49 protein-coding genes and 6 tRNA genes are annotated in these 52,712 nt (G+C 54.7%); 44 read left to right on the forward strand and 11 right to left on the reverse strand.

Annotated features, from left to right (window positions below; genetic code table 11):
* Nucleotides 1-2 precede the first annotated feature (2 nt).
* Both OGX84_RS02265 and OGX84_RS02270 read left to right on the forward strand, forming a co-directional pair.
* Nucleotides 3-79: transfer RNA gene (locus OGX84_RS02265), tRNA-Asp, on the forward strand.
* An 8-nt stretch (nucleotides 80-87) separates the two neighbouring features.
* Nucleotides 88-163, forward strand: a tRNA-Trp gene (locus OGX84_RS02270).
* Nucleotides 164-266: 103 nt separating this feature from the next.
* On the opposite strand, the gene hdfR is transcribed toward OGX84_RS02270, so the two are convergent.
* On the reverse strand, nucleotides 267-1,112 hold the full coding sequence (gene hdfR, locus OGX84_RS02275) for an HTH-type transcriptional regulator HdfR (protein WP_012131114.1): 846 nt from the start codon (nucleotides 1,110-1,112) through the stop codon (nucleotides 267-269).
* A 106-nt stretch (nucleotides 1,113-1,218) separates the two neighbouring features.
* On the opposite strand from hdfR, the gene maoP reads away from it, so the two are divergent.
* The gene (gene maoP, locus OGX84_RS02280) at nucleotides 1,219-1,557 is read left to right on the forward strand and encodes a macrodomain Ori organization protein MaoP (RefSeq protein WP_012131115.1); all 339 of its coding nucleotides are present in this window, start codon (nucleotides 1,219-1,221) and stop codon (nucleotides 1,555-1,557) included.
* Between the two features lie 26 nt (nucleotides 1,558-1,583).
* Here the strand turns inward: maoP and OGX84_RS02285 are convergent, their stop codons facing one another.
* Nucleotides 1,584-3,104, reverse strand: a complete 1,521-nt coding sequence (locus OGX84_RS02285; protein ID WP_275055418.1) for a YifB family Mg chelatase-like AAA ATPase — start codon at nucleotides 3,102-3,104, stop codon at nucleotides 1,584-1,586.
* Nucleotides 3,105-3,455: 351 nt separating this feature from the next.
* Here OGX84_RS02285 and ilvL point away from each other — a divergent pair, with 351 nt between their 5' ends.
* From ilvL to ilvA, 7 genes are all read left to right on the forward strand, one after another.
* Nucleotides 3,456-3,554 carry an ilv operon leader peptide gene (ilvL, locus tag OGX84_RS02290; RefSeq protein ID WP_001311244.1) on the forward strand — a complete coding sequence of 33 codons (99 nt, stop codon included), beginning with the start codon at nucleotides 3,456-3,458 and terminating at the stop codon, nucleotides 3,552-3,554.
* 86 nt (nucleotides 3,555-3,640) lie between these two features.
* Entirely contained in the window at nucleotides 3,641-3,691 is a 51-nt protein-coding gene (gene ilvX / locus OGX84_RS22740; protein WP_202401504.1) for a peptide IlvX, read from the forward strand.
* 2 nt (nucleotides 3,692-3,693) lie between these two features.
* A complete protein-coding gene (gene ilvG, locus OGX84_RS02295; protein ID WP_286457338.1) occupies nucleotides 3,694-5,340 on the forward strand; it encodes an acetolactate synthase 2 catalytic subunit in 1,647 nt (548 codons plus the stop codon).
* Nucleotides 5,337-5,600 (forward strand): acetolactate synthase 2 small subunit, encoded by a 264-nt coding sequence (ilvM, locus tag OGX84_RS02300; protein ID WP_012131119.1) that lies wholly within the window; start codon nucleotides 5,337-5,339, stop codon nucleotides 5,598-5,600. Before ilvG ends, ilvM begins: the two co-directional genes overlap by 4 nt.
* Nucleotides 5,601-5,617: 17 nt before the next feature.
* Nucleotides 5,618-6,547, forward strand: a complete 930-nt coding sequence (gene ilvE / locus OGX84_RS02305) for a branched-chain-amino-acid transaminase (RefSeq protein ID WP_012131120.1) — start codon at nucleotides 5,618-5,620, stop codon at nucleotides 6,545-6,547.
* Nucleotides 6,548-6,613: 66 nt separating this feature from the next.
* On the forward strand, nucleotides 6,614-8,464 hold the full coding sequence (ilvD, locus tag OGX84_RS02310) for a dihydroxy-acid dehydratase (protein WP_112002541.1): 1,851 nt from the start codon (nucleotides 6,614-6,616) through the stop codon (nucleotides 8,462-8,464).
* 2 nt (nucleotides 8,465-8,466) lie between these two features.
* Complete coding sequence (gene ilvA / locus OGX84_RS02315) at nucleotides 8,467-10,011, forward strand: threonine ammonia-lyase, biosynthetic (protein ID WP_047463829.1); 1,545 nt, start codon at nucleotides 8,467-8,469, stop codon at nucleotides 10,009-10,011.
* 92 nt (nucleotides 10,012-10,103) lie between these two features.
* Here the strand turns inward: ilvA and ilvY are convergent, their stop codons facing one another.
* Nucleotides 10,104-10,994, reverse strand: coding sequence for an HTH-type transcriptional activator IlvY (gene ilvY, locus OGX84_RS02320; protein ID WP_024130093.1), 891 nt, complete (start codon nucleotides 10,992-10,994; stop codon nucleotides 10,104-10,106).
* Between the two features lie 165 nt (nucleotides 10,995-11,159).
* On the opposite strand from ilvY, the gene ilvC reads away from it, so the two are divergent.
* A complete protein-coding gene (ilvC, locus tag OGX84_RS02325; RefSeq protein ID WP_012131124.1) occupies nucleotides 11,160-12,635 on the forward strand; it encodes a ketol-acid reductoisomerase in 1,476 nt (491 codons plus the stop codon).
* A gap of 119 nt (nucleotides 12,636-12,754) precedes the next feature.
* On the opposite strand, the gene ppiC is transcribed toward ilvC, so the two are convergent.
* Nucleotides 12,755-13,036, reverse strand: coding sequence for a peptidylprolyl isomerase PpiC (gene ppiC, locus OGX84_RS02330; RefSeq protein ID WP_001140251.1), 282 nt, complete (start codon nucleotides 13,034-13,036; stop codon nucleotides 12,755-12,757).
* 194 nt (nucleotides 13,037-13,230) lie between these two features.
* Between ppiC and OGX84_RS02335 the strand changes: the two genes are divergently transcribed.
* The 4 genes from OGX84_RS02335 (at nucleotide 13,231) to rep (ending at nucleotide 17,553) form a co-directional block, all read left to right on the forward strand.
* A complete protein-coding gene (locus tag OGX84_RS02335) occupies nucleotides 13,231-13,932 on the forward strand; it encodes a Crp/Fnr family transcriptional regulator (protein ID WP_024130094.1) in 702 nt (233 codons plus the stop codon).
* A 28-nt stretch (nucleotides 13,933-13,960) separates the two neighbouring features.
* Nucleotides 13,961-14,704 (forward strand): nucleoside phosphorylase, encoded by a 744-nt coding sequence (locus tag OGX84_RS02340; protein WP_112002540.1) that lies wholly within the window; start codon nucleotides 13,961-13,963, stop codon nucleotides 14,702-14,704.
* Nucleotides 14,704-15,432: a nicotinamide riboside transporter PnuC gene (pnuC, locus tag OGX84_RS02345; protein WP_104867968.1), complete on the forward strand. Its 729-nt coding sequence runs from the start codon at nucleotides 14,704-14,706 to the stop codon at nucleotides 15,430-15,432. Before OGX84_RS02340 ends, pnuC begins: the two co-directional genes overlap by 1 nt.
* Nucleotides 15,433-15,531: 99 nt before the next feature.
* On the forward strand, nucleotides 15,532-17,553 hold the full coding sequence (rep, locus tag OGX84_RS02350; RefSeq protein WP_112002539.1) for a DNA helicase Rep: 2,022 nt from the start codon (nucleotides 15,532-15,534) through the stop codon (nucleotides 17,551-17,553).
* Nucleotides 17,554-17,600: 47 nt separating this feature from the next.
* On the opposite strand, the gene gppA is transcribed toward rep, so the two are convergent.
* Both gppA and rhlB read right to left on the reverse strand, forming a co-directional pair.
* On the reverse strand, nucleotides 17,601-19,085 hold the full coding sequence (gppA, locus tag OGX84_RS02355; protein ID WP_012131131.1) for a guanosine-5'-triphosphate,3'-diphosphate diphosphatase: 1,485 nt from the start codon (nucleotides 19,083-19,085) through the stop codon (nucleotides 17,601-17,603).
* A gap of 8 nt (nucleotides 19,086-19,093) precedes the next feature.
* Entirely contained in the window at nucleotides 19,094-20,359 is a 1,266-nt protein-coding gene (gene rhlB, locus OGX84_RS02360) for an ATP-dependent RNA helicase RhlB (protein ID WP_012131132.1), read from the reverse strand.
* A gap of 143 nt (nucleotides 20,360-20,502) precedes the next feature.
* Between rhlB and trxA the strand changes: the two genes are divergently transcribed.
* The 20 genes from trxA to OGX84_RS02460 all read left to right on the forward strand — a co-directional run bounded on the left by trxA (nucleotide 20,503) and on the right by OGX84_RS02460 (nucleotide 37,572).
* Nucleotides 20,503-20,832: a thioredoxin TrxA gene (trxA, locus tag OGX84_RS02365; RefSeq protein ID WP_001280776.1), complete on the forward strand. Its 330-nt coding sequence runs from the start codon at nucleotides 20,503-20,505 to the stop codon at nucleotides 20,830-20,832.
* Nucleotides 20,833-21,001: 169 nt separating this feature from the next.
* Entirely contained in the window at nucleotides 21,002-21,094 is a 93-nt protein-coding gene (locus OGX84_RS02370; RefSeq protein WP_223849128.1) for a rho operon leader peptide, read from the forward strand.
* A 78-nt stretch (nucleotides 21,095-21,172) separates the two neighbouring features.
* Nucleotides 21,173-22,432, forward strand: a complete 1,260-nt coding sequence (gene rho / locus OGX84_RS02375; protein WP_002437993.1) for a transcription termination factor Rho — start codon at nucleotides 21,173-21,175, stop codon at nucleotides 22,430-22,432.
* Nucleotides 22,433-22,634: 202 nt separating this feature from the next.
* Complete coding sequence (gene wecA / locus OGX84_RS02380; RefSeq protein WP_012131134.1) at nucleotides 22,635-23,765, forward strand: UDP-N-acetylglucosamine--undecaprenyl-phosphate N-acetylglucosaminephosphotransferase; 1,131 nt, start codon at nucleotides 22,635-22,637, stop codon at nucleotides 23,763-23,765.
* Nucleotides 23,766-23,777: 12 nt separating this feature from the next.
* On the forward strand, nucleotides 23,778-24,824 hold the full coding sequence (gene wzzE / locus OGX84_RS02385; RefSeq protein WP_049009048.1) for an ECA polysaccharide chain length modulation protein: 1,047 nt from the start codon (nucleotides 23,778-23,780) through the stop codon (nucleotides 24,822-24,824).
* Between the two features lie 55 nt (nucleotides 24,825-24,879).
* Nucleotides 24,880-26,010 carry a non-hydrolyzing UDP-N-acetylglucosamine 2-epimerase gene (gene wecB, locus OGX84_RS02390; RefSeq protein ID WP_112002538.1) on the forward strand — a complete coding sequence of 377 codons (1,131 nt, stop codon included), beginning with the start codon at nucleotides 24,880-24,882 and terminating at the stop codon, nucleotides 26,008-26,010.
* A complete protein-coding gene (wecC, locus tag OGX84_RS02395) occupies nucleotides 26,007-27,269 on the forward strand; it encodes a UDP-N-acetyl-D-mannosamine dehydrogenase (protein WP_112002537.1) in 1,263 nt (420 codons plus the stop codon). Before wecB ends, wecC begins: the two co-directional genes overlap by 4 nt.
* On the forward strand, nucleotides 27,269-28,336 hold the full coding sequence (rffG, locus tag OGX84_RS02400) for a dTDP-glucose 4,6-dehydratase (protein ID WP_047460017.1): 1,068 nt from the start codon (nucleotides 27,269-27,271) through the stop codon (nucleotides 28,334-28,336). Before wecC ends, rffG begins: the two co-directional genes overlap by 1 nt.
* 17 nt (nucleotides 28,337-28,353) lie before the next feature.
* On the forward strand, nucleotides 28,354-29,235 hold the full coding sequence (gene rfbA / locus OGX84_RS02405) for a glucose-1-phosphate thymidylyltransferase RfbA (protein ID WP_286457343.1): 882 nt from the start codon (nucleotides 28,354-28,356) through the stop codon (nucleotides 29,233-29,235).
* Complete coding sequence (gene rffC / locus OGX84_RS02410) at nucleotides 29,213-29,890, forward strand: dTDP-4-amino-4,6-dideoxy-D-galactose acyltransferase (protein ID WP_112002536.1); 678 nt, start codon at nucleotides 29,213-29,215, stop codon at nucleotides 29,888-29,890. Before rfbA ends, rffC begins: the two co-directional genes overlap by 23 nt.
* Before the next feature lie 4 nt (nucleotides 29,891-29,894).
* Nucleotides 29,895-31,025: a dTDP-4-amino-4,6-dideoxygalactose transaminase gene (gene rffA / locus OGX84_RS02415; RefSeq protein ID WP_104867964.1), complete on the forward strand. Its 1,131-nt coding sequence runs from the start codon at nucleotides 29,895-29,897 to the stop codon at nucleotides 31,023-31,025.
* A gap of 1 nt (nucleotide 31,026) precedes the next feature.
* Nucleotides 31,027-32,277 (forward strand): lipid III flippase WzxE, encoded by a 1,251-nt coding sequence (wzxE, locus tag OGX84_RS02420; protein WP_112002535.1) that lies wholly within the window; start codon nucleotides 31,027-31,029, stop codon nucleotides 32,275-32,277.
* Entirely contained in the window at nucleotides 32,274-33,353 is a 1,080-nt protein-coding gene (locus OGX84_RS02425; protein ID WP_112002534.1) for a TDP-N-acetylfucosamine:lipid II N-acetylfucosaminyltransferase, read from the forward strand. The genes wzxE and OGX84_RS02425 overlap by 4 nt, the downstream gene beginning before the upstream one ends.
* Nucleotides 33,350-34,702, forward strand: coding sequence for an ECA oligosaccharide polymerase (wzyE, locus tag OGX84_RS02430; RefSeq protein WP_012131144.1), 1,353 nt, complete (start codon nucleotides 33,350-33,352; stop codon nucleotides 34,700-34,702). The genes OGX84_RS02425 and wzyE overlap by 4 nt, the downstream gene beginning before the upstream one ends.
* A 2-nt stretch (nucleotides 34,703-34,704) precedes the next feature.
* The gene (wecG, locus tag OGX84_RS02435) at nucleotides 34,705-35,445 is read left to right on the forward strand and encodes a lipopolysaccharide N-acetylmannosaminouronosyltransferase (RefSeq protein ID WP_012131145.1); all 741 of its coding nucleotides are present in this window, start codon (nucleotides 34,705-34,707) and stop codon (nucleotides 35,443-35,445) included.
* Between the two features lie 206 nt (nucleotides 35,446-35,651).
* Nucleotides 35,652-37,037 (forward strand): bifunctional threonine/serine APC transporter ThrP, encoded by a 1,386-nt coding sequence (thrP, locus tag OGX84_RS02440; protein WP_012131146.1) that lies wholly within the window; start codon nucleotides 35,652-35,654, stop codon nucleotides 37,035-37,037.
* A 102-nt stretch (nucleotides 37,038-37,139) separates the two neighbouring features.
* A tRNA-Arg gene (locus OGX84_RS02445) sits at nucleotides 37,140-37,216 on the forward strand.
* Nucleotides 37,217-37,270: 54 nt separating this feature from the next.
* Nucleotides 37,271-37,346: transfer RNA gene (locus OGX84_RS02450), tRNA-His, on the forward strand.
* Nucleotides 37,347-37,365: 19 nt separating this feature from the next.
* Nucleotides 37,366-37,452 (forward strand) — tRNA-Leu (locus OGX84_RS02455).
* Between the two features lie 43 nt (nucleotides 37,453-37,495).
* Nucleotides 37,496-37,572: transfer RNA gene (locus OGX84_RS02460), tRNA-Pro, on the forward strand.
* Nucleotides 37,573-38,197: 625 nt separating this feature from the next.
* Here the strand turns inward: OGX84_RS02460 and hemY are convergent.
* Genes hemY through hemC form a run of 4 tightly spaced genes read right to left on the reverse strand, consistent with a single transcriptional unit; the run spans nucleotide 38,198 to nucleotide 42,278 of the window.
* Nucleotides 38,198-39,394 carry a protoheme IX biogenesis protein HemY gene (gene hemY, locus OGX84_RS02465; protein ID WP_047460000.1) on the reverse strand — a complete coding sequence of 399 codons (1,197 nt, stop codon included), beginning with the start codon at nucleotides 39,392-39,394 and terminating at the stop codon, nucleotides 38,198-38,200.
* Between the two features lie 2 nt (nucleotides 39,395-39,396).
* Nucleotides 39,397-40,578, reverse strand: coding sequence for a uroporphyrinogen-III C-methyltransferase (gene hemX / locus OGX84_RS02470; RefSeq protein ID WP_012131148.1), 1,182 nt, complete (start codon nucleotides 40,576-40,578; stop codon nucleotides 39,397-39,399).
* 21 nt (nucleotides 40,579-40,599) lie between these two features.
* Nucleotides 40,600-41,340, reverse strand: coding sequence for a uroporphyrinogen-III synthase (gene hemD, locus OGX84_RS02475; protein ID WP_112002533.1), 741 nt, complete (start codon nucleotides 41,338-41,340; stop codon nucleotides 40,600-40,602).
* Nucleotides 41,337-42,278 carry a hydroxymethylbilane synthase gene (gene hemC / locus OGX84_RS02480; RefSeq protein ID WP_071258150.1) on the reverse strand — a complete coding sequence of 314 codons (942 nt, stop codon included), beginning with the start codon at nucleotides 42,276-42,278 and terminating at the stop codon, nucleotides 41,337-41,339. Before hemC ends, hemD begins: the two co-directional genes overlap by 4 nt.
* 387 nt (nucleotides 42,279-42,665) lie before the next feature.
* On the opposite strand from hemC, the gene cyaA reads away from it, so the two are divergent.
* Nucleotides 42,666-45,212, forward strand: coding sequence for a class I adenylate cyclase (cyaA, locus tag OGX84_RS02485; protein ID WP_071258135.1), 2,547 nt, complete (start codon nucleotides 42,666-42,668; stop codon nucleotides 45,210-45,212).
* A gap of 79 nt (nucleotides 45,213-45,291) precedes the next feature.
* Here the strand turns inward: cyaA and cyaY are convergent, their stop codons facing one another.
* Complete coding sequence (gene cyaY / locus OGX84_RS02490) at nucleotides 45,292-45,612, reverse strand: iron donor protein CyaY (RefSeq protein WP_047459992.1); 321 nt, start codon at nucleotides 45,610-45,612, stop codon at nucleotides 45,292-45,294.
* Between the two features lie 138 nt (nucleotides 45,613-45,750).
* Between cyaY and lptM the strand changes: the two genes are divergently transcribed.
* The 8 genes from lptM (at nucleotide 45,751) to corA (ending at nucleotide 52,693) form a co-directional block, all read left to right on the forward strand.
* Nucleotides 45,751-45,954 (forward strand): LPS translocon maturation chaperone LptM, encoded by a 204-nt coding sequence (lptM, locus tag OGX84_RS02495; RefSeq protein WP_012131153.1) that lies wholly within the window; start codon nucleotides 45,751-45,753, stop codon nucleotides 45,952-45,954.
* Between the two features lie 36 nt (nucleotides 45,955-45,990).
* A complete protein-coding gene (gene dapF, locus OGX84_RS02500) occupies nucleotides 45,991-46,815 on the forward strand; it encodes a diaminopimelate epimerase (RefSeq protein ID WP_024130100.1) in 825 nt (274 codons plus the stop codon).
* Nucleotides 46,812-47,519 (forward strand): DUF484 domain-containing protein, encoded by a 708-nt coding sequence (locus OGX84_RS02505; protein WP_012131155.1) that lies wholly within the window; start codon nucleotides 46,812-46,814, stop codon nucleotides 47,517-47,519. The genes dapF and OGX84_RS02505 overlap by 4 nt, the downstream gene beginning before the upstream one ends.
* Nucleotides 47,516-48,418 carry a tyrosine recombinase XerC gene (xerC, locus tag OGX84_RS02510; protein WP_012131156.1) on the forward strand — a complete coding sequence of 301 codons (903 nt, stop codon included), beginning with the start codon at nucleotides 47,516-47,518 and terminating at the stop codon, nucleotides 48,416-48,418. Before OGX84_RS02505 ends, xerC begins: the two co-directional genes overlap by 4 nt.
* Nucleotides 48,418-49,134, forward strand: coding sequence for a 5-amino-6-(5-phospho-D-ribitylamino)uracil phosphatase YigB (gene yigB / locus OGX84_RS02515; RefSeq protein WP_012131157.1), 717 nt, complete (start codon nucleotides 48,418-48,420; stop codon nucleotides 49,132-49,134). Before xerC ends, yigB begins: the two co-directional genes overlap by 1 nt.
* 86 nt (nucleotides 49,135-49,220) lie before the next feature.
* The gene (gene uvrD / locus OGX84_RS02520) at nucleotides 49,221-51,383 is read left to right on the forward strand and encodes a DNA helicase II (protein ID WP_012131158.1); all 2,163 of its coding nucleotides are present in this window, start codon (nucleotides 49,221-49,223) and stop codon (nucleotides 51,381-51,383) included.
* Between the two features lie 148 nt (nucleotides 51,384-51,531).
* Nucleotides 51,532-51,588, forward strand: coding sequence for a YsgD/CorL family protein (ysgD, locus tag OGX84_RS02525; protein WP_213164972.1), 57 nt, complete (start codon nucleotides 51,532-51,534; stop codon nucleotides 51,586-51,588).
* A 154-nt stretch (nucleotides 51,589-51,742) separates the two neighbouring features.
* Entirely contained in the window at nucleotides 51,743-52,693 is a 951-nt protein-coding gene (corA, locus tag OGX84_RS02530; RefSeq protein WP_012131160.1) for a magnesium/cobalt transporter CorA, read from the forward strand.
* Nucleotides 52,694-52,712: the final 19 nt, after the last annotated feature.

A 52,712-nucleotide genomic window follows, 5' to 3' on the forward strand; every position in this document is an offset into this window, starting at 1 on the left:
GTGGAGCGGTAGTTCAGTTGGTTAGAATACCTGCCTGTCACGCAGGGGGTCGCGGGTTCGAGTCCCGTCCGTTCCGCCACCCTAATTAGGGGCGTAGTTCAATTGGTAGAGCACCGGTCTCCAAAACCGGGTGTTGGGAGTTCGAGTCTCTCCGCCCCTGCCAGAAAATTATCCTTAGCATTTGCTAAGGATTTTTTTTGCCTGAAAAACGGCCCCCGGCATATCCATTCAACTCCTTTCCCGGCATCCTTGCCATTGCTGTCCCTTTAATCTTCCAGGACGTTTGTTTTTAACAGATCGCGGATCAACGTATGTTTATCGCTATTTTGTAGCCATATTGCATATAACGGGCGTGAAAGCGTAGCGCTGTCGGCAACGGTATGAAGCCCGCCTTTTTCTTTGGCCCAGCCAACTGGAAGCCAACTGCATCCATTAAGAGCAGACAGTTGCTGTCTCGCCAGTTCAGCTGAACTGGTGGTAAGAACGGGAACCTCATCGCTCGCAATCAAACCCACTTCATGCTGTTGAAAATCAGGCCCCCACTCAAGACGCAGATAATTTAATTCATCTTTCATCTGTGATGGGCTGCTGCAATACAATGCGAGTGTGAAATGTCCCAGCAATTGGCTGCTAAACTCATCCATTTTTGGTGCTTCGGTGGTAATGAGCAGATCAAGCTGACGTTCATGGAGTTGCTTTACTAACGACTGGCGTTGAGCGATCCTGGCTTCAAATTGCAGACTGGCTTGCGGCTCCAGAGACTGATATAAGCGTGCCAGCCAGCCATTGAGCATGCACTCCCACAGAGAAGCGCTGGCACCGATAGAAAACTCATTATGCCGCGATGTATGCGCCACTTCCTTACGTGCCGCCTGCCACGTATTCATCAGCGTTTCTGCATAGGGTAGTAGCTTTTCACCTGCTGCGGTTAAGCGGATATTGTTTCTGTGCCGGGTGAACAGGTTCACACCAAGCTGATTTTCCAGTTGTCTTATCCGAAAACTGACCGCCGATTGGGTCAGGTAGAGCGCTTCTGCCGCTCGTCCAAAGTGGCGTGTCCGGCTAACTTCCAGGAAAGTTTTTAACAATTCCGTATCCACAACGCTCTCCACAAAATTATTTGTCGTAATGATTTAAATCTTTTGTTTTACACTCTGTCAAGCGTAACTAATACTCCGCGCCATAAATAGCTCGGCCAAAGAATTAGGAGCGTGCAGGATGGCGGAAAGCTTTACGACGACTAATCGATATTTCGACAACAAATATTATCCACGCGGATTCTCTCGTCATGGTGATTTCACCATCAAAGAGGCACAACTGCTTGAACGTCATGGTTATGCCTTCAATGAGCTGGATCTGGGGAAACGTGAGCCAGTAACCGAAGAAGAGAGACTGTTTGTCGCGGTATGCCGTGGCGAACGTGAGCCGGTGACAGAAGCAGAACGCGTCTGGTCTAAATATATGACGCGTATTAAGCGTCCAAAACGTTTCCACACTCTGTCTGGCGGTAAACCGCAGATGGAAGGTGCGGAAGACTACACCGAATCTGACGATTAATAAAAAAAGGGCGAAATGCCCTTTTTTTACGTCAGTAGTTTTTGTAAATGAATCAGTAGCCTGTCTATTGCCCGATAGCCCACAGCCTCCTGCAAATGCAGGCGCGTAATATTCTCCGTCTGTTCCAGATCGGCAATGGTACGGGCAACCTTCAGTAAGCGCTGCCAGGCTCGTATAGACAATCCCAGATGTATCAGCGTCTCCTCCAGCCAGTGCGCATCATCACTGTGTAGAGAGCAGTACTTTCGTATACCCTGGCTGTCCAGATGGGCGTTTAGCTTCTCCTGTCGTTCGTACTGGCGTTTCCGTGCGGATATCACCCGTACTTTCACTGTAGCGCTGTCCTCGCCTTTAACCGCTGCCTGACTGAGTATACCGGGTGGTGGCAGGGGAATTTCGAGCGAGAGATCGAATCGATCGAGAAAGGGGCCGGATAAACGGCTGAGGTAGCGCAACGTCTGTTCCGGGCTACAGCGATTATGGTTCCCCTGATAGTGACCGGTCGGGCTGGGATTCATTGCTGCAATCAGTTGGAAGCGCGCAGGATAGGTGATCTTTGCCCGGGTGCGCGAAAGGTGTATCTGACCAGACTCAATAGGTTCACGTAGCGCATCCAGCGTGCGTCGTTCAAACTCAGGCAGTTCATCCAGAAACAAAATACCGTTGTGCGCCAGCGATATTTCTCCTGGCGCGGGTATTGAACCTCCCCCCACCATTGCCGTTAATGACGCGCTGTGATGAGGCGAGCGGAAAGGACGTCGTTTCCACTGCCTTTGTACCGTATCGGCGTTCACCAGGCTGAGAATCGCCGCGCTTTCCAGCGCTTCTTTGTCGCTTAATGATGGCAGTAGCCCATTAATGCGGCTGGCCAGCATGGTTTTTCCCGTACCTGGCGGGCCTATCAGCAGCAGGTTGTGCCCTCCTGCGGCCGTGATTTCCAGGCCTCGTTTCCCCTGTTCCTGACCGATAACATCACTGAGATCGTCATGCAGTAAACAGGCGTCAGAATCGGTAGAGACTGGTTTCTCAAGATCACGTTTCCCTTCCAGAAATGCGCATACCGTTTGCAGATGATCTGCAATCAGGCATCCCTCTCCGCTGATTAGCCCAACTTCTGTTGCATTCTCTTTTGCAACAATGATATGTCTGCCTGCCCGAATTGCCTCGGTTGCACTGGATATCGCGCCTGGAACGCCACGTAACGCACCTGTAAGGGCCAGTTCGCCCACCAGTTCATATTCATTAAGCTTATTTGTTGTAAGTTGCTCTGACGCCGCCAGAAGCGCAATTGCGATAGGTAAATCATATCTTCCGCCCTCTTTGGGTAAATCTGCCGGGGCCAGATTAATGGTGATTTTCTTCGCCGGAAATTCATACCCGCTATTGATGATTGCGCTGCGAACCCGATCTCGGGCCTCCTTTACCGTCGTTTCAGGTAGCCCAACCATTGTTAAACCCGGCAGGCCATTACTGATATGCACCTCGATGGTTATTGGGGGCGCATTAACGCCAAGTGCGGCGCGTGTGTGAACAATCGACAGTGACATAATTCCTCCCGTTGAGAGAATTATGCTGCATTAAAAACCAGGAATATCCTGCACGATCGTTAACTTTCGGCGCGTATTCCGGTAATTTTATCGCCTTTTCAAAATATGCTTTGCTGTTCGGAAGCGTGCTCGCAAAAAATCACAGATGCGAAAAAAAGATGGGGGTTGCTGCTGTTTATGAGGCAAAAAGTGAAAATTTTTCATTTCCTGTTTTTTGTATAAAAAACAATGATTTTTTGCTAAACCGTTAGCTGCGTCAGAAAAATGAAAATAAAAATATCTTGTGCTATTGGCGAAAGCTATGGTAACTCTTTAGGTATTCCTTCGAACAAGATGCAAGAATAGACAAAAATGACAGCCCTTCTACGAGTGATTAGCCTGGTCGTGATTAGCGTGGTGGTGATTATTATCCCACCGTGCGGGGCTGCACTTGGACGAGGAAAGGCTTAGAAATCAAGCCTTAACGAACTAAGACCCCCGCACCGAAAGGTCCGGGGGTTTTTTTTGACCTTAAAAACATAAACGAGGAGCAGACAATGACTAATAGCATAAAATTCTGTTTCTCCAGATTTACGGCGGGGATGTAGCTATGAATGGGGCTCAGTGGGTGGTACATGCTTTGCGAGCACAGGGCGTTGAAACCGTTTTTGGTTATCCCGGTGGCGCAATTATGCCGGTTTACGATGCGTTGTATGACGGCGGCGTGGAACATCTGTTGTGTCGTCACGAGCAGGGTGCGGCGATGGCGGCAATCGGCTATGCGCGTTCAACGGGCAAAACGGGCGTCTGTATCGCCACGTCCGGCCCTGGCGCTACCAATTTGATCACCGGTCTGGCTGACGCACTGTTAGATTCCGTGCCGGTTGTGGCCATCACGGGTCAGGTTTCCGCTCCGTTCATCGGAACGGACGCTTTTCAGGAGGTTGATGTGCTGGGGCTGTCGTTGGCATGTACTAAGCACAGCTTCCTCGTGCAGTCGCTGGAAGAGCTGCCGCGCATCATGGCTGAGGCTTTCCGGGTTGCTAATTCGGGTCGTCCTGGCCCTGTTCTGGTTGATATCCCCAAAGATATCCAGTTAGCCAATGGTTCACTGGAGCCGTATTTCACCACCGTTGAAAACGAAACGGCTTTCCCGCACGCGGATGTTGAGCAGGCGCGTCGGATGATGGCGCAGGCGCAAAAACCGATGCTGTACGTGGGCGGCGGCGTAGGCATGGCGCAGGCCGTACCCGCGCTGCGCGAATTTATCGCTGCGACGCAAATGCCGGTGACCTGCACGTTAAAAGGCCTGGGCGCGGTGGATGCCGACTATCCGTATTATCTCGGTATGTTGGGGATGCATGGCACCAAAGCGGCAAACTTTGCGGTGCAGGAGTGCGATCTGCTGATTGCCGTAGGGGCACGTTTTGATGACCGGGTGACGGGCAAGCTGAATACCTTTGCGCCGAACGCCAGCGTGATCCACATGGATATTGATCCGGCGGAAATGAACAAACTGCGTCAGGCGCATGTCGCGTTGCAGGGCGATCTGAACGCATTATTGCCCGCGTTACAGCAACCGTTAAATATTGACGCCTGGCGTCAGCACAATGCTGAACTGCGTACTGAGCACGCCTGGCGTTACGATCATCCCGGTGAAGCCATCTATGCGCCGCTGCTGTTAAAACAGCTGTCGGAACGTAAACCCGCAGACAGCGTGGTGACAACGGATGTGGGCCAGCATCAGATGTGGTCTGCGCAACATATGACGTACTCGCGCCCCGAGAATTTCATCACCTCCAGCGGCTTAGGTACGATGGGTTTTGGCCTGCCTGTGGCGGTTGGCGCGCAGGTTGCGAGGCCGAATGATACCGTTATCTGTATCTCCGGTGACGGCTCTTTCATGATGAATGTACAAGAGTTGGGCACCGTAAAACGCAAGCAGTTGCCGTTGAAGATTGTCTTACTCGATAACCAGCGGTTAGGCATGGTTCGACAATGGCAACAACTGTTTTTCCAGGAACGATATAGCGAAACTACCCTTACCGATAACCCCGATTTCCTCATGTTAGCCAGCGCCTTCGGCATTCCTGGCCAACACATCACCCGTAAAGACCAGGTTGAAGCGGCGCTCGACACCATGCTGAACAGTGATGGGCCATACCTGCTTCATGTCTCAATCGACGAACTTGAGAATGTCTGGCCCCTGGTGCCGCCTGGCGCCAGTAACTCAGAAATGCTGGAGAAATTATCATGATGCAACATCAGGTCAATGTGGCAGCTCGCTTCAACCCGGAAACGTTAGAACGTGTTTTACGCGTGGTTCGCCACCGTGGTTTTCAGGTGTGCTCCATGAATATGGAAGCCGCCACCGATGCGCAAAATATAAATATCGAATTGACCGTTGCCAGCCCCCGGTCGGTCGACTTACTGTTTAGTCAGTTAAGTAAACTGGTAGATGTTGCACATGTTGCTATCTGCCAGAGCACAACCACATCACAACAAATCCGCGCCTGAGCGCAAAAGGAAGAAAAATGACGACGAAAAAAGCTGATTACATCTGGTTCAATGGTGAGATGATTCGTTGGGAAGATGCGAAGGTTCATGTGATGTCCCACGCACTGCACTACGGTACTTCCGTGTTTGAAGGGATCCGTTGCTACGACTCTCACAAAGGTCCAGTGGTGTTCCGCCATCGTGAACACATGCAGCGTTTGCATGATTCAGCCAAAATCTATCGTTTTCCCGTCTCCCAGAGCGTTGATGAGCTAATGGAAGCCTGCCGCGACGTTATCCGTAAAAACAACCTGACCAGCGCATATATTCGTCCGCTGGTGTTTGTGGGCGATGTGGGGATGGGCGTTAACCCGCCTCCGGGGTACAGCACTGACGTCATCATCGCGGCGTTCCCGTGGGGCGCATACCTGGGCGCAGAAGCGCTGGATCAGGGGATCGATGCGATGGTTTCTTCCTGGAACCGCGCAGCGCCAAACACCATTCCGACAGCGGCAAAAGCGGGCGGTAACTACCTTTCTTCACTGCTGGTAGGGAGTGAAGCGCGTCGTCATGGCTACCAGGAAGGTATCGCGCTGGATGTGAATGGTTATATTTCCGAAGGCGCAGGCGAAAACCTGTTTGAAGTGAAAGATGGCGTGTTGTTTACCCCGCCGTTTACCTCCTCCGCGCTGCCAGGTATTACCCGTGATGCGATCATCAAGCTGGCGAAAGAGCTGGATATCGAAGTGCGTGAGCAGGTGCTGTCTCGCGAATCTCTGTATCTGGCGGACGAAGTGTTTATGTCCGGTACTGCGGCAGAGATCACACCGGTTCGCAGCGTGGACGGTATCCAGGTAGGCGAAGGCCGCTGCGGTCCGGTCACCAAACGTATTCAGCAAGCATTCTTTGGCCTCTTCACCGGTGAAACCGAAGATAAATGGGGCTGGTTGGATCAGGTAAATCCATAAATTAAAAATAAATGGGACGGCACGCACCGTCCCATTTAACAGACAGACACTGGGAGTAAATTACGCATGCCTAAGTATCGTTCCGCCACAACCACACATGGTCGCAATATGGCGGGTGCCCGCGCGCTGTGGCGCGCCACCGGGATGACCGATGCCGATTTTGGCAAACCGATCATCGCCGTCGTGAACTCATTCACCCAGTTTGTGCCGGGTCACGTTCACCTGCGCGATCTCGGTAAGCTGGTCGCCGAACAGATTGAAGCCGCTGGCGGCGTCGCCAAAGAGTTCAACACCATTGCCGTGGATGATGGCATCGCTATGGGTCACGGGGGCATGCTGTATTCACTGCCGTCTCGCGAACTGATCGCCGACTCGGTGGAGTACATGGTGAACGCCCACTGTGCGGATGCGATGGTCTGTATCTCCAACTGCGACAAAATCACCCCAGGGATGCTGATGGCCTCGCTGCGCCTGAACATTCCGGTAATTTTTGTCTCCGGCGGCCCGATGGAAGCCGGGAAAACCAAACTTTCCGATCAGATCATCAAGCTCGATCTGGTTGATGCGATGATTCAGGGCGCGGACCCGAAAGTTTCCGACGATCAGAGCAATCAGGTCGAACGCTCCGCTTGCCCGACCTGTGGGTCGTGTTCCGGGATGTTCACCGCTAACTCAATGAACTGCCTGACGGAAGCGCTGGGTCTGTCGCAGCCAGGCAACGGCTCGTTGCTGGCAACCCACGCCGATCGCAAGCAGCTGTTCCTCAATGCCGGTAAGCGCATTGTTGAGCTGACTAAACGTTACTACGAGCAGGACGACGCTTCCGCACTGCCGCGTAATATCGCCAGTAAAGCGGCGTTTGAAAACGCCATGACGCTGGATATCGCCATGGGCGGTTCGACCAACACCGTTTTACACCTGCTGGCGGCGGCGCAGGAAGCGGAAATCGACTTCACCATGAGCGATATCGACAAGCTTTCCCGCAAGGTTCCACAGTTGTGTAAAGTCGCGCCAAGTACGCAGAAATACCACATGGAAGACGTCCACCGCGCAGGCGGCGTACTGGGTATTCTGGGCGAGCTGGATCGCGCCGGGTTGATGAATCGCGATGTAAAAAACGTGCTGGGTCTGACGCTGCCGCAAACGCTGGAGCAGTACGACGTTATGGTCAGCCAGAATGAAGCGGTAAAACAGATGTTCCGTGCAGGCCCGGCGGGTATCCGCACGACGCAGGCGTTCTCGCAGGATTGCCGCTGGGATTCGCTGGATACCGACCGCGCCGAAGGCTGCATTCGCTCGCTGGAACATGCCTACAGCAAAGATGGCGGTCTGGCTGTGCTCTACGGTAACTTTGCTGAAAACGGCTGTATCGTAAAAACTGCGGGCGTGGATGACAGCATCCTGAAATTTACCGGCCCGGCGAAAGTCTATGAAAGCCAGGACGATGCGGTTGAGGCGATCCTCGGCGGTAAGGTGGTTGCCGGTGATGTGGTGGTTATTCGCTACGAAGGGCCGAAGGGGGGGCCTGGTATGCAGGAAATGCTCTACCCGACCACCTTCCTGAAATCGATGGGGCTGGGTAAAGCCTGTGCGCTGATCACCGATGGCCGTTTCTCCGGCGGCACGTCTGGCCTCTCTATCGGTCACGTCTCACCGGAAGCGGCCAGCGGCGGTAATATCGCCATCATCGAAAATGGCGACATGATTGCTATTGATATTCCAAACCGTGGTATTCAACTGCAACTGAGCGATGCGGAAATCGCCGCGCGTCGCGAAGCGCAGGAAGCCCGTGGTGATAAAGCCTGGACGCCGAAAGATCGTCAGCGTCCGGTCTCCTTTGCGCTGCGTGCTTATGCCAGCCTGGCGACCAGCGCCGATAAAGGCGCGGTACGCGATAAATCGAAGCTGGGAGGTTGATGATGGCCGAGTCGCAACCCCTGTCAGCCGCCCCGGAAGGGGCGGAGTACCTGCGTGCGGTACTCCGCGCGCCGGTATATGAAGCAGCGCAGGTGACGCCGCTGCAAAAAATGGAAAAACTCTCTTCGCGCCTCGACAACGTTATTCTCGTGAAGCGTGAAGACAGGCAGCCTGTACACAGCTTCAAGCTGCGCGGAGCCTACGCGATGATGGCGGGGCTCACCGAAGAACAAAAAGCCCACGGCGTTATCACCGCATCGGCGGGTAACCATGCTCAGGGCGTGGCGTTCTCCTCCGCGCGTTTGGGTGTGAAAGCATTGATTGTGATGCCGCTGGCGACCGCCGATATCAAAGTGGACGCGGTGCGCGGGTTTGGCGGGGAAGTGCTGCTGCACGGCGCGAACTTTGATGAAGCGAAAGCAAAAGCTATCGATCTGGCGCAACAGCAGGGCTTCACCTGGGTTCCGCCGTTCGATCATCCGATGGTGATTGCCGGGCAGGGCACGCTGGCGCTGGAACTGCTCCAGCAGGATGCGCATCTCGACCGCGTATTCGTGCCGGTTGGCGGCGGTGGACTGGCGGCAGGCGTGGCGGTGCTCATCAAACAACTGATGCCGCAAATCAAAGTGATCGCCGTTGAAGCGGAAGATTCGGCCTGCCTGAAAGCGGCGCTGGATGCCGGTCATCCGGTGGATCTCCCGCGTGTGGGACTGTTTGCCGAAGGCGTGGCGGTTAAACGTATCGGCGATGAAACCTTCCGTCTGTGCCAAGAATATCTCGACGACATTATCACCGTCGACAGCGATGCGATTTGCGCAGCGATGAAAGATCTGTTCGAGGATGTGCGTGCGGTGGCGGAACCTTCCGGTGCGCTGGCGCTGGCGGGGATGAAAAAATACATCGCCCAACACAATATTCGCGGCGAACGCCTGGCGCATGTGCTTTCTGGCGCGAATGTGAACTTTCATGGTCTGCGCTATGTGTCTGAACGCTGCGAGCTGGGTGAACAGCGCGAAGCGCTGCTGGCGGTGACTATCCCGGAAGAGAAAGGCAGCTTCCTGAAGTTTTGTCAGCTGCTGGGCGGCCGTTCCGTTACCGAATTTAACTACCGTTTTGCCGACGCTCAAGATGCCTGCATTTTTGTCGGCGTCCGTCTGAGCCGTGGACTGGAAGAGCGCAAAGAGATTCTCGCGCTGCTGCATGAAGGCGGCTACAGCGTGGTGGATCTCTCCGACGACGAAATGGCGAAACTGCATGTGCGCTATATGGTTGGCGGACGCCCATCGAAACCGTTGCAGGAACGTCTGTACAGTTTCGAATTTCCAGAGTCGCCCGGCGCGCTGCTGAAGTTTCTGCACACGCTGGGAACGCACTGGAATATTTCGCTGTTCCACTATCGCAGCCACGGCACCGACTATGGTCGTGTGCTGGCGGCGTTCGAACTGGGCGAAAACGAGCCTGATTTCGAAACCCGGCTGAACGAGCTGGGCTATGAGTGCCACAACGAAAGCGATAACCCGGCGTTCCGCTTTTTCCTGGCGGGTTAGGGTGTTCGGGAAAATGCCTGATGGCGCTGCGCTTATCAGGCCTACGTTCTTTTGAGCCGTAGGCCGGATAAGGCGCTTGCGCCGCCATCCGGCTAGTGGTTGGGCAGAATGTTCCAGAACGCATCAATAAGCGGCTCATGCAGCCGCTTTTTTTGTGCGCAAACGCCCAGCTCAAACGGCGTTTTCTCGTCGCTGCGCTCCAGGATCATCACGCGGTTACGCACGGGTTCAGGGCTATTTTCCAATACTACTTCCGGCAGCAGCGCCACGCCGCAGCCGAGCGCGACCATCGACACCATCGCTTCATGTCCACCGACCGTCGCGTATATCGACGGATTGCTGATTTTCTGACGGCGGAACCACAGCTCAATACGGCGACGCACCGGGCCTTGATCGGCCATGATAAACGGCACCGTTGACCAGTCGGGTTTATCCACTGAGACCTGATTTCGCACCGGGCAAGGCAATGCGGGAGCTATCAGCACCACCGCCAGATTCTCCAGCATTGAAAACGCGACCGCCCCGGGCAGGGTTTCCGGTTTACCGGCAATCGCCAGATCCGCCTCGCCCGTCACCACTTTTTCCATCGCATCGGCGGCATCGCCGGTGGTGAGTTTGATTTCCACAGAGGGATGCTCCGCCCGGAAACGGTCAAGAATGGGCGGCAGATGGCTATAAGCGGCGGTGACCGAGCAGAAGATATGCAGCTCGCCCGACAGCGACGGGCCTTGTTGGTCGATGGTGTGGCGTAACTGCTGATACTGCAACAGCGTTTGCTGGGCGAACGTTCGCAGCTCTTCTCCCGCTTCGGTGAGCGTAACGGTACGGTTATCGCGAATGAACAGCGGCTGGCCGAGATCCTCTTCGAGGCGTTGAATCTGCCGGGAGAGCGTGGAAGGGCTAACGTGCATTGCCCGCGCGCTGCGGCCAAAATGGCGACTTTCCGCCAGATGCAGGAAGGTTTTCAGATCGCGTAAATCCACTGGCTTTACTCCCGATGTCTACGTTGCAGAAATTGCAATGTGATGTTGTGAATATATCAATTTCCGCAATAAATTTCCTGTCATATAGTGAGTTCATTCTCTCTTGCACAGACACGGCAAGCGAACCGAACAATAAGCACGACACAACATCACGGAGTTACAGATATGGCTAACTACTTTAATACACTGAATCTGCGCCAGCAGTTGGCGCAACTGGGTAAATGTCGCTTTATGGGCCGCGATGAATTTGCCGATGGCGCGAGCTACCTTCAGGGTAAAAAAGTGGTCATCGTCGGCTGTGGCGCTCAGGGGCTGAACCAGGGCCTGAACATGCGTGACTCCGGTCTGGATATCGCCTACGCCCTGCGTAAAGAGGCGATTGCCGAGAAACGTGCTTCCTGGCGTAAAGCGACCGAAAACGGCTTCAAAGTGGGGACTTACGAAGAGCTGATCCCGCAGGCTGATCTGGTGGTTAACCTGACGCCGGACAAACAGCACTCCGACGTGGTGCGTTCCGTGCAGCCGCTGATGAAAGACGGCGCGGCGCTGGGTTACTCCCACGGTTTCAACATCGTGGAAGTGGGCGAGCAGATCCGCAAAGATATCACCGTGGTGATGGTGGCGCCGAAGTGCCCGGGTACTGAAGTCCGTGAAGAGTACAAACGTGGTTTCGGTGTACCGACGCTGATCGCCGTTCACCCGGAAAACGATCCGAAAGGCGAAGGGATGGCGATTGCTAAAGCATGGGCGGCGGCAACTGGCGGTCATCGTGCGGGCGTGCTGGAGTCCTCCTTCGTGGCGGAAGTGAAATCTGACCTGATGGGCGAGCAGACCATCCTGTGCGGTATGCTGCAAGCGGGTTCTCTGCTGTGCTTCGATAAGCTGGTGGAAGAAGGTACCGACCCGGCATATGCGGAAAAACTGATTCAGTACGGCTGGGAAACTATCACCGAAGCGCTGAAGCAGGGCGGCATTACGCTGATGATGGATCGTCTGTCCAATCCGGCAAAACTGCGTGCTTATGCGCTGTCTGAACAGCTGAAAACCATCATGGCGCCGCTGTTCCAGAAACACATGGACGACATCATCTCCGGTGAATTCTCCTCCGGCATGATGGCGGACTGGGCGAACGATGATAAGAAACTGCTGACCTGGCGTGAAGAGACCGGTAAAACCGCATTCGAAACCGCGCCGCAGTATGAAGGTAAAATCGGTGAGCAGGAGTACTTCGATAAAGGCGTACTGATGATCGCGATGGTGAAAGCGGGCGTTGAGCTGGCATTCGAAACCATGGTGGATTCCGGCATCATCGAAGAGTCTGCGTACTATGAGTCACTGCACGAACTGCCGCTGATCGCCAACACCATCGCCCGTAAGCGTCTGTATGAAATGAACGTGGTTATCTCTGACACCGCCGAGTACGGCAACTACCTGTTCTCTTACGCTTGCGTACCGTTGCTGAAAGCGTTCATGACTGAAATTCAACCGGGCGATCTGGGTAAAGCGATTGCTGAAGGCGCGGTTGACAACGCACAGCTGCGTGATGTGAACGAAGCAATTCGTGGCCACGCTATTGAGAAAGTGGGCCAGAAACTGCGTGGCTATATGACGGATATGAAACGCATTGCGGTAGCTGGTTAAACAGGTTGTCGGGTGGCGCTAGCGCTTACCCGACCTACAAAAAGCCATTATTTCGTAGGCCTGATAAGCGAAGCGCCATCAGGCAAAAAAGCCCGGAGTATGAACCTCCGGGCTTTTTATTAGTTGCGATACAGCACCTTAATGATGTGGTATCCGAACTGGGTGTGCAGTGGGCCGGTTGGTTCCAGCACCGGGCAGGAGAAGACCACTTTGTCGAACGCCGGAACCATCTGGCCCTGACGAAACTCACCTAAGTCACCGCCTCTTTTGCCTGACGGGCAGATAGAGTGCTTTTTCGCCAGTTTGCCAAAGTCGGCGCCATTCTTGATTTGTTCCAGAAGATCCAGCGCCAGCTTCTCTTCTTTTACCAGGATATGCAGTGCTGCTGCGGTTTTCGCCATTATTTCGCTCTCATGTCTCAAAGGTTGCCCGCCACTTTATCATTCCTTGGGGTGTCGGACATATACTCTTCGCCATCGCAGGACAGATGTCCCGCCGGGTTTAATGAACCGGGAGATGAACGACACTTTTATCAGACATATTCCCTCTGCAACAGGACAGCCGTCCTGTCTTTCCATCTCAGGAGAGAGATAACATGAGCTCAATGAAAAACGCAGAATTTTCAGGCGACTGGCTGACAGGGCTAACCCAAATCGTACGCGATCCGCAGCTGTATGAGCTGCTCAAATATTGCCCACTGGACATCATGCAGCGCTGGCGCGTTGAGGAAATACCTCGCGGAGCGCTGATTTGCCGTCAGGGCGACATTTGTCGGCAATTCTCGCTGATTGTTTCCGGTGAGGTGGATGTCTTTTACGAAGCTGAAGACGGGCGCCGTTATCGGCAGGCACATTACCGCAAAGGCGACATGCTGGGCGAGCTGGAGATTTTTGAGTCGCGGCATTACATCTGTTCGGTGATGGCGGTTGGTAGCGTTCAGTTGTTAAGCCTGCCGCAGGCGGATTTTCATCGCTGGCTGGCGCTGGATAACCATTTTAACCAGCGGATGCTGCGCTTTTTCAGCCAGCAATATTATCAGTTGTCGAAAAAGGCCAGCAGCGACAATTTGTACTCGCTGTATCAACGGGTTTGCCAGGCATTATGGCAGCGATATCAACATGATGAATCGACCACGATTTTGCTGGATAAACAAAATCTCAGTCAGGAATTTGCGGCGACGACGCGCAGTATCAACCGTATTTTGCACGATCTGAAATCGCTGAAAATTATTGATACCGACGGTGAGCGGATCGTCTTATTAGCCCCTGAAAAACTGAAACAGGAGGCGGAGATCTGAGTCCCTCAGCACAGTAAGGAGACAGAAGATGCAACCCCATATTCGATTAAGCAATAGCATGACCGGTGCGCGGTATGCGCTATTGCCCGGCGATCCTGAGCGGGTGGACAGGATCACCCACTTTCTTGATAACCCTGAGATACTGGGGCAAAACCGGGAATTTCGGGCGGCGCGCGGCACATATAAAGGGATTGAGATTCTGGTGCTGTCGACGGGAATCGGCGGGCCATCAACGGCCATTGCCATTGAAGAGTTACGGCAGATTGGCGTGGACACGCTGATTCGCATCGGTAGCTGTGGGGCATTGCAGGATACGCTGGCGCTGGGCGATCTGATTATCGCCAACGGTGCGGTCGCCGATGACGGCACCAGCAAAACCTACGCGCCAGCCTGCTATCCGGCCTGCGCAGACCCGCAGCTTATCGCCACGTTGATCCAGCAGGCGAAGCAGATGAACATTCCTGCGATTTGCGGACTGGTGCGCAGCCACGATAGCTTTTATACCGATCGTGAAGCTGAACTGGATGCGGAATGGTCAGCGCGCGGCATTCTCGGGGCGGATATGGAAACGGCGGCGCTGATGGTGGTCGGCGCACTACGTGGGCTGCGTACGGCGTCGTTGCTGAACGTGGTCGTTGCCCACAACGGCTGTCTGGACAGCAGTATTAATGATTATGTTCAACAGGAAACGCTGTGTCTGCAGGGTGAAGAACGTCAGATTTCCCTGGCGCTACAGGCCATTTATTTCGATAGCCAGCAAGGAGAGCAGTGATGGACTTTTTCAGTATTAACAACGTGATGGTCAACATTCCTCTCGGCGAAGGCGGGTATGCGCTGTCGTGGATTGAGGCTATCGGCACGGTCTTTGGTTTATTGTGCATCTGGTGCGCCAGCCGGGAAAAAATCATCAATTACCTGTTTGGTCTGATTAACGTCACCCTGTTTGCTGCGATCTTTTTCCAGATTCAGCTATATGCCAGCCTGCTGCTTCAGGTGTTCTTCTTTGCCGCCAATATCTATGGCTGGTATGCGTGGAGCCGTCAGAATGAGGCGCAAGAGGCGGCGCTGAAGGTGCGCTGGCTCTCCCGCCAGCAAACGCTGGTGCTGAGCGGTGTGTGTATTGTCGCCATCCTGCTGATGACGCGGTTTATCGACCCGGTGTTCGCCATGCTGACCCATATTATGCTCGGGATGCTGCAAACGGTAGGGGTTCAGGTGGCGATGCCAGAGCTACAGCCGGACGCGTTCCCGTTCTGGGATTCCACCATGCTGGTGCTGTCGATCGCGGCGATGGTGCTGATGACTCGCAAATATGTGGAAAACTGGCTGCTGTGGGTGCTTATTGACGTCATTAGCGTGGTGATTTACGCGGTACAGGGCGTCTATGCGATGTCGCTGGAGTATGTCCTGCTAACGGCGATTGCGATTATGGGATCGTACAGCTGGGTCCTGAGCGCAAAACGCAACGGCTATACGCCGCTTGCCGCCAGCACCTCCTGATTAACGCTTTCCAGGCTGTCTGAAAGGGCAGCCTGTTACTCCCTCGGCCCTGCTTTCTGCTACAATCCTTCCCCCGTTCGAAGATTGAGCAATATTCCCATGCGTTTAAACCCCGGCCAACAACACGCTGTCGAATTCGTCACCGGTCCCTGCCTGGTGCTGGCGGGCGCAGGTTCTGGTAAGACTCGCGTTATTACCAATAAAATCGCCCATCTGATTCGTGGTTGCGGCTATCAGGCGCGCCATATTGCGGCAGTGACCTTTACCAATAAAGCGGCGCGTGAAATGAAAGAGCGTGTCGGGCAAACGCTGGGGCGTAAAGAGGCGCGCGGGCTGATGATCTCCACTTTCCATACGTTGGGGCTGGATATCATCAAACGTGAATATGCGGCGTTGGGGATGAAATCGAACTTTTCGCTGTTTGACGATACCGATCAGGTCGCATTGCTGAAAGAGCTGACTGACGGTCTGATTGAAGATGACAAAGTTATCTTGCAACAGCTGATCTCGACGATCTCTAACTGGAAAAACGATCTGATGACGCCCACTCAGGCGGCAGCAAGCACAAAAGGGGAGCGCGACCGTATCTTCGCTCACTGTTATGGTCTGTACGATGCACATCTGAAGGCCTGCAATGTGCTCGATTTTGATGACCTGATTCTATTGCCGACGCTGCTGCTACAGCGTAATGAAGAGGTGCGCGAGCGCTGGCAGAACAGGATTCGCTATCTGCTGGTGGATGAATACCAGGATACCAACACCAGTCAGTATGAACTGGTGAAGCTGCTGGTGGGAAGCCGCGCGCGCTTTACGGTGGTGGGTGATGACGACCAGTCGATCTATTCCTGGCGCGGCGCGCGTCCGCAAAACCTGGTGTTGTTGAGTAAGGATTTCCCGGCGCTACAGGTGATCAAGCTGGAGCAGAACTATCGTTCCTCCGGGCGCATTCTGAAAGCGGCGAATATCCTGATTGCCAATAACCCTCACGTCTTTGAAAAACGCCTCTTTTCTGAACTGGGCTATGGCGCGGAACTCAAGGTGCTGAGCGCGAACAATGAAGAACACGAGGCCGAACGCGTCACTGGCGAGCTGATTGCCCATCACTTTGTGAATAAGACTGAATACAAGGATTACGCCATTCTGTATCGCGGGAACCACCAGTCGAGGGTGTTTGAAAAATTCCTTATGCAGAACCGTATTCCCTACAAAATTTCTGGCGGCACGTCGTTCTTCTCCCGCCCGGAGATTAAAGACCTGCTGGCCTATCTGCGCGTACTGACCAACCCGGATGATGACAGCGCTTTCCTGCGGATTGTGAATACGCCAAAACGAGAAATCGGCCCGGCCACGCTGCAAAAGCTGGGCGAATGGGCGATGACGCGCAACAAGAGTCTGTTTACCGCCAGTTTTGATGTGGGGCTGAACCAGACGCTGACCGGGCGCGGCTATGATTCACTGACCCGCTTTACCCATTGGCTGGGGGAAATTCAGCGTCTGGCGGAGCGTGAACCGATTGCCGCCGTGCGCGATCTCATCCACGGTATTGATTACGAATCCTGGTTGTATGAGACTTCGCCGAGCCCAAAAGCGGCGGAAATGCGCATGAAGAACGTCAACCAGCTGTTTAGCTGGATGACCGAAATGCTTGAAGGTAACGAACTTGACGAACCCATGACGCTCACCCAGGTGGTGACGCGCTTTACGCTGCGCGACATGATGGAGCGTGGTGAAAGTGAAGAAGAGTTGGATCAGGTACAGCTCATGACGCTGCATGCCTCGAAAGGGCTGGAGTTCCCGTACGTGTTTATGGTGGGGATGGAAGAAGGATTCCTGCCGCACCAGAGCAGCATTGACGAAGACAATATCGATGAGGAGCGCCGTCTGGCCTATGTGGGGATCACCCGCGCGCAGAAAGAGCTGATCTTCACGCTGTGCAAAGAGCGTCGTCAGTACGGCGAACTGGTGCGCCCGGAACCAAGCCGCTTTTTGCTGGAACTGCCGCAGGACGATCTTATCTGGGAGCAGGAGCGTAAAGTGGTAACGGCCGAGGAGCGGATGCAGAAAGGGCAGGCCAGCATAGCCAATATCCGCGCCATGATGGCGAAAGCAAAAGCGAAGTAGGTATTTTCCAGGCCGGATAAGCGTAAGCGCCATCCGGCAGCCAGTATCTAATGAACGTCCAAAGGCCAGTGGACATAGCTTTGCCACTGGCTTTCCTGATCGATCAACTCTTTACCCAGCGGGTGATGCTCCAGCCACCCTTGCGGCAAGGTTAACGTCAGATTCTCATCCTGCGCCTGCAACGTAATCTGTGGCACCAGATCGTCACGGCGACGGCTGGCAAAAATGATCGCCAGACGCAACAGGCGACAAAGATGTTCAGCGACGCGCGGCGGCACCGCATTCTGCTGGTGGAGGGAAGAGAGGTCGATCGGGTTGGTCTGATTTAACAGCAGGGTGGCTAACAGCTTCTTTTGCGCGGGGGTGAATCCCGGTAAATCCAGATTACGTACCAGATAAGCCGCGTGCTGCGGCGCCTGTTTAAAATCAACGCTCAGGCCGATTTCATGCAGCTGACAGGCACTGGTCAGGAGTTCGCGACTGATCGGCTCAAGATGCCACTTATCTTCCACCTGATCGAGAAAGTTTACCGCCAGATCCGCTACGCGATGCGCCTGTTCGGTATCGACCATAAATCGACGCTGAATGTTACGCAGCGTGCGGCTGCGAATATCCTGATCCACCGCCAGATGCAGCATGCCATACACCAACCCTTCGCGCAGCGCTCCGCCCGCAAGCGTCATACACTGGATGTCCAGTTCGGTGAAAATCGCGATCAGAATGGCCAGACCGCTGGGGAATACCAGCGCGCGTTCCAGCGTTAACCCTTCAATTTCCAACTCTTCCAGACGGCCGCAATGAATTGCGCGTTGCTTCAGCTGTTGAAGTTTCGCCAATGTGATGCGCTCATCCATGCCCTGCGCCATCATGATTTCCTGCAACGCCTGGACGGTGCCAGACGCGCCTACGCAGACTTTCCAGCCATGCTTGCGTAGCTCATCGGCGACCGGACGCAGCACTTCACGCGCGGCTTTTTCCGCTTCATCGAAGTTTTCTTGCGCCAGATTGCGATCGGTAAAGTAGCGTTCAAGCCAGGTGACGCAGCCCATTGACAGGCTAAACAGAGAGGTGGTTTGTGCGCCGGTTCCGGTGACCAGTTCGGTGCTGGCGCCGCCAATATCGACCACCAGACGCTGATCGGCGCCGCCGGTGGTATGGGCAACACCCTGATAAATCAGCCGCGCTTCTTCTTCGCCGCTAATGACCTGGACAGGACAACCGAGGATCTCCTGCGCTTTGGCGATAAACTCGCCCGCATTGACGGCGAGACGCAGCGTTGCCGTGGCGACGACGCAGATTTGCGGTTGAGGAATATCCTGTAGGCGTTCAGCGAAAAGGCGCAGACATTGCCAGCCGCGCTCCATCGCTTCAGCGGAAAGCGAATTATCACTGTTCAGGCCCGCAGCCAGACGCACCTTGCGCTTAATTCGCGTGAGCGTCTGGATGCTTCCAGCCACCTCGCGTACAACCAGCATATGAAAACTATTGGAACCGAGATCAATTGCGGCATACAGCGAAGTGGAAGTGAGCATATATTACGTTAACCTGAACGACGACGATTACGCGGCGCGCCGGTGCGACGCGGTCCATTGCCTGGGCGCGAGCGCGTCAGGCGCAACGGCTTCGGCAAATTGGTCATCAGCGCTTCCGGGTTATATTTGCTGACCGGGATAGAGTGACCAATATAAGCCTCAATGGCAGGCAGGTTCAGCGCGTACTCTTCACAGGCCAGGCTGATAGAGTGACCGCTCGCTCCTGCGCGACCCGTACGTCCGATACGGTGAACGTAGTCTTCGCAGTCATCCGGCAGGTCATAGTTAAAGACGTGCGTTACGGCCGGAATGTGCAGACCGCGCGCGGCAACGTCGGTTGCGACGAGGATATCGAGATCGCCACGGGTAAACTCGTCGAGAATACGCAGACGTTTTTTCTGCGCAACGTCGCCGGTCAACAGGCCGACACGATGACCGTCAGCTGCCAGATGCCCCCAGATGTCTTCGCAGCGATGCTTGGTATTGGCGAAAACAATGGCGCGATCCGGCCACTCTTCTTCGATCAGCGTTTGCAGCAAACGCATCTTCTCTTCGTTAGAAGGGTAGAAGAGCTCTTCTTTAATACGATGGCCTGTCTTTTGTTCCGGCTCCACTTCAACATATTCGGCGTTGTTCATCTGCTCGAACGCCAGTTCGCGAACACGGTAAGAGAGGGTTGCGGAGAATAGCATGTTCAGACGCTGATTGGCCGGCGGCATACGGCGGAACAGCCAGCGGATGTCTTTAATAAAGCCCAGATCGTACATGCGATCGGCTTCATCCAATACGACGACCTGAATGGCGCCGAGGTTAATGTGGTTTTGTTTCGCGTAGTCGATCAGACGACCCGTGGTGCCGATCAGAATATCGACGCCGCTTTCCAGCACTTTCAGCTGTTTGTCGTAGCCGTCACCGCCGTAGGCCAGGCCTAATTTCAGGCCGGTGGTCTGCGCCAGCGGTTCCGCATCGGCGTGGATCTGCACGGCCAACTCACGCGTTGGCGCCATAATTAAGGCGCGCGGCTGGTTCACCTTGCGATCGTCAATCGCGGGATGAGAGAGAAGATAATGAAACGAAGACGTCAGGAACGCCATCGTTTTTCCGGTTCCGGTTTGCGCCTGCCCTGCGACATCACGACCCGCCAGCGTTAGCGGGAGGGCCAATGCCTGAATGGGCGTACAATTATGAAACCCTTTATTTTCAAGGGCTTCTATCACCTTTGGGTGCAGGGCGAAGTCGGAAAACTTCTGTTCTGTTAAATGTGTTTTGCTCATAGTGTGGTAGAATATCAGCTTACTATTGCTTTACGAAAGCGTATCCGGTGAAATAAAGTCAACCTTTAGTTGGTTAATGCGACATCAACACGTCGTTGATGAAGGCGAAACCAACACACCAGGCTTATTCCTGTGGAGTTATTATGAGCGATAAAATTATTCACCTGACTGACGACAGTTTTGACACGGATGTACTCAAAGCGGACGGGGCTATCCTCGTTGATTTCTGGGCAGAGTGGTGCGGACCGTGCAAAATGATCGCCCCGATTCTGGATGAAATCGCTGACGAATATCAGGGCAAATTGACGGTTGCTAAACTTAACATCGACCAAAACCCAGGCACTGCGCCGAAGTATGGTATCCGTGGCATCCCGACCCTGCTGTTGTTCAAAAACGGTGAAGTCGCAGCAACCAAAGTGGGCGCACTGTCCAAAGGTCAGCTGAAAGAGTTCCTCGACGCCAACCTGGCGTAAGACGGAAGTTTCATGTTCGGGTGACCAGCATCCTAAATTATTCGGATGACTGGACGCCCGGCTTGAGTCGTGCTAACTTAGTGTTGACTTCGTATTAAACATACCTTATTAAGTTTGAGTCTTGTTTTTTCCAACGCTTCCCGTTTTTTCTCGCGCGAGAAGTGAACAGATTCCTGGCTTGTCACTCAATCCGTCTTGTCGTTTCAGTTCTGTGTACTTTCCTGTGACCAGACAGCGAACAGACATGAGTTGGTGGCCGTAAACAGGCATGGATGATCCTGCCATACCATTCACAACATTAAGTTCGAGATTTACCCCAAGTTTAAGAACTCACACCATTATGAATCTTACCGAATTAAAGAATACGCCGGTTTCTGAGCTGATCACTCTCGGCGAAAATATGGGGCTGGAAAACCTGGCTCGTATGCGCAAGCAGGACATTATTTTTGCCATCCTGAAGCAGCACGCAAAGAGTGGCGAAGATATCTTTGGTGACGGTGTGCTGGAGATATTGCAGGATGGATTTGGTTTCCTCCGCTCTGCAGACAGCTCCTACCTCGCCGGTCCTGATGACATCTACGTTTCTCCCAGCCAAATCCGCCGTTTCAACCTCCGCACTGGTGACACCATTTCTGGTAAGATTCGCCCGCCAAAAGAAGGCGAACGTTACTTTGCGCTGTTGAAAGTTAACGAAGTTAACTACGACAAACCTGAAAACGCTCGTAATAAAATCCTCTTTGAGAACTTAACGCCGCTGCACGCGAACTCACGTCTGCGTATGGAACGTGGTAACGGTTCTACTGAAGATTTAACGGCTCGCGTACTGGATCTGGCTTCCCCGATTGGCCGTGGTCAGCGTGGTCTGATCGTCGCACCGCCGAAAGCGGGTAAAACTATGCTGTTGCAGAACATCGCGCAGAGCATTGCTTACAACCATCCTGACTGCGTACTGATGGTGCTGCTGATCGACGAGCGTCCAGAAGAAGTGACCGAAATGCAGCGTCTGGTAAAAGGTGAAGTGGTTGCTTCCACCTTCGACGAACCGGCATCCCGTCACGTTCAGGTTGCTGAAATGGTGATCGAGAAGGCGAAGCGTCTGGTTGAACACAAAAAAGACGTCATCATTCTGCTCGACTCCATCACTCGTCTGGCTCGCGCCTACAACACCGTGGTTCCGGCTTCCGGTAAAGTCCTGACCGGTGGTGTGGACGCCAACGCCCTGCACCGTCCGAAGCGTTTCTTCGGCGCGGCGCGTAACGTGGAAGAGGGCGGCAGCCTGACCATTATCGCAACGGCGCTGATCGACACCGGTTCTAAGATGGATGAAGTGATCTACGAAGAGTTTAAAGGCACCGGTAACATGGAGCTGCACCTCTCCCGTAAGATCGCTGAAAAACGCGTCTTCCCGGCTATCGACTACAACCGTTCCGGTACGCGTAAAGAAGAGCTGCTCACCACTCAGGAAGAGCTACAGAAAATGTGGATCCTGCGCAAAATCATCCATCCGATGGGTGAAATCGACGCGATGGAATTCCTCATTAACAAGCTGGCAATGACCAAGACCAACGACGACTTCTTCGACATGATGAAGCGTTCGTAAGTCCGGCTGATACCGAAAACGCCACGTTTTTACGTGGCGTTTTTCTTTTGCGATTTATCTGATCTGTTAGTCAAATAAACAAGTCATCATCACATTCATTATGTGGAATTGCTGTGGGCTGTATAAACTACGAGTGGTCGAAAGTGTAATGTTCTGAATGCTCTCTTCTAGAGACAGACGTAACGCATTATACTTTAAGGAAATGATATATGCTGAGAGCACATACACTGTGAATTTACTCGCTGCTTTATCTGAGCTAATCAGTATTTTTTTATTCACAACCATTTTTATTTTTCTTGCGCGAAAAGTAGCCATCAAGATAGGTTTAGTGGATAAACCCAATTTTCGTAAACGGCACCAGGGGGTGGTTCCTTTGGTTGGCGGGATTTCTGTGTTCGCAGGAATCAGCTTTATGTTTGCTCTCTCGGATTACTATATTCCGCACGCATCGTTATACCTTTTTTCTGCTGGTGTGCTGGTTTTGGTCGGCGCATTGGATGATCGTTTTGACATTAGCGTGAAAATTCGCGCTGTGGTACAGGCCGCTATTGCTGTTGTCATGATGGTGATAGGGAAACTCCATCTCAGTAGCCTGGGGTATATTTTCGGTCCCTGGGAATTGGTGCTCGGCCCCTTTGGCTATTTCCTCACGCTCTTTGCCGTCTGGGCGGCGATCAATGCTTTCAATATGGTTGATGGTATTGATGGCTTACTTGGCGGGCTGTCCAGCGTCTCATTTGCCGCAATGGGGCTGATTCTGTGGTTTGATGGGCAGACGAGTCTGGCGGTATGGTGTTTCGCCATGATCGCCGCGATTCTGCCCTATATCATGTTAAACCTTGGTGTTCTGGGGCGTCGTTATAAAGTCTTTATGGGCGATGCGGGCAGTACGCTGATTGGCTTCACGGTTATCTGGATCCTGCTGGAAACCACGCAGGGTAAAACGCATCCTATCAGCCCGGTTACTGCGCTGTGGATTATTGCGATTCCATTAATGGACATGGTGGCGATTATGTATCGTCGCCTGCGTAAGGGCATGAGCCCCTTTTCTCCCGATCGCCAGCATATTCATCATTTGATCATGCGTGCAGGGTTTACTTCCCGACAGGCATTTGTTCTCATTACGCTCGCCGCTGCGATTCTGGCTTCCATTGGCGTTGCCGCAGAATATTCCCATTTTGTTCCAGAATGGGTCATGTTGGTGCTCTTTTTGCTAGCATTCTTCCTTTACGGTTACTGCATTAAGCGTGCCTGGAAGGTGGCGCGATTTATTAAGCGCGTGAAGCGCAGACTACGCAGAAACCGTGATAACAATCCAACGATAACCAAGTAAATTGAGGATGCGATGACACAACCATTACCGGGGGCACACGCCGTGAGCGCTGAAAATGAACTGGATATTCGTGGGTTGTTTCGTACCTTGTGGGCTGGGAAGCTATGGATTGTGGGAACAGGGCTGGCTTTTGCGCTGATTGCGTTAGCGTATACGTTTTTTGCCCGTCAGGAGTGGAGTGCAACGGCGATTTCCGACCGCCCCACCGTCAATATGCTGGGCGGCTATTACTCCCAACAGCAGTTTTTGCGCAACCTTGATATCAAAGCCAGCCTCGCGCCGGCCGATCAGCCTTCGGTAATGGATGAAGCGTATAAAGAGTTCGTCATGCAACTGGCGTCCTGGGATACGCGTCGCGATTTCTGGCTACAGACCGATTATTACAAGCAGCGCATGGTCGGCAACAGCAAAGCCGATGCCGCGATGCTGGATGAAATGATCAATAACATTCAGTTCACGCCTGGCGATTTCACTCGCAACACCAATGATAGCGTGAAGCTGATTGCGGAAACGGCGCCCGATGCCAACAACCTGCTTCGCCAGTATGTGGCGTTTGCCAGCCAGCGTGCGGCGAGCCATCTGAATGATGAGTTAAAGGGTGCATGGGCCGCGCGGACTATCCAGATGAAAGCGCAGGTTAAACGCCAGGAAGAGGTGGCGAAAAGCATTTTCTCTCGTCGTGTTCATAGCATTGAACAGGCGCTCAAAATTGCCGAGCAGCATAATATTTCTCGTACGGCGACCGATGTTCCTGCCGATGAATTACCCGACTCTGAGCTGTTTTTGCTTGGCCGCCCTATGCTACAAGCGCGTCTTGAAAACCTTCAGGCTGTCGGTCCAGCATTCGATCTGGACTATGATCAAAACCGGGCCATGTTGAACACGCTGAACGTGGGGCCGACGCTGGACCCGCGTTTCCAGACCTATCGTTATTTGCGCACGCCGGAAGAACCGGTAAAACGCGATAGCCCGCGCCGTGCTTTCCTGATGGTTATGTGGGGCATTGTTGGGGCGCTGATCGGGGCTGGCGTCGCATTAACCCGCCGCCGCGCGATTTAGCAACATCTCAGCAGTGAGGGGTTAGGCCCTCACTGCCTATTCGAAGAGAATCGATGTGAAAGTACTGACTGTATTTGGCACGCGACCGGAGGCCATTAAGATGGCGCCTCTGGTTCATGCGCTGGCAAAGGACCCTCATTTTGAGGCAAAAGTCTGCGTTACTGCGCAGCATCGGGAGATGCTCGATCAGGTTTTGAATCTCTTTTCTATTGTGCCTGACTACGATCTCAATATTATGCAGCCGGGTCAGGGGCTGACAGAGATTACCTGTCGAATCCTGGAAGGATTAAAACCGATTCTTGCCGATTTTAAACCTGATGTCGTATTGGTGCATGGCGATACGACAACCACTCTCGCCACCAGTCTGGCGGCTTTCTACCAGCGTATCCCTGTCGGTCATGTAGAGGCCGGGCTGCGAACCGGCGATCTCTACTCCCCCTGGCCTGAAGAGGCGAACCGCACCTTGACCGGTCGCCTGGCGATGTACCATTTTGCGCCGACGGAAAATTCACGGCAGAATTTACTGCGGGAACAGATCCCTGATAACCACATCTTTGTCACCGGCAATACCGTGATTGATGCGCTGATCTGGGTGCGCGATCGCGTACTGGCCAGCGATACGCTACGCGCCGAACTGGCAAAGCGGTATCCTTTCCTGTGTGACGATAAAAAAATGATCCTGGTGACCGGACATCGCCGTGAGAGCTTTGGCCGGGGGTTTGAGCAAATCTGTCATGCGCTGGCGGAGATAGCCGCTACCAATCAGGATGTACAAATTGTGTATCCGGTTCACCTGAACCCCAACGTCAGCGAACCGGTTAACCGCATCCTGGGGCATGTTGAAAATGTGATACTGATTGAGCCGCAGGATTACCTGCCGTTTGTCTGGCTGATGAACCACGCCTGGCTGATCCTTACCGATTCCGGCGGGATTCAGGAAGAGGCGCCGTCATTAGGCAAACCGGTGTTGGTTATGCGCGCAATGACGGAACGGCCAGAAGCCGTTACCGCTGGCACGGTGCGTCTGGTGGGAACCGATTCACACCGTATTGTGGAAGAAGTCACACGTTTGCTGCACGACGAAAATGAATATCAAACCATGAGCCGCGCCCATAATCCTTATGGCGACGGGCAGGCGTGCGGCCGCATTTTACACGCGTTAAAAAATAATCGGGTATCGCTATGAGTTTTACGACCATTTCTGTTATTGGGCTGGGATACATCGGGTTGCCGACGGCTGCGGCCTTTGCTTCTCGCCAAAAGCACGTTATTGGCGTGGATATCAATCAGCAGGCGGTGGACACCATCAACCGTGGAGCCATCCATATTGTTGAGCCGGATCTGGATAGCGTCGTGAAAACTGCGGTTGAAGGCGGATTCCTCCGGGCCACGACAACGCCGGTAGCAGCCGACGCGTACTTGATCGCCGTGCCGACGCCGTTCAAGGGCGATCACGACCCCGATATGGTTTATGTCGAAGCGGCCGCGAAATCTATTGCTCCCGTACTGAAAAAAGGCGCGCTGGTCATCCTCGAATCCACCTCGCCGGTGGGCGCGACAGAACAAATGGCCGCATGGCTGGCGGAAATGCGCCCGGATCTGACTTTCCCGCAGCAGGCGGGGGAACAGGCTGATGTGAACATTGCCTACTGCCCGGAGCGCGTATTGCCGGGTCAGGTTATGGTGGAGCTCATCAAAAATGACCGCGTGATTGGCGGCATGACGCCGGTATGCTCCGCGCGTGCCAGCGAGTTGTACAAGATTTTCCTTGAAGGCGAGTGTGTGGTGACTAATTCCCGCACCGCCGAAATGTGTAAGCTCACGGAAAACAGCTTCCGTGACGTCAATATCGCCTTTGCGAACGAGCTGTCGCTGATTTGCGCCGATCAGGGAATTAACGTCTGGGAACTGATTCGTCTGGCGAATCGTCATCCGCGCGTGAATATTCTCCAGCCTGGGCCGGGCGTGGGCGGCCACTGCATCGCCGTCGATCCGTGGTTTATTGTGGCGCAAAACCCGCAGCAGGCACGGCTGATCCGTACCGCGCGTGAAGTGAACGACGGTAAACCACACTGGGTGATGGCGCAGGTGAAAGCCGCAGTGGCGGATTGCCTGACGGCAACGAATAAGCGCGCCAGCGACATCAAAATCGCCTGCTTTGGTCTGGCGTTTAAACCGAATATTGACGATCTGCGTGAAAGCCCGGCGATGGGCATTGCGCAGGAGATTGCGCAATGGCATGCCGGTGAAACGCTGGTGGTAGAGCCTAATATTCATCAGTTGCCGAAAAAACTGGAAGGTCGCTGCACGTTAGCCACGCTGGAAAATGCGCTGGCGGAAGCGGATGTGCTGGTCATGCTGGTTGACCATCATCCGTTTAAAGCGATTAACGGCGACGCCGTGCGGCAACGCTACATTGTGGATACGAAAGGAGTCTGGCGCTGATGAAACGGATTCTGGTCACTGGCGGCGCGGGATTTATCGGCTCTGCCGTTGTGCGCCACATCATTGATGAAACCCCCGACGCCGTAGTGGTGGTGGATAAGCTCACCTACGCCGGAAACCTGATGTCGCTGGCGCCAGTTGCACAGCATGAGCGCTTTGCCTTTGAGAGAGTGGATATCTGCGATCGGGCATCGCTGGATCGCGTTTTTCAGCAGTACCAGCCGGATTACGTGATGCATCTGGCGGCGGAAAGCCATGTTGACCGGTCTATCGACGGCCCGGCTGCGTTTATTGAAACCAATATCGTGGGAACCTACACGCTGCTGGAAGCGGCCCGGACTTACTGGGCGACGCTCAATGATGAGAAAAAATCGGCGTTTCGTTTCCACCATATCTCCACTGACGAGGTGTATGGCGATCTGCATTCCACGGATGATTTCTTTACTGAGACCACGCCGTATGCGCCGAGCAGTCCTTATTCCGCCTCGAAAGCCAGCAGCGATCACCTGGTGCGCGCGTGGTTGCGCACCTATGGTCTGCCGACGCTGGTCACTAACTGTTCCAATAATTACGGCCCTTACCACTTCCCGGAAAAGCTGATCCCATTGATGATCCTGAACGCGCTGGCGGGTAAACCGCTGCCGGTGTATGGCAATGGACAACAGATCCGCGACTGGCTGTACGTTGAAGATCACGCCAGGGCGCTGTATCGCGTGCTGACGGCGGGCGAAGTGGGGGAGACATATAACATTGGCGGCCATAATGAGCGTAAGAATCTGGAGGTTGTGGAAACGATTTGCGATCTGCTGGAAGAACTTGCGCCACAAAAACCGCAGGGCGTGGCGCATTATCGCTCCCTGATCGCTTTTGTGGATGACCGTCCAGGCCATGATTTACGCTATGCCATCGACGCAGCGAAAATTGCGCGTGAACTTGGCTGGACGCCGCAGGAAACCTTTGAAAGCGGAATGCGGAAAACCGTGCAGTGGTATCTGGCGAATGAGGCCTGGTGGAAGCCCGTGCAGGATGGCAGCTATCAGGGTGAACGTTTAGGTCTGAAGGGCTAAACCCGGAGGAGGAACGCATGAAAGGTATCATTCTGGCGGGCGGCTCTGGCACCCGCCTGCATCCGATTACGCGCGGCGTGTCAAAGCAGCTTCTGCCGATTTATGACAAGCCGATGATCTACTATCCGCTGTCGGTACTGATGCTGGCGGGTATCCGGGAAATCCTGATTATCACCACACCGGAAGATAAGCACTATTTTCAGCGTCTGCTGGGCGATGGTTCGGAGTTTGGCATTGAGTTGCAGTATGCCGAACAACCCAGCCCGGATGGGCTGGCGCAGGCCTTTATCATTGGTGAAACATTCCTTAACGGCGAGCCGTCCTGTCTTGTACTGGGCGACAATATCTTCTTTGGTCAGGGTTTCAGCCCGAAATTGCGTCATGTGGCGGCGCGAACCGAAGGGGCGACCGTTTTTGGTTATCAGGTTATGGACCCGGAACGTTTTGGCGTTGTGGAGTTCGACGACAATTTTCGCGCGGTCTCGCTGGAAGAAAAGCCGAAACAGCCGAAATCAAACTGGGCGGTGACCGGTCTCTATTTTTACGACAGCAAGGTAGTAGAGTACGCGAAGCGCGTGAAGCCTTCCGAGCGCGGTGAGCTGGAGATTACGTCCATTAATCAGATGTACCTTAATGACGGCAAGCTGACGGTTGAGTTGCTCGGTCGTGGCTTTGCGTGGCTGGATACCGGCACCCATGACAGCCTGATTGAAGCGAGCACGTTTGTGCAGACGGTTGAAAAACGCCAGGGCTTCAAAATTGCCTGTCTGGAAGAGATCGCCTGGCGTAACGGCTGGCTGGATGACGAGGGCGTAAAACGCGCCGCCAGTTCTTTAGCGAAAACCGGCTATGGCCAATATTTACTGGAGCTACTCTGTGCCCGTCCGCGCCAGTATTGAACCATTAACGTGGGAAAATACGTTCTTTGGCGTCAATAGCGCTATTGTTCGCGTGAACCCTGCCGCGCCGGTGTTAACGCCAGAGGCATTGCAACCCTGGTCGCGCGTGCAGGCGAAAATTTCTGCTGCGCGCACGGATGAATTAGATGCGCTGCAACAGTTGGGGTTTTCGCTGGTAGAAGGCGAAGTCGACTTCAGCCTGCCGGTCGCTGGCGTTGAACGTATTTCTGGCGTGGAAATTGCACAAATTGCCGATATTCCCGCGTTACGTCAACAGGCGTCCGCCGCGTTTGCGCAAAGCCGTTTCCGCGCACCGTGGTATGCGCCGGACGCCAGCGTCCGTTTTTATGCTCAGTGGATTGAAAATGCCGTGCGCGGCACCTTCGATCACCTGTGTCTGGTTATCCGGGCGGCGAATAACGATATTCGCGGGTTTGTCTCGCTGCGCGAACTGAACGACACCGATGCGCGCATCGGCCTGCTGGCCGGGCGTGGCGCAGGGGCAGAATTAATGCAGGCGGCGCTCGCGTGGGCGCAGTCTCGCGGAAAGACAACATTGCGGGTGGCGACCCAGATGGGCAACACCGCCGCGCTTAAACGTTATATACAGAGCGGTGGCAACGTAGAAAGCACCGCGTACTGGTTATACAGGTGACAAAATGATTCCATTTAACGCGCCGCCGGTGGTGGGAACCGAACTCGATTACATGCAGTCAGCGCTGGGAAGCGGCAAACTTTGCGGAGATGGCGGCTTTACGCGCCGTTGCCAGCAGTGGCTGGAGCAACGTTTTGGCAGCGCTAAAGTGTTGCTGACGCCATCCTGTACGGCGTCACTTGAAATGGCGGCATTGCTGCTGGACATCCAGCCGGGCGATGAAGTCATTATGCCAAGCTACACCTTCGTTTCTACCGCCAACGCCTTTGTGCTGCGCGGGGCGAAAATCATTTTCGTCGATATCCGCCCGGATACCATGAACATTGATGAAACGCTGATTGAAGCGGCGATTACCGACAAGACGCGCGTCATTGTTCCGGTGCATTACGCGGGCGTCGCTTGCGAAATGGACACCATTATGGCGATTGCGAAGCGTCATAATCTGTTTGTGGTGGAAGATGCCGCGCAGGGTGTGATGTCGACCTGGAAAGGCCGTGCGCTGGGGACGATTGGTCATATCGGTTGCTTCAGTTTTCACGAAACCAAAAACTACACGGCAGGTGGTGAAGGCGGCGCGACGCTGATTAACGACCGTTCCCTGATTGAACGGGCGGAAATCATCCGTGAAAAAGGCACCAATCGCAGCCAGTTCTTCCGGGGACAGGTGGATAAATACACCTGGCGGGATATCGGCTCCAGCTATCTGATGTCCGATCTCCAGGCGGCGTATCTGTGGGCGCAGTTGGAAGCGGCCGATCGCATCAATCAACAGCGTCTGGCGCTGTGGCAGACCTACTATGACGCACTGGTGCCGCTGGCGCGCGCGGGACGTATTGACCTGCCCTCTATCCCGGACGACTGTAGGCACAACGCGCATATGTTTTATATCAAGTTGCGGGATATTACCGATCGCAGCGCGCTGATCAACTTCCTGAAAGAAGCGGAAATCATGGCGGTGTTCCATTACATCCCGCTACATGATTGTCCGGCAGGCGACAAGTTTGGCGAGTTCCGTGGCGAAGATCGGTACACCACCAAAGAGAGCGAGCGCCTGCTGCGCTTGCCGCTGTTTTATAATCTGTCTCCCGTTAATCAGCGAACGGTGATTTCGACCTTGCTGAACTATTTCTCCTGATATGTCGCTTGCGAAAGCGTCCCTGTGGACGGCCGCCAGTACGCTGGTGAAAATTGGCGCAGGCTTACTGGTCGTAAAACTGCTGGCGGTGTCGTTTGGCCCTGCGGGCGTCGGCCAGGCGGGTAACTTCCGCCAGATGGTGACCGTGCTCGGCGTGCTGGCCGGGGCCGGGATATTTAACGGGGTGACGAAGTATGTCGCTCAGCATCATGATAACCCTGCCCGGTTGCGTAACGTGGTGGGCACTTCATCCGCAATGGTGCTGGTGTTCTCCACGCTACTGGCGCTGGTCTTCGTGCTGGCGGCGGCCCCCATTAGCCAGGGGCTGTTTGGGCACAGCCACTACCAGGGGCTGGTGCGTTTAGTGGCGCTGGTGCAGATGGGGATCGCCTGGGCGAACCTGCTGCTGGCGCTGATGAAAGGGTTTCGTGACGCTGCCGGGAATGCGCTGTCGCTGATTGTGGGGAGCCTGGTGGGGGTTGTGGCCTACTATGGCTGCTACCGTCTGGGCGGCTATGAAGGTGCGCTGCTGGGTCTGGCGCTGGTGCCTGCGCTGGTGGTGATCCCGGCGGCGATTATGCTGATTAAACGCGGCGCGATCCCGCTTAGCTACCTGAAACCGTCGTGGGATAAAGGGCTTGCCGGACAGCTCAGCAAATTTACGCTGATGGCGCTGATTACGTCCGTCACGCTACCGGTGGCTTATGTGATGATGCGAAACCTGCTGGCGGCGCATTACAGCTGGGATGATGTTGGTATCTGGCAGGGCGTAAGCAGTATTTCCGATGCCTATCTACAATTTATTACCGCCTCGTTTAGCGTGTACTTATTGCCAACGCTGTCGCGTCTGACCGAAAAGCAGGCGATTACGCGCGAAGTGGTGAAATCGCTGAAATTTGTTCTGCCTGCGGTGGCGGCGGCGAGTTTTACGGTCTGGCTGCTGCGCGATTTCGCCATCTGGCTGCTCTTTTCCGCCAAATTCACCGCCATGCGCGATCTGTTCGCCTGGCAACTGGTGGGCGATGTGCTGAAAGTGGGCGCGTACGTTTTTGGCTATCTGGTGATCGCGAAAGCGTCGCTGCGGTTTTATATTCTGGCTGAGATTAGCCAGTTCATTTTGTTGACGGCATTCGCTCACTGGCTTATCCCCGCGCATGGCGCGCTGGGGGCGGCACAGGCGTATATGGCCACTTATGTGGTCTATTTCTCTCTCTGTTGTGGCGTGTTTTTACTCTGGCGTAGGCGGGCATGACTGTACTGATTCACGTACTGGGATCGGATATCCCTCACCATAATCAAACCGTGCTGCGGTTTTTCAATGATGCGCTGGCCGCGACAAGCGAGCATGCGCGCGTGTTTATGGTTGCAGGTCAGGATGCGGGGCTCAGGGAAAGCTGCCCGGCTCTGTCGCTGAGTTTCTACGCCGGGAAAAAAACGCTGGCTGAGGCGGTCATCGCCAAAGCGAAAGCCAATCGCCGGCAACGTTTCTTCTTCCACGGTCAGTTCAATACCAGCCTGTGGCTGGCGCTGCTAAGTGGCGGAATCAAACCTGAGCAGTTTTACTGGCACATCTGGGGCGCGGATCTGTATGAAGTTTCCCGTGGGCTGAAATTCCGTCTGTTTTACCCCGTTCGCCGCATGGCGCAAAATCGAGTGGGCTGTGTGTTCGCTACTCGTGGCGATTTGAGCTATTTCGCCCGTCAGCACCCGCGCGTGCGTGGTGAACTGCTCTATTTCCCGACGCGAATGGACTCTTCGCTTAATAACATGGCAAACGATCGTCCGCGTGAAGGGAAAATGACGGTTCTGGTGGGTAACTCCGGCGATCGCAGTAACGAACATATTGCGGCGTTACGCGCGGTGTATCAGCAGTTTGGCGACACGGTAAATGTGATCGTGCCGATGGGCTATCCGGCCAATAACGATGCGTACATTGATGAAGTCCGTCAGGCGGGACAGGCGCTGTTCAGTGCGGAAAATTTGCACATCCTCAGCGAAAAACTGGAATTCGATGCTTATCTGGCGCTGCTTCGCCAGTGCGACCTCGGGTATTTCATCTTTGCCCGTCAGCAGGGAATCGGCACGTTGTGCCTGCTTATCCAGGCGGGTGTCCCGTGCGTGCTTAACCGTGAGAACCCGTTCTGGCAGGATATGGCGGAACAGCATCTGCCCGTGTTGTTCACGACGGACGCGCTTAATGAGGGCGTGGTTCGTGAGGCGCAGCGGCAGCTGGCGTCCGTGGATAAAAGCGGGATCACCTTCTTTAGCCCAAATTACCTTGAACCGTGGCATAACGCGTTACGCATTGCCGCAGGAGACGCCGCATGAGCCTGATGCAATTTAGCGGGTTACTGGTCGTCTGGCTGCTCTCTACGCTGTTTATCGCCACGTTGACCTGGTTTGAGTTTCGCCGCGTGCGCTTTAACTTCAACGTATTCTTTTCATTGCTGTTTTTGCTGACCTTTTTCTTCGGCTTCCCGTTGACCAGCGTGCTGGTGTTCCGCTTTGACGTCGGCGTGGCGCCGCCGGAAATCCTGTTGCAGGCGTTATTGTCCGCCGCGTGTTTTTATGCCGTTTATTACGTGACCTATAAAACCCGCTTACGTAAACGCGTGACGGATGTGCCGCGCAAGCCGCTATTTACCATGAACCGGGTGGAGACTCACCTTACCTGGGTCATGCTGATGGGGATTGCACTGGTGAGCGTTGGCATCTTCTTTATGCACAATGGGTTCCTGCTGTTCCGGCTGCACTCTTACAGCCAGATCTTCTCCAGCGAAGTCTCCGGCGTGGCATTGAAACGCTTCTTCTACTTCTTTATTCCGGCGATGCTGGTGATCTACTTCCTGCGCCAGGACAGTAAAGCGTGGCTGTTTTTCCTGGTGAGTACCGTTGCGTTTGGCCTGCTGACCTACATGATTGTTGGCGGCACGCGCGCTAACATCATCATCGCGTTTGCCATCTTCCTGTTTATCGGCATTATTCGTGGCTGGATCTCGCTGTGGATGCTGGTGGCGGCGGGTGTGCTGGGAATTGTCGGGATGTTCTGGCTGGCGCTGAAGCGCTATGGGCTGAACGTGAGCGGCGATGAGGCGTTTTACACTTTCCTGTATCTGACCCGCGATACCTTCTCGCCGTGGGAGAACCTGGCGCTGCTGTTGCAAAACTACGACAACATCGATTTCCAGGGACTGGCGCCGATCGTCCGTGATTTTTATGTCTTTATTCCTTCGTGGCTGTGGCCTGGGCGTCCGGGTATTGTGCTGAATTCAGCCAACTACTTTACCTGGGAAGTGCTGAACAACCACTCTGGCCTCGCCATTTCCCCCACGCTGATTGGTTCGCTGGTGGTGATGGGCGGCGCGCTGTTTATCCCTCTGGGGGCGGTCGCGGTTGGGCTGATTATCAAATGGTTTGACTGGCTGTATGAGCTTGGCAACCGCGAGACGAATCGCTATAAGGCGGCGATTTTGCACAGTTTCTGCTTTGGCGCCATCTTCAATATGATTGTTCTGGCGCGAGAAGGGCTGGATTCTTTTGTCTCGCGAGTGGTCTTTTTCCTCGTGATTTTTGGTGCCTGCCTGCTGGTGGCAAAACTCTTGTTCTGGCTTTTCGATTGTGCCGGGTTGGTCCATCAACGGGCGAAACCGCAGCCGCAGACTCAGGTTGAAGGATAATAATGACGGATAACACGACAGCGCCGCTCTATTCACTTCGTGGATTGCAGCTGATTGGCTGGCGCGATATGCAACATGCGCTGAATTACCTGTTTGCCGATGGGCAAATGAAGCAGGGTACGCTGGTGGCGATCAATGCTGAGAAAATGCTGACCGCAGAAGATGACCCGGAAGTCAGGGCGTTGATTGATGCCGCCGAGTTTAAATATGCGGATGGCATTAGCGTCGTGCGCTCAGTGCGTAAGAAATTCCCCCAGGCGCAGGTTTCACGGGTGGCCGGGGCCGATCTCTGGGAAGAACTGATGGCGCGCGCTGGTAAAGAAGGGACGCCCGTTTTTCTGGTCGGCGGTAAGCCGGAGGTGCTGGCGCAGACGGAAGCGAAACTGCGTGCGCAGTGGAACGTCAATATTGTCGGTAGCCAGGACGGTTATTTTAAACCTGAGCAGCGCCAGGCGCTGTTTGAGCGCATCCATGCCAGCGGGGCGAAGATTGTGACCGTGGCGATGGGATCGCCGAAACAAGAAATCCTGATGCGCGACTGTCGGGTGATTCATCCTCAGGCCTTATATATGGGGGTGGGCGGCACCTACGATGTCTTTACCGGTCATGTGAAACGCGCGCCCAAAATGTGGCAGACGCTGGGGCTGGAGTGGCTGTATCGCCTGCTGTCTCAGCCGAGCCGTATCACCCGCCAGCTGCGTCTGTTGCGCTATCTCCGCTGGCATTACACCGGCAATCTCTGAACGCTGCTTTTCTTACGGGCAGCGCATTCTGCTTAATGCGTTGCCCGCCTCCCACATTTTTGTTCCTTTTTTACACAAAACATGCATTTTTTTAATGCTTCATTTGCCATTTTGCCAAATTTAAGAAACCATTCGCATCGCTTGATGTACCCATAACAATAACCGGCAACAACGCCGGAACGAGTGCAAACACGACAAGAGGATTTATGGCAGAGAAAAAACCGGAGCTACAGCGTGGGCTGGAAGCTCGTCATATCGAATTGATCGCCCTTGGGGGCACGATTGGCGTTGGGCTGTTTATGGGCGCCGCCAGTACGCTGAAATGGGCGGGGCCCTCCGTGCTGCTGGCGTATATCGTTGCCGGGCTGTTCGTCTTTTTCATCATGCGCTCAATGGGCGAAATGCTGTTCCTGGAGCCGGTTACTGGCTCATTCGCCGTTTATGCGCACCGTTACATGAGCCCCTTCTTTGGCTATCTCACCGCGTGGTCATACTGGTTTATGTGGATGGCGGTGGGGATATCGGAAATAACCGCTATCGGGGTATACGTGCAGTTCTGGTTCCCGGACATGGCGCAATGGATACCCGCCCTGATCGCCGTTGGGCTGGTGGCGCTGGCTAATCTGGCCGCCGTCCGTCTGTACGGCGAAATCGAGTTCTGGTTTGCGATGATCAAAGTCACCACCATCATTGTGATGATTGTGGTCGGACTGGGGGTGATTTTCTTTGGCTTTGGTAATGGCGGTCAGGCGATCGGTTTTGGCAACCTGACAGAACACGGCGGCTTCTTTGCCGGTGGCTGGAAAGGGTTCCTGACGGCGTTGTGTATTGTGGTCGCCTCCTATCAGGGCGTGGAGCTGATCGGCATTACCGCGGGTGAAGCGAAGAATCCGCAGGTTACGCTGCGCAGCGCGGTAGGCAAGGTACTGTGGCGTATCCTGATTTTCTATGTAGGGGCGATTTTCGTTATCGTGACAATCTTCCCGTGGAACGAAATCGGCAGTAACGGCAGCCCGTTTGTACTCACCTTTGCCAAAATCGGGATTACCGCTGCGGCGGGCATTATTAACTTCGTGGTGCTGACCGCCGCGCTTTCCGGCTGTAACAGCGGCATGTATAGCTGCGGACGTATGCTGTATGCCCTGGCGAAAAACCGCCAGCTTCCGGCGGCGATGGCGAAAGTCTCCCGTCATGGTGTACCGGTTGCCGGGGTGGCGCTGTCGATCGCGATTCTGCTGATTGGTTCATGCCTGAACTACATTATTCCGAACCCGCAGCGGGTGTTTGTGTATGTCTACAGCGCCAGCGTATTGCCGGGTATGGTGCCGTGGTTCGTGATCCTGATTAGCCAGTTGCGTTTCCGTCGTGCTCATAAAGACGCGATGATCAGCCATCCTTTCCGTTCTATTATGTTCCCGTGGGCGAATTATCTGACGATGGCGTTCCTGGTTTGCGTTTTAATTGGCATGTACTTGAATGAAGATACCCGTATGTCGCTGTTTGTCGGCATCATCTTCCTGCTTGCCGTCACGCTCGTCTACAAGGTTTTCGGCCTGAATCGCGCCGGAACTGCCCACAAGGTGGGGGAATAAGCAGCAAAACGCGCAAAGCGTAACCAAACGCGCATTTTATTTAAAAAGGCACTAGACAGAGGGGTGGGAAGTCCGTATTATCCACCCCCGCAACGGCGCTAAGCGCCCGTAGCTCAGCTGGATAGAGCGCTGCCCTCCGGAGGCAGAGGTCTCAGGTTCGAATCCTGTCGGGCGCACCATTTACCCGGTGCTGGAGCTGCGGTGGTTTTAATACCGCGTAAAAGATTTCAGTGGTGGCTATAGCTCAGTTGGTAGAGCCCTGGATTGTGATTCCAGTTGTCGTGGGTTCGAATCCCATTAGCCACCCCATTATTAAAAGTTGTGAAATGCGAAGGTGGCGGAATTGGTAGACGCGCTAGCTTCAGGTGTTAGTGTCCTTACGGACGTGGGGGTTCAAGTCCCCCCCCTCGCACCACGACTTAAAGAGTTGAACTAAAAATTCAAAAAAAGCAGTACATCGGCGAGTAGCGCAGCTTGGTAGCGCAACTGGTTTGGGACCAGTGGGTCGGAGGTTCGAATCCTCTCTCGCCGACCAATTTTGAACCCCGCTTCGGCGGGGTTTTTTGTTTTCACCTCTTCTTCCTCTTCTTTCCCGATCCCCTTATATAGCTGTCGCAATGTTGAGACATTCCAGGCTTTTGTTGTCGCTATCTGGTGACGTCTAACGCCATGATTTATCACTAATTATCGGTATTGCGTGTTATTTGTCTCCGTTCAGAGACAAAGAGGGGATTTTTATGGCGAAGAAGGCTGGCAGAAACCGCCGCAGAGCCGCGAATGGCCTGATACGTTAAAAAGTCTGAATCCTTATTTTTGGCGGTGCAATCCTGGCATGCAATGTGCAATAATATCCCTGTAGATGCTCATTCCATCTCTTATGTTCGCCTTGGTGCCTCATAAACTTAGGAATGATGCAGAGCCGTTTACGGTGCTTATCGTCCACAGACAGATGTCGCTTACGCCTCATCAAACACCATGGACATAACGTTGAGTGAAGCACCTATTTATGTTGTCATACAGACCTGTTTTGACGCCTGCTCATTTGAGCAGGCGTTTTTTTATGGGGAAGCGGAAGAGAACTGCCGGATGGCGGTTTCGCTTTATCCGGCCTACGGTGACCTGGCAGGCCCGGTAAGCGTAGCGCCACCGGGCAATGGGAATTACTGCGGAGGATTGTTCTGCAAGGTCAGCATAAGACCGTCGCGGCGCATGGTGGCCGCTTCTTCCGGCTGATGCAACCGGTCCAGCGCATCGGCGAGCCAGGCGTAGTCGTAGGCGTCAGGGCGTTGCTTGAGCGCGGCGCGGAAGGCGAACGTTGCCTCCTGCCATTCGCCATGCTTCATCAACGACTGACCCAGCGTGCTCCACAGTAGCGGGCGATCGCCAACGGTTTTAATCTGCTGGCGCAGCACTTTTTCCAGCTGCTCCGGGTTGTTGGTTTTCAGGCGCGGGATCGGCAGAACCAGGCGGTCGTCATACTGGCGCTTCAGGCCGTCGATGATGATCTGCTGCGCCATATCGTGATCGTCGCATTCAATCAGATGCTCTGCCATTGCCACTTGCAGCGGAACCTGGTGGCGAGTTTTACGGCTCTGGTTCTTCCACCATTCGCGTAATCCTTCGCTGCCCTGATCGGCTCGCGCCTGATCCATCAGCCCAATCCAGGCCTGCTGTTCCAGCATGGCGCGATGTTCTTCATCGCCGACGTTGGCCTTCGCCATTGATGGGATGATGTCCAGCAGTGAACTCCATGCTCCGGTGCGGATGTAAGCCTGTTCCGCCAGGCGCAGCACTTCTGGATGACGCGGGGTAACTTCCAGCAGTTTATCCACGCCGTGACGCGCCGCATGATTCTCGTTGCGCGCCAGTTGCAGACGTACGCGGGCGATCTCCACCGGAATCGTGTCATTGCCCGCCAGTTCTGCGGCACGTTCCAGATGCTGATTAGCGCGCGCTTCGTCACCACGCTGCTGCGCGGCTTCGGCGGCCAGCAGATAGTTCACCACCGGCTGTTCAGCGTGATCGGCATTCTTCGCCATCAGCTTCTCAACCTGCTGGTAATCGCCTTCTGCCAGCTTAAGCAGCGCCTGTTCAGTCTGCTTACGTGCGCGGCGGCGTTTACGCCCGACAAACCAGCCGCGAGTGTGCGCGCCGGTGCGGAAAACGCGTCGCAGCAGCCACTCAATGGCGAACAGAATGACCATCATAACGATCAGGATGATCACCAGCCCCGTTACGCTGGTCTCAATGTTGTAATTATCGGTCTGGATCAGAACATAGCCCTGATGACCGGCGATCATTGGGCCTATGACGATACCGGCGATCAACAACACAAAGAGCAATAATACTTTCAGCATCATTATTCTCCTTGCGGCGCGGCTGCCGGTGCTTCTGCCTGCGGAGCAGGGGCCTGAGCCGCTTCGGTCGTGGCCGCCGCCGGCTGCGCCAGCAGGTTACGCACGCGAGTCTGCATCAGTTTCTCAAGAATCGGCTGGCTCTGTAACGTCTCCGGCACGTCCATCGTGATGCTCTGTTGACTCAGTTTATCCACGTCATCAAGAAACGCTTTGGTCGTTGCGTCGTCGGTGTCGTAGTACGCGCGTACCCAGGTGGAGACATTATCCAGCGCCTGACGGTAAGTCTCTTCCTGATGACGCGGCACGGCTTGCGCCGCCACTAACAGGCGGGAGCGGATGTTTTCACGTAAGTAAACGTCCTGGTTCGGTGCCAGCAGCGGGACGGCGGTGTCATCACGACGGCGAATAGTAATAAAGCTGTCCATAAAGTTCTGCCAGCTTTTTTGCAGGTTAACGCGCCATTCGCTGATCGAGCTGGACAGCTCGCTGCTGTCGGAGTCCATTGGCGAATCGTCGGTGTCATTATCGGCCAGACGCAGGTTATCAATCTGGTTAGAGAGCTGGTTCACTTTGAGGATAATGCCGTCGTAGTCCACCTGCGCCACCGCCGACAGGCTGGCAATATCATCGGTAATGGCGCGGCGCGCGGCGATCAGACTGGGGTCGTTCATGTCTGCCAGGCTGGCATCCGCGCTTTTGAGCAGCGCCGCAGCGGTGGTGACATCCTGATCGCTCCACAATTTACGTCCGGCGAGTTTGACCAGAAAATCAGATTGCGCCAGCAGCCAGGTTTTGGCGTCGCTGCCGGAGATCGTCGCGACTTTCTGTTGCACTTCATCCAGCTGTTTCGCCAGCGCGGCCTGTTGGCGATTTGCATCATCCAGTTGCGTCGCCTGCTGTTTGATAATGCCTTCCAGCTCCGCTTTTTGGCTTTCCTGGGCTTTTTGCAGCGCCGTAAGTTGGTTAACCAGCGCATCGCTGGTGGCTGTTTGTTTAACGGCCTGCTGCTTTCCCCAGCCATACAGACCGACGCCCGCGGCCAGGGCAATGGCGATTGCCACCGCACTCAATACCAGCGCGGCGCCGTTCTTACTCTTCTTTTCTGCATTGACTGGCTGCGGCGTGGTTTCCACGGCCTCCCTGGTCTCTTCAACCACGGCGGAGGATTTTTCTTGTTCCGTCATTATGGCATCCCATTATGAGAGTTATTGTAATGCGCGCAGTAGCGCATCGTTGTCGGCGTTATCAGCGACCTTAATATCTTGCCAGCCCAGTTCCCGGGCGAGGTGCGCCAGACGCTCACTGACGACCAGCAGCCGACAGCGTAGTAACCAGTGCTCACGATACCACTGCGGGATCAGCGACCAGAGCTGTTGCAGCATTTCGCCGCTGGTGACAACAATCGTCGTCACGCCGCGAGAGTGCCAGCGCATCGCCTCTTCCGCGCCATCGTAATATTTTGCACTGCGTTGATAACATTCACAAAAGGTGACTTCAGCGCCGCGTTCTGTGAGGGTTTTGCCTAACAGTTCACGCCCACCGTTGCCCCGTAAAATAATCGCTCGTTTTCCCGCAATATTTTGTAATTCAGGTAATTGTAGCAAGACTTCGCTGATTTCCCGATCCAGAGGATAGCGAATATCGCATCCGCTAACGGTATGCAACGCCAGCGCCGTTGTGCGCCCGATGGCGAAGTAGCGTGGCTGCACAGGCCAGCCCAGCCCCTGCTGTTGCAGTTGGGCGTGGGCAAAGGCGACGGCGTGTTGCGAGAGGGCGAACACCAGATCGTTGTCCGTGAGCGCCGCCAGGCGATCGGCAAGCGTTACCAGTTCCCGGCCCGGCGTAAACTCAATAAGCGGAAAACTCCAGGCCACCTGCCCCAGTGTGCGCAGACGGCTCACTAACTCTTCCCCGGAGGGAGACGGGCGGGTGACCAGAATACTCATGCGGGCGCTTCTCCGTTATAAACCTCGGTCAGAATCGCGCGGGCGCCGTTTTCCAGCAGCTCTTCCGCCAGGGAAATGCCCATTTGCGCGGCGTCCTGCGGCAATCCACGACGTTCTCCGCGAATCATCTGCGAACCGTCAGGTGCGCCAACCAGCGCACGCAGCCAGACTTCACCATCAATGATTTCAGCATAGCTGCCAATCGGCACCTGACAGCCCCCTTCCAGTCGGGTGTTCATGGCGCGTTCGGCTTTTACACGTAGCGCGGTTTCTTCATGGTTCAGCGGCGCTAACAGCGCCTGAGTACGTGCGTCATCCAGTCGGCATTCAATGCCCACTGCGCCTTGCCCTACGGCAGGGAGAGAGATTTCGGGAGGCAGCGCGGTGCGAATACGCGACGTCAGACCTAACCGTTTTAACCCGGCAACCGCCAGGATAATTGCGTCATAATCACCGTTATCGAGCTTGCTCAGGCGTGTGCCGACGTTGCCGCGCAGCGAGCGGATGACGAGATCCGGGCGACGCTCGGCCAACTGGCACTGGCGACGCAAACTTGATGTGCCGACGATGCTGCCTGCGGGCAGTTCATCCAGATTGTTGTATTGGTTCGAGACGAAAGCATCGCGTGGATCTTCGCGTTCGCAAATCGTGACCAGGCCAAGCCCTTGCGGGAATTCTACCGGCACATCTTTCATCGAATGCACGGCGATATCGGCGCGCTTTTCCAGCAGCGCGACTTCCAGCTCTTTTACAAACAAGCCCTTACCGCCCACTTTTGCCAGAGGGGTGTCCAGAATCACGTCGCCGCGCGTCACCATCGGCACCAGTTCCACGACCAGTCCCGGATGCTGTGCTATCAACGCGTCTTTGACATAATGTGCCTGCCAGAGCGCAAGGGGGCTTTGGCGTGTGGCAATTCTTAAAACATTGTCTAACATGCTTGTTACCGTCATTATCGTCCGTGGACCATCCTAACATCCTTACAAGTGGGATGTCAGTGTTACGGTCAAAGGTGAGTAAGAGGATCAGGCGCGGCGTCGCGACTGGCAGTGAATAATGACGAGAAACCGCCTGACCGTATTAAGGAATTTACACGCAGCTAACGGTGCTACACTTGTATGTAGTGCATCTTTCTTTACGGTCAATGAGCAAGGTGTTAAATTGATCACGTTTTAGACCATTTTTTCGTCTTTACCCCTTAATGGGGAGAAGGATGAAAAAGGTAACGGTTATTTTTGACATACGGTTTATCCCGAATGGTTTGGTTGTCCGCACTCGCGATGGCAATCAGACGCATGACGGGTAGCAACATCAGGCGATACGTCTTGTACCTCTATATTGAGACTTTGAAACAGAGACTGGATGCCATCAATCAATTGCGTGTGGATCGCGCGCTTGCTGCCATGGGCCCTGCCTTCCAGCAGGTATACAGTCTGCTGCCGACATTATTGCACTACCATAATCCGCTGATGCCGGGTTACCTCGACGGTAACGTTCCCAAGGGCATATGCTTTTACACGCCTGATGAAACCCAACGCCACTACCTGAATGAACTTGAACTGTACCGGGGTATGTCCACGCAGGACCCGCCGAAAGGCGAGCTGCCGATCACCGGCGTGTACTCGATGGGCAGTACATCTTCAGTAGGGCAAAGCTGTTCTTCTGACCTGGATATCTGGGTCTGCCACCAGTCCTGGCTTGATAGCGAAGAGCGCCAGTTGCTGCAACGTAAATGCAGTCTGCTGGAAAGCTGGGCCGCTTCGCTGGGCGTGGAAGTCAGCTTCTTCCTGATCGACGAAAACCGTTTCCGCCATAATGAAAGCGGCAGTCTGGGTGGTGAAGACTGCGGCTCGACGCAGCACATCCTGCTGCTCGACGAATTTTATCGCACCGCTGTGCGTCTGGCCGGTAAGCGTATTCTGTGGAATATGGTGCCGTGCGACGAAGAAGAGCATTACGACGACTACGTCATGACGCTCTACGCGCAGGGTGTCCTCACGCCAAACGAATGGCTGGACCTGGGCGGATTAAGCTCGCTTTCCGCCGAAGAGTACTTTGGCGCCAGCCTCTGGCAGTTGTACAAGAGTATCGATTCCCCGTACAAAGCGGTGCTGAAAACACTGCTGCTGGAAGCCTACTCCTGGGAATATCCCAATCCGCGCCTGTTGGCGAAAGACATTAAACAGCGCCTGCATGACGGCGAGATCGTTTCGTTTGGTCTCGACCCGTATTGCATGATGCTGGAACGCGTGACCGAATACCTTACGGCTATCGAAGATCCGACGCGTCTTGATTTAGTCCGTCGATGTTTCTACTTAAAAGTGTGTGAGAAACTGAGCCGCGAACGCGCCTGCGTTGGCTGGCGTCGTGAAGTGTTAAGTCAGTTAGTGAACGAGTGGGGATGGGACGACGCCCGTCTGACAATGCTCGACAACCGGGCGAACTGGAAGATCGATCAGGTACGCGAAGCGCATAACGAACTGCTCGACGCCATGATGCAGAGCTATCGTAATCTGATCCGTTTTGCCCGCCGTAACAATCTCAGCGTTAGCGCCAGCCCGCAGGATATTGGCGTGCTGACGCGTAAACTGTATGCCGCATTTGAAGCCTTGCCGGGCAAAGTGACGCTGGTGAACCCGCAGATTTCACCGGATCTCTCCGAACCGAACCTGACCTTTATCCATGTGCCGCCGGGCCGGGCCAACCGTTCTGGCTGGTATCTCTACAACCGTGCGCCGAACATGGATTCGATCATCAGCCATCAGCCGTTGGAATATAACCGCTACCTGAACAAACTGGTGGCGTGGGCCTGGTTTAACGGTTTGCTGACGTCGCGTACCCACCTGTTTATTAAGGGCAACGGCATTGTGGACCTGCCTAAGTTGCAGGAGATGGTGGCCGATGTGTCGCACCATTTCCCGCTGCGTTTGCCTGCGCCAACGCCGAAAGCGCTCTACAGTCCGTGTGAAATTCGCCATCTGGCGATCATCGTTAACCTTGAATATGACCCGACGGCGGCGTTCCGCAATCAGGTGGTGCATTTTGATTTCCGTAAGCTGGATGTCTTCAGCTTTGGCGAAGAGCAAAACTGCCTGGTCGGCAGTGTCGACCTGTTGTATCGCAACTCGTGGAACGAAGTGCGTACTCTGCACTTCAACGGCGAACAGGCGATGATCGAAGCGCTGAAAACGATTCTCGGCAAAATGCACCAGGATGCCGCGCCGCCGGACAGCGTGGAAGTGTTCTGCTATAGCCAGCATCTGCGCGGCCTGATCCGCACCCGCGTACAGCAACTGGTCTCCGAGTGCATTGAACTGCGCCTCTCCAGCACCCGCCAGGAAACCGGACGCTTTAAAGCGCTGCGCGTTTCGGGCCAAACCTGGGGGCTGTTCTTCGAGCGCCTGAATGTTTCGGTGCAGAAACTGGAAAACGCCATTGAGTTTTACGGCGCGATTTCGCACAACAAACTTCACGGACTTTCCGTTCAGGTTGAGACCAACCATGTGAAATTACCGTCGGTGGTGGATGGGTTCGCCAGCGAAGGGATCATCCAGTTCTTCTTTGAAGAAACCGGCGATGAGAAAGGCTTTAATATTTATATTCTGGACGAGAGTAACCGGGCGGAAGTGTATCACCACTGCGAAGGCAGCAAAGAAGAGCTGGTACGCGACGTGAGCCGCTTTTATTCGTCGTCGCACGATCGCTTCACCTACGGCTCCAGCTTCATCAACTTCAACCTGCCGCAGTTCTACCAGATTGTGAATACCGACGGTCGCGAGCAGGTCATTCCGTTCCGTACCCAGCCCATCAGCGCCGTGCCACCGGCAAACCAGGACAACGACGCGCCGCTGTTACAGCAGTATTTCTCGTGAACATGATGCCGGATGGCGGTGTTACAAATGACGCGAGATACGTAGGCCGGATAAGCACAGCGCCATCCGGCAATAAAACTTAGCGGAAGCTCACCGCTTCTCCAGCCTGTTGTGTCGCGGCCTGCTCCAGCAGATCCCAGAAGGTTTCGCCGCTGCGATCGCAAATCCATTCGTCGCCTTTCAGGTCAAAATGGTAGCCGCCCTGTTTGGTCGCCAGCCATACCTGGTGCAGCGGCTCCTGACGGTTGATGATGATTTTGCTGCCGTTCTCAAAGGTAATGGTTAGCACGCCGCCGTTGATTTCGCAGTCGATATCGCTGTCGCCGTCCCAGTCGTCCAGACGTTCTTCAATGGTCATCCACAGGGTGTCTGCGAGGCGATGAAATTCACTGTCGTTCATTGTTGTTTCCCGTTTTTTACGTGATGGCGGCAGTATAACCTGGAAGAATTCATGATGCAGTTTTCAGCCAACTCTTGCTTTTACGTCTTCTCCTGCGATGATAGAAAACAGAAAGCATGAACTTACAGGCAATCCATAATGAAAAATGTGTTTCAGGCACTCGCTGTACTTCTCACTCTGTTCAGCCTGACCGGCTGCGGTCTGAAAGGCCCGCTCTATTTTCCACCTGCTGACAAAAACGCGCCGCCGCCGACGCATGAGGTTGATTCGCAAATCCAATCGACGACGCCCGATCAAAACGATCGCGCTACGGGAGACGGCCCTTCTCAGGTGAACTATTGACGGTACGTTTCTGTCCCCGCGTAAATGGAGTGAATGATGCAATTCTCTAAAATGCATGGCCTTGGCAACGATTTTATGGTCGTCGACGCGGTAACGCAGAATGTCTTTTTCTCGCCGGAGTTGATCCGCCGCCTGTCAGACAGGCATCTGGGCGTGGGGTTCGACCAGCTTCTGGTTGTCGAGCCTCCTTACGATCCTGAACTGGATTTTCATTACCGCATCTTCAACGCCGATGGCAGCGAAGTGTCGCAGTGCGGTAACGGCGCCCGCTGCTTTGCGCGATTTGTGCGTCTGAAAGGGCTGACCAATAAGCGCGATATCCGCGTCAGCACGGCCAATGGCCGGATGGTGCTGAGCGTCACAGATGATGAGCTGGTGCGGGTGAACATGGGTGAGCCAAACTTTGAACCCGCGCAGGTTCCTTTTCGCGCCAACAAAGCGGAAAAGACCTATATTATGCGAGCGGCCGAGCAGACAATATTGTGCGGCGTGGTTTCAATGGGGAACCCGCACTGCGTGATTCAGGTCGATAATATCGACACGGCGGCAGTCGAAACGCTGGGACCGGTTCTGGAAAGCCATGAACGTTTTCCAGAACGAGCGAATATTGGGTTTATGCAGGTTGTGAAGCGCGAGCATATCCGATTACGCGTTTATGAACGTGGGGCAGGAGAAACTCAGGCCTGCGGCAGCGGCGCATGCGCCGCCGTTGCGGTGGGCATTCAGCAGGGTTTGCTGGCAGAAGAAGTACGCGTGGAATTACCTGGCGGTCGCCTTGATATCGCCTGGAAAGGCCCGGGTCATCCGTTGTATATGACTGGCCCGGCGGCACATGTCTACGACGGATTTATTCATCTATGAAGCAACCAGGGGAAGAACTACAGGAAACACAGATGGAACTGGACGACCGGGCGGTCGTCGATTATCTACTGCGTAACCCTGAGTTTTTTATCCGTAATGCGCGCGCCGTTGAGGCGATGCGCGTTCCTCATCCCGTGCGGGGGACGGTGTCGCTTGTTGAGTGGCACATGGCCCGCGCCCGGAATCATATCCATGTTCTTGAAGAGAACATGACGCTGCTAATGGAACAGGCGAATGCCAACGAAAGCCTGTTCTACCGTCTGCTGCATTTGCAGGGACGGCTGGTTTCCGCCAGTAGCCTGGATGAAATGCTGATGCGGTTTCATCGCTGGGCGCGGGAGCTGGGGCTGGCGGGCGCGACCATCCGGCTGTTTCCCGATCGCTGGCGACTCGGCGCGCCGTCGAATCATACCCATCTGGCGTTAAGCCGTCAGGCCTTTGAACCGCTGCGTATCCAGCGTCTGGGGCAGGCGCAACACTATCTTGGCCCATTGAATGGCCCGGAACTGCTGGTGGTGCTGCCTGAAGCCAAAGCGATTGGCTCGGTGGCGATGTCGATGCTGGGGCGTGATGGCGATCTGGGGGTCATACTCTTCAGTAGCCGCGATGTGCATCATTACCAGCAGGGGCAGGGGACACAGTTACTGCAAGAAATCGCCTTGATGTTGCCGGAACTGCTGGAGCGCTGGATTGAACGTGTATGACCGAATTATCGCTTTCTCAGGACGTTGCGCGCTTCTTGCGTTACCTGGGCGTAGAACGGCAACTTAGCCCCATTACGCTACTGAACTATCAGCGTCAGCTTGATGCCATTATCGCTTTAGCCGGAGAAACCGGTCTGCAAAGCTGGCAACAATGTGACGCTGCGATGGTGCGCGCTTTCGCGGTACGCAGCCGCCGTAAAGGGTTAGGGCCCGCCAGCCTGGCGTTGCGCCTCTCTGCTTTACGCAGTTTCTTTGACTGGCTGGTGAGCCAGGGTGAACTCAACGCTAATCCGGCGAAAGGCGTCTCCGCGCCGAAAGCGCCTCGTCACCTGCCGAAAAATATCGACGTGGATGATATCAACCGCCTGCTGGATATCGACCTCAACGATCCGCTTGCCGTGCGCGATCGGGCGATGCTGGAGGTGATGTATGGCGCGGGGTTGCGTTTGTCTGAACTGGTGGGGTTAGACATCAAACACCTCGATCTCGATACGGGCGAAGTGTGGGTGATGGGGAAGGGCAGCAAAGAACGGCGTCTGCCCATTGGCCGCAATGCGGTGGCGTGGATTGAGCATTGGCTGGATCTGCGCGGCCTGTTCGGCAGCGATGACGATGCGCTGTTTCTCTCAAAGCTCGGGAAACGGATCTCCGCGCGCAATGTACAAAAACGGTTTGCGGAGTGGGGCATTAAGCAAGGGCTGAATAGCCATGTCCATCCGCATAAACTGCGTCACTCGTTCGCGACCCATATGCTGGAGTCGAGCGGCGACCTGCGCGGCGTGCAGGAGCTGTTAGGCCATGCCAATCTGTCCACCACGCAAATCTATACTCATCTTGATTTTCAACACCTGGCCTCGGTGTACGATGCGGCGCATCCACGCGCCAAACGGGGGAAATAATGCGTTTTTACCGGCCTTTGGGACACATCTCAGCACTCACGTTCGATCTGGATGACACCCTTTATGATAACCGTCCGGTTATCCTGCGCACCGAGCAGGAAGCGCTCACCTTTGTGCAAAACTACCATCCTGCGCTGCGTACATTGCAGAATGCCGACCTGTATCGCCTGCGTCAGGCGGTACGCGAAGCAGAGCCGGAAATTTATCATGATGTGACGCGATGGCGTCATCGCGCCGTGGAGCGCGCCATGCTGGAAGCGGGCCTGTCAGCGGAAGAGGCAATGGCGGGGGCGAACGCCGCGATGATCAATTTCGCAAAGTGGCGCAGCCGTATCGATGTTCCGCAAGTGACGCATGACACGCTGAAGCGGCTTGCAAAAAAATGGCCGCTGGTGGCCATTACTAACGGCAATGCGCAGCCGGAACTGTTTGGGCTGGGCGATTACTTCGAATTTGTGCTGCGCGCAGGCCCGGACGGGCGTTCTAAACCGTTCAGCGACATGTACTCTCTGGCGGCGGAGAAGCTCAACATGCCGATCGGCGAGATCCTCCACGTCGGCGACGATCTGACGACCGATGTCGCCGGGGCGATCCGCTGTGGAATGCAGGCCTGCTGGATCAAACCGGAAAATGCCGACCTGATGCAGACCACTGACAGTCGTTTACTGCCGCATATCGAAATTTCACGGTTGGCATCTTTGACCTCGCTGATATAATCACCAGCAGTATTGTATATATACCCAGCTTTTTGGCGGATGGCGCTGCGCTTATCCGCCCAACACACTTTTACGCGGCGGTGCCAATGGACGTTTCTTACCTGCTCGAAAGCCTTAATGATAAACAGCGCGAAGCGGTGGCTGCGCCACGTAGCAACATGCTGGTGCTGGCGGGAGCGGGGAGCGGCAAAACCCGCGTGCTGGTGCACCGTATCGCCTGGCTGCTGAGCGTAGAGAATAATTCACCCTATTCCATTATGGCCGTTACCTTCACCAATAAGGCGGCGGCGGAAATGCGCCACCGTATCGGTCAGTTAATGGGAACCACGCAGGGCGGGATGTGGGTCGGCACCTTCCACGGTCTGGCGCACCGTCTGCTGCGCGCGCACCATATGGACGCCAACCTGCCGCAGGATTTCCAGATCCTCGACAGCGAAGATCAGCTGCGCCTGCTCAAGCGCCTTATTAAAGCGATGAACCTTGACGAGAAGCAGTGGCCGCCGCGTCAGGCAATGTGGTACATCAACAGCCAGAAAGACGAAGGGCTGCGTCCGCACCATATTCAGAGCTACGGCAACCCGGTGGAGCAGACCTGGCAGAAGGTTTACCAGGCCTATCAGGAAGCGTGCGATCGCGCAGGGCTGGTGGACTTTGCCGAACTGCTACTGCGCGCGCATGAACTGTGGCTCAACAAGCCGCATATCCTTCAGCACTACCGCGAACGTTTTACCAATATCCTGGTGGACGAATTCCAGGATACCAACAACATCCAGTACGCGTGGATCCGTCTGCTGGCAGGCGATACCGGCAAAGTGATGATCGTCGGCGATGATGACCAGTCTATTTACGGCTGGCGTGGAGCGCAGGTAGAGAACATCCAGCGTTTCCTCAAGGATTTCCCGGGCGCGGAAACCATTCGTCTGGAGCAGAATTACCGCTCGACCAGCAACATCCTCAGCGCGGCGAACACCCTGATTGAAAACAACAATGGCCGTCTGGGGAAAAAGCTGTGGACCGATGGCATTGATGGCGAGCCGATTTCACTGTATTGCGCGTTTAATGAGCTGGATGAGGCGCGTTTTGTTGTTAACCGCATCAAAACCTGGCAGGACAACGGCGGGGCGCTGGAACAGTGCGCCATTCTCTATCGCAGCAACGCCCAGTCGCGCGTGCTGGAAGAGGCGCTGTTGCAGGCCAGTATGCCGTACCGTATTTATGGCGGTATGCGCTTCTTCGAACGTCAGGAAATTAAAGATGCGCTCTCCTATCTGCGCCTGATCGCCAATCGTAATGATGATGCGGCGTTTGAGCGCGTGGTGAATACCCCGACGCGCGGTATTGGCGATCGCACGCTGGACGTTGTGCGCCAGACCTCGCGCGACCGTCAGTTAACCTTGTGGCAGGCGTGCCGCGAGCTGTTGCAGGAGAAAGCGCTGGCTGGCCGCGCCGCAAGCGCCCTGCAACGCTTTATCGAGCTAATTGACGCGCTGGCGCAGGAGACGGCAGATATGCCGCTGCATGTTCAGACCGATCGGGTGATTAAAGACTCGGGTCTGCGCATGATGTACGAGCAGGAAAAAGGCGAGAAAGGCCAGACGCGTATTGAGAACTTAGAAGAACTGGTGACGGCGACGCGCCAGTTCAGCTACAACGAAGAAGATGAAGACCTGATGCCGTTGCAGGCGTTTCTCTCTCACGCCGCGCTGGAAGCGGGAGAAGGGCAGGCGGATACGTGGCAGGATGCGGTTCAACTGATGACCTTGCACTCGGCGAAAGGGCTGGAGTTTCCGCAGGTGTTCATCGTCGGCATGGAAGAGGGGATGTTCCCCAGCCAGATGTCGCTGGATGAAGGCGGGCGCCTTGAAGAAGAGCGTCGCCTGGCCTACGTCGGCGTAACCCGCGCGATGCAGAAGCTGACGTTGACCTATGCGGAAACTCGCCGTCTGTATGGCAAAGAGGTCTACCACCGCCCGTCGCGCTTTATCGGCGAATTGCCGGAAGACTGTGTGGAAGAAGTGCGGCTGCGTGCCACGGTCAGCCGTCCGGTGAGTCACCAGCGGATGGGAACCCCGATGGCGGAAAACGACACCGGGTACAAGCTGGGACAGCGCGTGCGTCACCCGAAATTCGGTGAGGGCACGATCGTCAATCTGGAAGGCAGCGGTGAACATACCCGGTTGCAAATCGCGTTTCAGGGGCAGGGCATTAAATGGTTTGTTGCTTCTTATGTTCAATTCGAAAATGCGTAACTTTCAGAAAAATATCATTATTTTGTAATAATCTGCTAGCCTTATACGCTGAAGGGCAATAATTGTTCTTCAGCGTTTCGTTGCGTGTTGACGTCAAATTTTTGCTGGCGTAACATGCGCGCACGATTACGCTAAGAGGACATTCGCCTTGGACACACCCAGTAGATGCTGGCTCATTATCCTGTCATTCAGGATCAACTCCTAAGGCTATCCCTTTTTGCTGATAGCCTTAGCGGTTGTCAGCGACCTTCTCTTTTTCCCGTCGCGCTGAGTCAGGCTGTTTAATGGTCTGAAACCCAATTTGTTTCTGTGTGCCCACCCGAACTGTCCGATATTTTTAAGCATTGGGAGTCCCGGTCATGCTGAGCGCATTTCAACTGGAAAATAATCGACTGACCCGGCTGGAAGTCGAAGAGTCACAAACCCTGATTGATGCCGTATGGGTCGATTTGGTCGAACCGGACGACGACGAGCGACTGCGCGTACAATCTGAGCTGGGCCAAAGCCTGGCGACACGTCCTGAACTGGAAGACATCGAAGCATCCGCGCGTTTCTTTGAAGACGAAGACGGGCTGCACATCCACTCCTTTTTCTTTTTCGAAGATGCGGAAGACCACGCCGGTAACTCCACGGTGGCATTCACCATTCGCGATGGCCGCCTGTTTACGCTGCGTGAACGCGAACTGCCCGCTTTCCGCTTGTACCGTATGCGCGCCCGTAACCAGGCGATGGTGGACGGCAATGCCTATGAATTACTGCTCGACCTGTTTGAAACAAAAATCGAACAGCTGGCGGATGAAATTGAAAACATCTACAGCGATCTGGAAGAACTAAGCCGCGTGATCATGGAAGGGCATCAGGGCGATGAATATGACGAAGCGCTCTCCACGCTGGCAGAGCTGGAAGATATCGGCTGGAAAGTTCGCTTATGTCTGATGGATACCCAGCGCGCGCTTAACTTCCTGGTACGCAAGGCGCGTCTTCCGGGGGGGCAACTGGAGCAGGCGCGTGAGATCCTGCGCGATATCGAGTCCCTGCTGCCGCACAACGAATCCCTGTTCCAGAAGGTGAACTTCCTGATGCAGGCGGCGATGGGCTTCATCAACATCGAGCAGAACCGCATTATCAAGATCTTCTCGGTGGTATCTGTGGTGTTCCTGCCGCCGACGCTGGTGGCGTCCAGCTATGGGATGAACTTTGAGTTTATGCCGGAGCTGAAGTGGAGCTTTGGTTACCCTGGCGCGATTATCTTTATGATCCTCGCGGGTCTGGCGCCGTATTTGTACTTCAAGCGTAAGAACTGGCTGTAATATTGCGCCCGGTGGCGCG

Origin of the sequence: Citrobacter sp. CK202 (assembly GCF_030333225.1) — a bacterium.
Lineage (GTDB): Bacteria > Pseudomonadota > Gammaproteobacteria > Enterobacterales > Enterobacteriaceae > Citrobacter_B > Citrobacter_B koseri.

Coding starts and splice junctions, on each gene's coding strand:
- dapF (WP_024130100.1), top strand. CDS start 45,991: ATGCAATTCTCTAAAATGCATGGCCTTGGCAACGATTTTATGGTCGTC.
- rffG (WP_047460017.1), top strand. CDS start 27,269: ATGAAACGGATTCTGGTCACTGGCGGCGCGGGATTTATCGGCTCTGCC.
- wzxE (WP_112002535.1), top strand. CDS start 31,027: ATGTCGCTTGCGAAAGCGTCCCTGTGGACGGCCGCCAGTACGCTGGTG.
- ilvE (WP_012131120.1), top strand. CDS start 5,618: ATGACGACGAAAAAAGCTGATTACATCTGGTTCAATGGTGAGATGATT.
- thrP (WP_012131146.1), top strand. CDS start 35,652: ATGGCAGAGAAAAAACCGGAGCTACAGCGTGGGCTGGAAGCTCGTCAT.
- maoP (WP_012131115.1), top strand. CDS start 1,219: ATGGCGGAAAGCTTTACGACGACTAATCGATATTTCGACAACAAATAT.
- ilvM (WP_012131119.1), top strand. CDS start 5,337: ATGATGCAACATCAGGTCAATGTGGCAGCTCGCTTCAACCCGGAAACG.
- OGX84_RS02335 (WP_024130094.1), top strand. CDS start 13,231: ATGAGCTCAATGAAAAACGCAGAATTTTCAGGCGACTGGCTGACAGGG.
- uvrD (WP_012131158.1), top strand. CDS start 49,221: ATGGACGTTTCTTACCTGCTCGAAAGCCTTAATGATAAACAGCGCGAA.
- ilvD (WP_112002541.1), top strand. CDS start 6,614: ATGCCTAAGTATCGTTCCGCCACAACCACACATGGTCGCAATATGGCG.
- pnuC (WP_104867968.1), top strand. CDS start 14,704: ATGGACTTTTTCAGTATTAACAACGTGATGGTCAACATTCCTCTCGGC.
- wzyE (WP_012131144.1), top strand. CDS start 33,350: ATGAGCCTGATGCAATTTAGCGGGTTACTGGTCGTCTGGCTGCTCTCT.
- rffA (WP_104867964.1), top strand. CDS start 29,895: ATGATTCCATTTAACGCGCCGCCGGTGGTGGGAACCGAACTCGATTAC.
- hemC (WP_071258150.1), bottom strand. CDS start 42,278: ATGTTAGACAATGTTTTAAGAATTGCCACACGCCAAAGCCCCCTTGCG.
- cyaY (WP_047459992.1), bottom strand. CDS start 45,612: ATGAACGACAGTGAATTTCATCGCCTCGCAGACACCCTGTGGATGACC.
- OGX84_RS02340 (WP_112002540.1), top strand. CDS start 13,961: ATGCAACCCCATATTCGATTAAGCAATAGCATGACCGGTGCGCGGTAT.
- xerC (WP_012131156.1), top strand. CDS start 47,516: ATGACCGAATTATCGCTTTCTCAGGACGTTGCGCGCTTCTTGCGTTAC.
- hemY (WP_047460000.1), bottom strand. CDS start 39,394: ATGCTGAAAGTATTATTGCTCTTTGTGTTGTTGATCGCCGGTATCGTC.
- wzzE (WP_049009048.1), top strand. CDS start 23,778: ATGACACAACCATTACCGGGGGCACACGCCGTGAGCGCTGAAAATGAA.
- ilvG (WP_286457338.1), top strand. CDS start 3,694: ATGAATGGGGCTCAGTGGGTGGTACATGCTTTGCGAGCACAGGGCGTT.
- wecC (WP_112002537.1), top strand. CDS start 26,007: ATGAGTTTTACGACCATTTCTGTTATTGGGCTGGGATACATCGGGTTG.
- wecA (WP_012131134.1), top strand. CDS start 22,635: ATGATATATGCTGAGAGCACATACACTGTGAATTTACTCGCTGCTTTA.
- rhlB (WP_012131132.1), bottom strand. CDS start 20,359: ATGAGCAAAACACATTTAACAGAACAGAAGTTTTCCGACTTCGCCCTG.
- yigB (WP_012131157.1), top strand. CDS start 48,418: ATGCGTTTTTACCGGCCTTTGGGACACATCTCAGCACTCACGTTCGAT.
- gppA (WP_012131131.1), bottom strand. CDS start 19,085: ATGCTCACTTCCACTTCGCTGTATGCCGCAATTGATCTCGGTTCCAAT.
- OGX84_RS02285 (WP_275055418.1), bottom strand. CDS start 3,104: ATGTCACTGTCGATTGTTCACACACGCGCCGCACTTGGCGTTAATGCG.
- ilvL (WP_001311244.1), top strand. CDS start 3,456: ATGACAGCCCTTCTACGAGTGATTAGCCTGGTCGTGATTAGCGTGGTG.
- hemX (WP_012131148.1), bottom strand. CDS start 40,578: ATGACGGAACAAGAAAAATCCTCCGCCGTGGTTGAAGAGACCAGGGAG.
- trxA (WP_001280776.1), top strand. CDS start 20,503: ATGAGCGATAAAATTATTCACCTGACTGACGACAGTTTTGACACGGAT.
- lptM (WP_012131153.1), top strand. CDS start 45,751: ATGAAAAATGTGTTTCAGGCACTCGCTGTACTTCTCACTCTGTTCAGC.
- OGX84_RS02505 (WP_012131155.1), top strand. CDS start 46,812: ATGAAGCAACCAGGGGAAGAACTACAGGAAACACAGATGGAACTGGAC.
- OGX84_RS02425 (WP_112002534.1), top strand. CDS start 32,274: ATGACTGTACTGATTCACGTACTGGGATCGGATATCCCTCACCATAAT.
- wecG (WP_012131145.1), top strand. CDS start 34,705: ATGACGGATAACACGACAGCGCCGCTCTATTCACTTCGTGGATTGCAG.
- rfbA (WP_286457343.1), top strand. CDS start 28,354: ATGAAAGGTATCATTCTGGCGGGCGGCTCTGGCACCCGCCTGCATCCG.
- corA (WP_012131160.1), top strand. CDS start 51,743: ATGCTGAGCGCATTTCAACTGGAAAATAATCGACTGACCCGGCTGGAA.
- rep (WP_112002539.1), top strand. CDS start 15,532: ATGCGTTTAAACCCCGGCCAACAACACGCTGTCGAATTCGTCACCGGT.
- ilvA (WP_047463829.1), top strand. CDS start 8,467: ATGGCCGAGTCGCAACCCCTGTCAGCCGCCCCGGAAGGGGCGGAGTAC.
- hemD (WP_112002533.1), bottom strand. CDS start 41,340: ATGAGTATTCTGGTCACCCGCCCGTCTCCCTCCGGGGAAGAGTTAGTG.
- rho (WP_002437993.1), top strand. CDS start 21,173: ATGAATCTTACCGAATTAAAGAATACGCCGGTTTCTGAGCTGATCACT.
- ilvC (WP_012131124.1), top strand. CDS start 11,160: ATGGCTAACTACTTTAATACACTGAATCTGCGCCAGCAGTTGGCGCAA.
- ppiC (WP_001140251.1), bottom strand. CDS start 13,036: ATGGCGAAAACCGCAGCAGCACTGCATATCCTGGTAAAAGAAGAGAAG.